We start from the raw sequence: 56,648 nt of genomic DNA, 5'->3' as shown, positions 1-56,648 counted from the left end.
TGGCTGGAAATGCCCCAATGGCCGGAATCATAGGGTCGTCGCCAGCGGTCCAGAACACTACATGTTCATACCACCCCGGCCATTTTGCATCGCTGAGATGTAGTAAATAGATCGCAGCCCAGGGCCCGCGCGACGCCCAAATGAACAGTCGGATCCTGCGTTTCCGATTCGAGTAGGAGCTCGGAGGTCACGACACATGCGCCGCAATAATCAAAGATCCCATGGTCAATCTGCGTCTTCATCGCATTGGCATAACCGTGCCGTTCATAGGTTCCCCCGTCTGCGCCACCAATACCGACAAGATGAACTCGTAGGTGGCGAAGCTTCTTCACCAGCTTCGCATCAGAGCTGAAGTCGAACGCCCAACCATTGGCGAACACACGATCGATCCATCCCTTGAGTAGTGCCGGCATAGACCACCAATAAACGGGATACACCAACACAAGGGTATCGGCGCGATCGATTCTCGCCTGCTCGGCAGCAACATCGGCCGGCGGTGGCCCTTCCCTGTGATGTACAGCGAGATCAGCCGCGGAGAACCGCGGATCGAAACCTTCCTCGGAGAGGTCCGCGATTTCGAAAGAGTTGCCTGCGTCAGCCAAGGATATGCCCTCAGCGACATGTGCAGCGATGCTGTGACTGAGCGACCTTGGATCATGATGAGCAACAACGATAAGCGCGTGCATGTCGAAAACTCCTGCTACTGATTGAGGGCAAAAGGCGAAGCTTATATACTTTTAGTAAGTTGCTATCTTTAAGTTACTTTTGGTATATAGCCATGTCAAGCGCCGAAAATAGAGAGCAGGTCTCCAGCACGCAGCGACGTCGTCGCCTGTCTAGAGAGGAGAGACAGCGTCAGCTTTTGGATGTCGCATGGCAATTGGTTCGAGAAGAAGGCACGGAAGCACTGACGCTTGGACGGCTTGCCGAGCAGGCCGGAGTTACAAAACCCGTTGTTTACGACCATTTCGGCACAAGGCCTGGACTGCTCGCGGCGCTCTATCAGGAGTTCGATGCACGCCAGACAACGCTTATGGACTCTGCGCTCCAAGCGAGTGAATCTACGTTAATGAGCAGGGCTGCTGTCATCGCATCGTCTTACGTCGACTGCGTGCTTCTCCAGGGCAATGAGATACCTGGCGTCATAGCGGCGCTGGCCAGCTCACCGGAGCTCGAAAAGATCAAGCGTGATTACGAAGTGATCTTCATGAATAAGTGCCGGATTGCCCTGGCCCCTTTTGCCAGGGCAGGAGATATTGCGCCTGCAGGTCTTCGGGCAATGCTTGGCGCGGCCGAGGCTCTATCCCATGCCGCTGCGACCGGAGAAATCACGCCCGCGCAAGCGCAGGACGAACTCTTCGAAACGATCATCGCAATGGTTGATCGAAGCGCGCGCGGCAAGGCTGATCACGTCGCCGATGCGTAGCGATGTCGATCCCACAGGAACACATCCCAGAAACAACAAAGCCCAGCACAAGACTGGGCTTTTTCACATCAGTTCTAGGCAGATTTACGGGAAACCCTGATGGCATCAATCGCGTCTTGAGTAAGCGCCATAACTGTCACTGTGCTTACTTCAATCCGACTGATGATATCTGCTCTCGGGCCTTGTCTCCACGCAGTGCTTGCGTAAAAAGCATCTTGAGATGCTACGCGATGGCTCTCGCTTTCATAGGAGCGAATTAAGTGATAGCTGTCATCGTCATGTAATGAGCCGCCATAAGAAACGACATCCATGCCGGCTTCCAAGTGAAGCGGAACGCTTGCTTCTTGCATTATTCGATGGAAATCCAACCCCGCCCCCGGCTTCAAGGTGTACATCAGGATTTCAACAATTCGAGTCATTATAGGTCTTCCATGTGGGATTTCAGGTTCCCATCTTACGAACATGCGTCCCCTTCGCAAACCTCTAACGCTCGCGGTAGCTGTACCTTTTGATTGGCGCTTCTGCCGCCCTCGAATGCGCCTTATAGACCGAGCAGAAACGTGATGCTATGAACAACAGGTGACGCACTCGCCTGTACGAATCCCCAGTAACGCCCTGCTGCCCTCCGTAGTAGCCTCCTGCCCCCACGCAACGGATTCCCCCAGTCCTTTGCCTGCAAGCCCAAGGACTGGGATTGCGCCAATTTCGGCGCGGATAAGACCTGACTAAGCATCAGAAAAGACAAAGTCCAGCGCTAGACTGGACTTTTTCTTGTTCGTACAAGCGCCTGAATCATCGGAGGTGCACCAGGCTTTGGCGCGTCAGGATTATGCGTCTTGGCGGCGTATGATGAAGGTCAAGCCTCTTGGACCATGTTAACGAGCCAAACTCTTGGGCTCTCGAACAGGCAAGCTGCTGGCTTGAGCGTGACATGAGACAAAACGGATATCGAACTAAAAATGATCAGAGCATTTGAAACACACGACATAGAAGCCGTGCTGGACATCTGGCTAAAAGCATCGCTGGTAGCCCATGACTTTATTGACGCCTCTTTCTGGCATTCACAAGTCGAGAATATGCGAAGCCTATACATCCCTGCTTCGGAGACCTACGTTATTGAGCAGGAATCAAGAATTGTGGGCTTCTGTTCGCTGCACGAAAATCAACTTGCAGCTCTGTTTATTGCCCCTGAATTTCAGGCTAAGGGTTTTGGCAAACAACTGCTCGCTCATGCCAAAGCTTTGCGAACTGAATTGACTCTCGGGGTTTACAAAGGCAACGCCGCCAGCTGTGCGTTTTATTTATCACAAGGATTTGTTGTGGTGTGTGAGCAGACCGACGAACAAACTGGGCACCAGGAGTACCTAATGCGCACCATCAAATTTTGAATGACTGGAACCTCTTGCGGAGCACCGCGGTTCCGGCCAAAGGTTTTCCTGCCCCCTAGAAACAACAAAGCCCAGCGTGTGGGCTGGGCTTTCGTTTACTTCTGTCGGACATCCAGAATCGTAGCGCCCGGGTATTTCTCAAGAATCTTTCTTTCCGCCTCTCGTTGGTCCACACCATTTTGCAAAACGTTATTCATGCCATTTCCATTGCTTGCTTTCAGCTTGAAAGAATACGTTTTAACAGCGGCCATCTAGCATCTCCTTTGCCTAATTAAGCATGGACCATAGCACCGAGTCCAAGGCTCATCCAGCTGAACGAATCCCCAGTAACACCCATCCAGCCCAAAATAGTAGCTTTCAGCATCAATCGGCCACTCATAAGGAAAAGGGAAATGGCGCATCTAACGGAAGAATATCTCGAACAGCTGATGTCTATGCTGGTTAGCTTGCAGAGCCAGGTTACTGGATTGACTACAACGGTCAGAGCGCTGATTGAGTCTCATCCGGATCGTCATTCCGTGGATCGAATCCTGGCACGGCAACACTTACGACTTGAGGCTGTTCTAGGGGCGTCAACGACTCCCGATCCGGCAATTTCCACGATTCTCTCTCTGCTTGACGATATGAGAGTAATCGCTCGGAGAGATCCTGAAGGTGTTTAGTGGGTTCCGTGACTTTTGATTGCTTAACTATTGTCATGACATCCTCCTAATCATTCTCATAAAACTCGGTACTAGACCGAGCTTTATATAGCATCGAGGTGACGTAGAATCAGGCATGTTCGATCAAGCCAAGGCCCACCGAACACGATCACCTCGGACGGTCGCCCATACAGGTGGTGCAGCAGAAAAGGCCCAGGCCCAAACGCTTCTGACTCTTCGCCGGGTAGCGCTGCATTAGTGCCAAGGTAGATCCCAGCATGGTTGGGATGAGCCGTCCGCCCCACAGCCATGACGATCATGTCGCCTCGCCGCGGGAGATCTACCCGTACGAAACCAGCAGCCTCGTAGTTGGCCTCGTACATGCTTGTGGCCTCTGCACTCTCCCACCACCCGTCCTCACGCTTGAAGTCTTCGAACTCAATGCCGTGTTCGCGCTTGTAAAACTCCTCACAGACCGCCCAACAATCCCACGCACCATGCACAAACGGCCGGTTGAGTAGCGGTGTGCTGCCGGCCGGCACGATGGTGCGCAGATCCGCCTCGGATCAGCTCAGTATGTGCTAGGGCAAGGCCGTGGCCTCGCACATTGCCAAGTCATGCGGTGACGGTCGACTTGTCGCATCCGGATGCGAGTGAACAATCCCGGTCACCTCGCCCAAGTCTTCAGCCACGGCATAGTCCTCCGGATCAAGACGGAACTCTTCGTTCGGCTCAGTCGCGATGTTCCGGCACGGGAAGTACTGCTGCTTACGCCCAATCGCCAGCAAGAGACCGCAGCACTCTTTCGGGTACTCGGCAGCCGCGAGTGATCAGGTAAACAGCCTGATCAAGCTGGGGTTGCTCGACGACGACAAGTACGCCGAGCTATTCCCTGGCTCTATCAACGTCGCCGGCGGGAAAATCAATTTTGGTGAGTATGCCCAGCTCTGGTTGGACAGCCGCGAAATTGTTGGCGGGACAAAGCTCGGGTACAAGGGAGCCCTTCCGAAGCGAAGCAGAAAAGAGATTGACCCCTTCAGCCTGGAGGAAGCCAACACGATCATCGCGAAGATGTACCAGCACGAACACTGGCCCAGCACTATCTACGCGGCATTTTTCGAGTTTGTTTTTTTCACGGGACTGCGTCTACCTGAGGCCTTGGCCTTGCGGTGGGATGCAGTGAGCACGGAGAAGAGGACTGCCCACGTCTGTCGCGGGATTGCCTTGGGAGAAGTGGTGGAGCGTACAAAAACTGGTGGCGATCGTTTTGTTCTGCTCAACGAGCGAGCATTGCATGCCCTGGAGTTCGCCAAAAAGTATGCAGAACGTCGGAAAAAAGGGGCAGGAAAGATCCTGGAACCCCCTTTCATCTTTCCGCCATCAAAGAACAGCGAGTATGTGAGACAGACGTCTGACCTGCACAAGCAGTGGAAACCGCCCCTGAAAGCCCTGGGAATGCGACACAGAGCGCCATACAACTGTCGTCACACCTATGCGACAATATGCATTATGTCTGGCATGAACCCCGCCTTCATTTCCCAGCAACTCGGCCATAGCGTGCAGATGTTGCTGTCTACTTATGCGCGATGGATCAACTCAAGCTCAGATTGGAGTGAACTGGAAAAACTCCAAATTGGTCCCAAATTGGTCCCAGCTCAAATAAGCGCAACCTAAGCTATTGAAAGGTAAAGTAATTGATCTCCACAGCTAACATCACGATGCAGTTCGGCGCCAAGCCGTTGTTCGAGAACGTTTCGGTCAAATTTGGTGCGGGTAACCGCTATGGCCTGATCGGCGCCAACGGTTGCGGCAAGTCGACCTTCATGAAAATCCTCGGTGGCGACCTCGATCCGTCCGGCGGTCAGGTCATGCTCGAGCCGAACGTACGTCTGGGTAAGTTGCGCCAGGACCAGTTCGCCTACGAAGAATTCAGCGTTATCGACACCGTGATCATGGGTCACGAAGAGCTGTGGAAGGTCAAGGCCGAGCGCGACCGCATCTACTCGCTGCCGGAAATGACCGAAGAGGACGGCATGGCCGTCGCCGAGCTTGAAACCGAATTCGCCGAGATGGACGGTTACACCGCCGAATCGCGCGCCGGTGAACTGCTGCTGGGCCTGGGTATCGGCATCGAGCAACACTTCGGCCCGATGAGCGAAGTTTCACCGGGCTGGAAACTCCGCGTTCTGCTGGCTCAGGCACTGTTCTCCGATCCGGAAGTGCTGCTGCTCGACGAACCAACCAACCACCTGGACATCAACACCATCCGCTGGCTGGAAAACATTCTGACCCAGCGCAGCAGCCTGATGATTATCATCTCCCACGATAGACACTTCCTGAACAGTGTCTGCACCCACATGGCTGACCTGGACTACGGCGAGCTGCGCCTGTTCCCGGGCAACTATGACGAGTACATGACCGTGGCGACCCAGTCCCGCGAACAACTGCTCTCGGACAACGCCAAGAAGAAAGCGCAAATCTCGGAACTGCAATCGTTCGTCAGCCGCTTCTCGGCCAACGCCTCGAAAGCCAAGCAGGCTACTTCCCGCGCCAAGCAGATCGACAAGATCCAGCTGGCCGAGGTCAAGCCTTCGAGCCGCGTCAGCCCGTTCATCCGTTTCGAACAGAACAAGAAGCTCCATCGCCAGGCGGTCATCGTCGAGCGCATGGCCAAGGGCTTCGATGGCAAGACCCTGTTCAAGGACTTCAGCTTCAACGTTGAAGCAGGCGAACGCGTGGCGATCATCGGCCCGAACGGTATCGGTAAAACCACCCTGCTGCGTACCCTGGTCAATGAATTGAGCCCGGATGCCGGTAGCGTGAAATGGACCGACGCCGCAGAAATCGGCTACTACGCACAGGACCACGCTTCGGATTTCGAAGATGAATCCAACCTGTTCGACTGGATGGGTCGCTGGACTCAAGGTGGCGAGCAACTGGTCCGCGGCACCCTGGGCCGGATGCTGTTCTCCAACGACGAGATCCTCAAGTCGGTCAAGGTCATCTCCGGTGGTGAGCAAGGTCGCATGCTGTTCGGCAAGCTGATCCTGCAAAAGCCGAACGTACTGGTGATGGACGAACCGACCAACCACTTGGACATGGAATCCATCGAAGCGCTGAACCTGGCGCTGGAAAACTACCCGGGCACGCTGATCTTCGTCAGCCACGACCGCGAGTTCGTATCGTCGCTGGCCACTCGAATCATCGAGCTGAGCCCAAGCGGCGTGATCGACTTCAGCGGCACCTACGATGATTACCTGCGTAGCCAGGGCGTAGTGTTCTAAGTAGCCTTAAGCTTCAAGCTGCGAGCGTCAAACAAAGCCCCGTCCATGTGACGGGGCTTTTGTGTTTTTGGCTACAGGATGCGATAGAGCAAACGTTCGATCCGTACCCGGCTGACTCGACGCAGAAACTTGCTCACTGCCGGCGGGTATTCGAGCAAGGTTTCCAGCTGCTGATAGCGCTCAATGCGGCGGGTGCTGTGGAAAATCTCCGCCAGCTCACTGCGACGGGGTTCCTGCAACTCACCTTTCGGGTCGTCGATCAGCAAAGCGTTTTCCAGGTCCAGGCGGAAGGCTCGCGGGTTGAGGTTGTTGCCGGTCAACAAGGTGTAGCGTTCGTCGACCCACATGCCTTTGAGGTGATAGGTGTTGTCACCGTCGCGCCACAGATGCAGGTTCAACTGACCGCTGTCGATCACCCGCTGATGGCGCTTGGCGAAGCGTCGCAGGCTGATTTCATAGAGGTACGGTAACGCGGCAATGACCTTGAACGGCTCGCTCGGCGGAATGTAGAAGTCGTTGGCAGTCTTGTCGCCGACAATGATGTCGATCTTCACCCCGCGTGCCAGTGCCCGGTTGATTTCACGGGTCACCGGCAACGGCAGGTTGAAATACGGCGTGCAAATAGTCAGCTGATGCTGGGCGCAGGCAATCAACTCACAGATCACCCGGCTCAACGGGTTGTTTTTACCGACCCCGAGCAGCGGACTGACTGTCAGACCACCCTTGTCCAGCGTACCCGCCGTGGTGTCATACACCGCGTGCTTGAGGCGACTGCGCAGGTCACCGATGTCGCTACGCAGACTGCGGGTGGTTGGCAGGTTTAGAACGTCAAGACGATGCACGGCTTTAGAGGCGATCAACCCGTGCTGCACCAGGTGCTGCATGGAATCGGCCAGTGCCCGGTTGCGCAGCACGTGATAACGGTCGTAACGATATTTGTCGAATTTATGCAGATAGACGTTATTCAGACTGGCGCCGCTGTAGATCACGCAGTCATCGATCACGAAGCCTTTAAGGTGCAACACACCGAACAGTTCGCGGGTTTGCACCGGCACGCCATACACCGGCACTTCGCTGGCGTGTTCGCGAGTCTGCTGCTGATACCACGCCGAATTGCCCGGTTGCTTGCCGGCACCGATCAAACCGCGCTGAGCCCGTAGCCAGTCAACCACCACCACCACGTCCAGTTCCGGGCGCGCAGCTTTGGCAGCGTGCAAGGCATCGAGGATTTCCTGTCCCGCTTCGTCGTGCTGCAGGTAAAGCGCGACGATGTAGATGCGCTGGGTCGCCTGGGCAATTTTCTCCAGCAGGCAACGACGGAACTCGGCAGCACCAGAAAGAATGGAGACCGCATCGGCGGTCAGCGGAAAACTGCGCAGCTTGGGCAGTAGAGAGCGTTTGAAAAGCGACGGCATAGGGCTCGCAAAAGGTCGAATCCGAAGAACGCACGAGCTTACACCATGTGTGGCGAGGGGGCTTGCCCCCGTGGACTGCATAGCCGCCGAAAGTGCCGAAAATGTGGTTTTCCATTTGCCGCTTCCACTATTTTTCAGGCCCGCTTCGCGGTCCAACGGGGGCAAGCCCCCTCGCCACAATAAAATTATTGAATAGCGAGTTGACCAAGAAGAATGATCGTTCTACTCTTTGCCGCATGAACGAAATCACTAGTAACGACACACGCGACATTATTCTGGATGTCACCGAAAAGTTGATCTATAAAAGTGGCATTGCTGCCACGGGCATGGATCTCCTGGTGAAAACCGCCGGCGTCTCCAGAAAAAGTATTTACCGCTACTTTGCCAACAAGGAGGAACTGACTGTCGCGGCCTTGAAGCAGCGCGACGTACGCTGGATGAGCTGGTTCAAAACCGAAGTGAACAAGGCCCCGACCCCGGCCGAGCGACTCCTCAACCTGTTCACCGTGCTCAAGGACTGGTTTGCCAGCGAAGGCTTTCGCGGCTGCGCCTTTATCAACACCAGCGGCGAAACCGGCGATCCGCAAGACCCCGTGCGACTCGTCGCGAAGGAACACAAACAGAAACTGCTCGACTACGTGCGCGAGCTCTGTACCGAACATGGCGTACACGACCCGGAAGCGCTGGCCAATCAGCTGCTGATCCTGATCGATGGCGCCATTACTGTTGCGCTTGTCATGGGCGATCACAGTGCCGCCGATAATGCGCAATGCATGGCGCGAAAGTTATTGGACCTGTAACTGTTCAAACAAGATCAACTGGCTGTTTTGACACTCACTTTCCCTGGAGACTTTAAATGTCATCTAATGCCGAAGTTCGTCCGCCACTTCCACCATTCACGCGTGAGTCAGCCATTGAAAAGATTCGCCTGGCCGAAGACGGCTGGAACTCCCGCGATCCACAACGGGTATCCCTGGCCTACACCCTGGACACCAAATGGCGTAACCGCGCCGAGTTCGCCAACAACCGTGAGGAAGCCAAGGCTTTTCTGACCCGCAAATGGGCCAAGGAACTGGATTACCGGCTGATCAAGGAGCTCTGGGCTTTCACCGGTAACCGTATCGCTGTGCGTTACGCCTATGAATGGCACGACGATTCGGGTAACTGGTATCGCTCGTATGGCAATGAAAACTGGGAGTTCGATGAGCAGGGGTTGATGTCCAACCGTTACGCCTGCATCAACGACATGCCAATCAAGGAAAGCGAGCGCAAGTTTCACTGGCCGCTGGGCCGGCGCCCGGATGATCATCCGGGCCTGTCTGACCTGGGCTTGTAACCCAGCTGTTGATCGTTCCCATGCTGTGTGGGAACGATCATGCCGGGTATTAGGGCGGTCGCAGGGGGCGGCGGTTATGGGTAAGATGGCGCCCCGCCTTGCCCTCTGCCCCGCCGAATAAGTCGACCTCATGCCTTTCGAACTCAGCGTAGACCTCACCACTCTGGCCATTTTGGCCATCGTCGCGTTCATTGCCGGTTTCATTGATGCCATTGCCGGCGGTGGCGGTCTGCTGACCACCCCGGCGTTGCTCACTGCCGGTTTGCCGCCGCACCTGGTACTGGGTACCAACAAACTCAGCTCGACCTTCGGCTCGGCCACCGCCAGTTTCACCTTCTACCGACGCAAGCTATTCCACCCGCGGCAGTGGGTACACGCGATCATCGCAACCCTGGTCGGCGCACTGACCGGCGCAACCGTCGCGCACTACCTGCCGGCTGAATGGTTGAACAAGATGCTCCCGGTGATCGTCTTCGCCTGTGGCGTGTATCTGCTGTTTGGCGGTACGCCGAAAGCACCACTGGACAGCGACGCGCCCATCAAGAAAAAGTGGCAGTCGAGTCAGGGTTTCAGCCTCGGTTTCTACGACGGCGTGGCCGGTCCCGGCACTGGCGCGTTCTGGACTGTCAGCAGTCTGCTGCTTTACCCCATCGATCTGGTCAAGGCCAGCGGCGTGGCGCGCAGCATGAACTTCGTCAGCAACATCGCGGCGCTGTCGGTGTTCATCTTTTCCGGGCAAGTGGACTGGATCATCGGCCTGAGCATGGGCCTGTCGGTGATGGTCGGCGCGTTCTTCGGGGCCCGCACCGCCATCAGCGGTGGGGCGAAGTTCATTCGCCCGGTATTCATCACCGTGGTGCTGGGCTTGACCGTGCGTCTAGCCTGGCAGCACTGGTTCAGCATGGCCTAAGCGTCGCGCCACATAAATGTCGATCAGGTAGCGGGCAATCGAGCGCCCCGCCGGCAACGGCGGCAGCGCATGAATGTTGAACCACTGGGCGTCTTCGATCTCGTCAGCTTGCGGCACAATCTCGCCGCTGGCGTATTCGGCATGAAACCCAAGCATCATCGAATGCGGGAACGGCCAGCACTGGCTGCCCAGGTACTGGATGTTCTTGACCTCGATCTGCACCTCTTCGCGCACTTCACGAATAAGGCAATCCTCGGCCGACTCACCCGGCTCGGCAAAACCCGCCAGGGTGCTGTAGACCCCCGGAACAAAGCGTGGCGAGCGCGCCAGCAGGATTTCGTCGCCACGGGTGATCAACACGATCATGCTCGGTGAAATCCGCGGATAAAAACGCAAATCACAGGGTTCGCAGTACATCGCCCGCTCACGCGGCACCTGCGTCATACGCTGACCACAGTTGCCGCAAAACCGGTGCTCCCGCGCCCAGGTGCCGACTTGCGCGGCATACCCCAACACTTTGTAGACGGTATGATCGCCATCGAGCATGAACGCCCGCAGGCCTTTCCAGTTGCAGCCCGGTACTTCGCTGTGAGCCTTGAGCTCGAGCAAATACACCGGCTCACCGTCGAGATGACCAATCCCATGCTCGGCGAGAATCGACAGGTCCTGACGTTTCAGCCATTCCCGCGGAAACAGCGCGCCATTATCGTCGAACAAAAAACCTTCAGGGCTGCGGGCCACGGCCCAGCCGCCGGGCAAGTCGGTGTCGAGTACTGCAGTGGTCCAGCGTGAAGTCATGTGTGCTCAGTCCAGAAATTCGGGTTTCTGCTTGCTCATCGATGCCGCCATGGCGACCCGCAGGTCTGTGGATTGCAGCATCGCGGCGTTCCAGGTAGCGATGTATTCCAGGCCATCGTTGATGCTGTGATCGCGCATGTAGCTGATCATCTCTTTGGTCCCGGCGATCGCAATCGGCGATTTGGCAGCAATTTCACGGGCAATTCCCATCACCCCGTCCAGCAGGCTGGTCGAGTCCGGGTAGACCCGGTTGACCAAGCCGATGCTGCGCGCTTCTTGCGCGCCGAAGGTGCGACCAGTGTATGCCAGTTCGCGCAGCATGCCGTCACCGATGATCCGCGGCAAGCGTTGTAAAGTGCCAACATCGGCGGCCATGCCCATGTCGATTTCCTTGATCGAAAATTGCGCGTCTTCGGCCGCATAGCGCATGTCACAGGCAGAAATCAGATCGATGGCGCCGCCTAGGCAATAGCCCTGAATCGCCGCCAGTACCGGTTTACGGCAGTTATCGACAGCGTTGAACGAAGCTTGCAACGCCAGAATCTTACGCCGCAACAGGCGCGCATTGCGACCCGCGTCCTTGCCCATTTCATTGGCCACCGAAGCCAGCATCATCAGGTCGATGCCCGAAGAAAAATGCTTGCCTGCACCGCTGATCACCACCGCGCGGACTTCATCGGTGTCGTCGATCCACTGGAAGATCTCGATGATTTCAGTCCAGAACACCGCATTCATCGCGTTGATCTTTTCCGGGCGGTTGATCTGCACATGGGCGATGTTGTCGCTCAGTTCGACGCGAAAGGCTTGGTATTCGGACATGGCAGTGATCCTTGCTGGCGCTGAAAATAAGCTCAGAACTATAACAAGCCATCGCGTGTGGCTGTAGGCAGCGCATCGGCCAAAAGCGGGACTGAGCGTCCACAGACCTTGCAGGCATCTACATCCGGTTGGTTACCTCCCCTTGGTCCCCACAAGCGGACCTATGCTCAAGGTAAAAAGAGTGGTTTAGTGCCGCCCGTTACCCACCCGGAGAGCTGTCATGACGTTCGATTCGCTTCACTTCACCCCATGGTCCGCGTTGGCTGGAGGCGCGCTGATCGGTCTCGCTGCCGGTTTATGGGTGGTCGCCAGCGGTCGTGTCGCAGGCATCAGCGGGTTGTTGGGCAGTCTGTTGGGCCCCAGAGATTCGGCCTCGGGAGAAAAAGCCCTGTTCCTCCTGGGATTACTGGCGGCACCTGTGTTGTGGATGCTGTTCGTGGGACAGCCGGGTATCGAGTTCAAGACCGGCGCCCTGGGCCTGATCGTGGCCGGGCTGCTGGTGGGCATTGGCACCCGCTATGGCGCAGGCTGCACCAGTGGTCATGGCGTGTGCGGTGTTTCACGGCTTTCTCCGCGCTCGATCATCGCCACGCTGTGCTTCATGTTCACCGGTTTTACGACGGTGTTCGTCTTGCGCCATCTGCTGGGAAATTGAACATGAAAAAACTGACTGCGTTTGTTGCCGGCTTGTTGTTCGGCATCGGCCTGTTACTGTCGGGCATGACCAACCCGGCCAAAGTGCTGGGGTTTCTGGACATTGCCGGGCTTTGGGACCCTTCACTGGCCCTGGTCATGATCGGCGCCATTGCCGTGGCGTGGGTGCCGTTTCACTGGGCCATGAAACAGAAAACATCCCTGCTGGGCTTACCCATGCAACTGCCGGTAAGCCGTGAACTGGATCGACGCCTGATCGGTGGCAGTCTGCTGTTCGGCGTCGGCTGGGGCATTGCCGGCATGTGCCCGGGCCCGGCACTGGTGCTGCTGCCCACCGGGCACTGGCAGGCCTGGGTGTTTGTGATTGCCATGTTGGCGGGCATGCTCATTTTCAATGTCCTGCAGACCCGTCGTTGAGCCCGCGAATGTGTTGCGGCCCCCGCCTGATCGCCCGGATTGGTCTTGAGCCGAAGCATTTTCTTTCAGCGGTTGAGCGCGAGCCCCATCGACAGCAGCTCTTTTCTGAGCAATGGCGGCTCGACAACGACCAGCCCAGCCTGACAGTCAACCTGTAATAGGCGATTAAGCTTGCGTTGGCTTGCCACAGGTTCGACCAGTAAGTAGCTTTTAGCCTCACCGATGCTGATGACGTTGAGTATCCAGTCATCCCCTTGTTCATTGAGCCATTCGCTCATCGCTGATCGGTGTTGTTGCACAAGGGCATCGGCGTTCCATACCGCCATCTGCGCAAACACCTGGGGCAGATGGCTCTGCGGCCGCATTATCTTCAGGTCCGCGGCCAGGGCGACGGGCAGGTCAGCTTCAATCACCGCCTGACATTCGAGAAAGTAACGTTCAGGCCAGTCCGGCGCCAACCCCGCGAGCTGTCTCAGAACCTCAAAAGCCCTGAGATCCTCATCAGTGCTGTGCAATCCGGTGAAACACAGGGTGTTATCCAGAATCGCCGTGCCCAGCAACGCCGCACTCTGTGTACTGATGCGGGGCAGCAGACCCGAGTTTTCCCAGCGTTGGAAAACCTGAGTCGCTGCCGCGCCAATCGGCCGAATGTCAGCATTCGGCCCCAGGATTTCGGCCCAATAGGCCTCGAAGCCAGGATGATGATCAATCACCTCCACCACCCGATCGAGCTTCACCATCGGGTCGAAGTAGTGATAGTCAGAAACGTCCATCACCACGAACTCGTCATCGGCTCGCGGGATGTAATCATCAAAGTGTTTGTTCCACCCCAACACCGTTGCCGAGACACTGGCGTTGGGCTGTGCGCTGCTCACGGCCCTGGCATCGACGCCGGTAAGATTCAACCATTCGGCATAAGCAATGCAGCACGCATAAGCATCGATATCCAGATAGGCCGAACCGGAGGTCACCACCCTCATGACGGGTCTACCGCCAGTCTGTGGTGCCGCTCACGTGGGCAAGGCAAGTCCAGCGCGTGCGCGAATCCGTAAATCGACATCACATGTCCACATCCATATTCACGTTACGTAACAGGGCGTCCACCCTGCTGCAGTTGTTACCTGATAATCAGGTCGCGCAAAATCTCACAGAGACATGACGTAAATGTGACAAGGCGATGGAATATTAAGTAAGTGTTCGGATGGGGAGAGGTCTTACCCCTCCCCCCACTCTCGGCGAGACCTCAGGCCGCCAGTTCACCACTGGCAATCGCCGCCGAAGCCGCCAGCATCGCCCGTAACAACACCGCACAACCGGCCGCCAGGTCGTCCGGTGTGGCGTTTTCGATTTCGTTGTGGCTGATGCCGCCCTCGCAGGGCACGAAGATCATCCCGGCCGGCCCCAGCTCGGCGAGGAAGATCGCGTCATGCCCCGCCCCGCTGACGATGTCCATGTGTGACAGCCCAAGACCTTGCGCCGCGCCGCGCACTGCCTCGACGCAGCCCTTGTCGAAATACAATGGCGGGAAATCGGCAGTTGGCGTCAGTTCATAAGTCAGACCGTGCTCATCGCAGGTGCTGTCGATCACCTGCCGGACCTCGGCGATCATCGAGTCCAGCCGCGCCGGCTCCAGATGACGGAAATCAAGGGTCATGCGCACTTCGCCGGGGATGACGTTACGCGAGCCTGGATAGGCTTGCAGACAACCGACGGTGCCACAGGCGTGAGGTTGATGACCGAGGGCAGTACGGTTCACGGCGGCGACGATTGCGGCGGCGCCGACCAATGCATCCTTGCGCAAATGCATCGGAGTTGGTCCGGCGTGAGCCTCGACGCCGTGCAGTTTCAGGTCGAACCACTTCTGTCCCAACGCGCCCATCACCACGCCAATGGTCTTGCGCTCGTCTTCCAGAATCGGCCCTTGCTCGATGTGCGCTTCAAAGTAGGCACCGACTGCGTGCCCACTAACCTTGCGCGGACCGGCATAGCCGATGGCATTCAGCGCCTCACCCACGGTTACGCCGCTGGCGTCGGTCTTGGCCAGGGTTTCCTCGAGGGTGAATTTTTCGGCAAACACCCCGGAGCCCATCATGCATGGGGCGAAGCGCGAGCCTTCTTCGTTGGTCCAGACCACCACTTCCAGCGGCGCTTCGGTTTCCACGCCCAGGTCGTTGAGGGTGCGCAGCACTTCGACCCCGGCCAACACGCCGAAACAACCGTCGAACTTGCCGCCGGTAGGTTGGGTGTCGATGTGGCTGCCAGTCATCACCGGTGGCAGTTGCGGATTGCGCCCGGCGCGGCGGGCGAAGATGTTGCCGACGGCATCGATGCTCACCGTGCAGCCTGCTTCCTCGCACCATCTGACGAAAATGTCGCGAGCCTGGCGGTCAAGGTCAGTCAGGGCCAGGCGACAGACGCCGCCCTTGACCGTGGAGCCGAGTTTGGCCAGCTCCATGAGCGACTGCCAGAGGCGGTCGCGATTGATGTGCTGATGGCTGGACTGCAGAACGTCTACGGCAGCGTTCATGGTGATCTCCTTCAGGCTAATTTTTATAGTTCCCATGCTCTGCGTGGGAATTCATCTCTGGACGCTTTTGGGACGCAAAGCGTCCCCGGCTGCACTCCCACGCAGAGCATGGGAACGATCACCCTTTTCCTATATCGAGGTATCGGCCACAGCCGTGTCGCTGCTACGCATCGTGCACAACCCGTAATACATCAGCCCGCCAAGAGCCGAGCCGGTGAACCAGCCGTAGCTGTAGAACCAGCTGAAGGCATCGCTGCCCAGCGACAGCAAGGTCAACACTACCGGCACGCCGAAGGCGATGAAGCCGTTCCAGTTCCACGCCGGGTACACGTCATCGCGGTACAGGCCAGCCAGGTCCAGTTGTTGTTTCTTGATCAGGAAATAGTCCACCACCATGATCCCGGCGATCGGCCCGAGCAGGCTCGAATAACCGAGCAACCAGTTGGAATAGACCGTTTCCAGACTGACATTGGAGACGATCAGCCCAAGCTTCTTCAGCAGTTCGTGGCCCATCAGCGCCAGCCCTACCAAACCGGTCAACATCACCGCTTTAGTGCGATTGATGAGTTTAGGCGCAAGGTTCTGGAAGTCGTTGGTCGGCGAAACGATGTTGGCGGCCGTGTTGGTCGACAGCGTCGCAATAATGATCAGCGCCATGGCGAACGCCACCCACACCGGGCTCTGGATATGCCCGATCAGGCTGACCGGATCGGAGACAGTCACACCCACCAGTTTCGCCGACGCGGCAGTCATCACCACCCCGAGCGAGGCGAACAGGAACATGGTCAGCGGCAAGCCGAAAATTTGTCCGAGGATCTGGTCTTTCTGGCTTTTGGCGTAGCGGCTGAAGTCCGGGATGTTCAGCGACAAGGTCGCCCAGAACCCGACCATCGCGGTCAGCCCGGCCAGGAAGTAACCGGTCACGCTGGCGCCTTCAGGACGTTTCGGCGGCTGGGCCAGCAACTCGGTCAGCGACACATTCGGCATGGCCCAGACCAGCAGACCCAGCCCCACTGCCACCAACAGCGGTGCCGAGAGCGTTTCCAGCCATTTGATCGACTCGGCCCCCCGCAGCACCACCCACAGGTTCAGCGTCCAGAACATCATGAAGCCGATCACTTCGCCGGTGCCCCCGAGGGATTTCCAGCCCTCGAAAACCGAGCCGAGAAACAGGTGAATCGCCAGCCCGCCAAACATCGTCTGGATGCCGAACCAGCCACAGGCCACCAACGCGCGGATCAGGCACGGCACGTTGGAACCGATCACCCCGAACGAGGAACGCAGCAACACCGGAAACGGAATCCCGTACTTGGTGCCCGCAAAGGCGTTGAGGGTCAGTGGAATCAGCACAATGACGTTGGCCAGCAGAATCGCCAGCAGCGCCTCGCCAACGCTCAGGCCAAAGTAGGCGGTAAGCACCCCGCCAAGGGTGTAGGTCGGCACGCACACCGACATGCCGATCCACAACGCGGTGATGTGCCATTTGTTCCAGGTTCGTTCGTGCACCTTGGTCGGTGCAATGTCGTGGTTGTATCGGGGACTGTCGAGGACGTCGCTGCTGGCGTCCAGTTCGTACAACCCTTCGCGCTCGGTGACGTGCGATCTGTTCTGTTGCATGGCCGCTCCACTGTTTTTTTGATTATTTTGCTCATCGGGCTGGCCTGCGGATAAACCACGAGCCGGACGATGGCCGGAGAACTTACGACTTTTACCGACCGGCCAAGGTGTCAGCGGCGGCAATCAATAAACATGCCGAATGGTCTGCTGACGACCTGAGTGCGTCGGTAAAATCCATGTAAACAACTGATGTTCATCAGTTTTATTCAAACAACAATCAAGCCCGCGAAGGCTTGCCTGGGCACTCAGGCAAAATGCCAGACAAGTTGTCCGAGCCGTCAGGACTCAATCTGGTGCGTTACATTTATTTTGTATTTTTTCTGTCAGCCACAGGCGCACCTCAAATAGCTGATTTCACATAGGAAATCTTGACCATATTTCGATCCTGTCAAGTGCGTCAAAATGGTGAGACGCCTCACCATTTTGGTGATTTGTACATTTAACTGTTTAATATCAATAAGTTAATACAGCTATAAGCTTATAAAAAATATTCTTGCCCAATCCGATATCTCCAGCTAGCGTTTATTCCTGACAGCGCTGACAGGAATACAACTTCCTTAGCCTGCTACATATAAAACACTTAGAACCGGCATAAGCCAGTCAAGCCTGCGAGGAACTCGGAATGTCTCTGTTGATCCGTGGCGCCACCGTTATTACCCATGATGAAAGTTATCGCGCCGATGTCTTGTGCGCCGACGGCGTGATCAAAGCCATCGGCAACAACCTCGATACTCCCGCCGGCTGCGAAGTGCTCGACGGCAGCGGCCAATACCTGATGCCCGGCGGCATCGACCCGCACACGCACATGCAACTGCCCTTCATGGGCACCGTGGCCAGCGAAGACTTTTTCAGCGGCACGGCGGCAGGTCTTGCCGGCGGCACCACGTCGATCATCGACTTCGTAATTCCCAATCCGCAGCAATCGCTGCTGGAAGCTTTCCATCAGTGGCGTGGCTGGGCTGAAAAATCAGCCTCCGACTATGGCTTTCACGTTGCCATCACCTGGTGGAGCGAACAGGTTCGCGAAGAAATGGCCGAGCTGGTCAGCCATCATGGGGTCAACAGCTTCAAGCATTTCATGGCGTACAAGAACGCGATCATGGCCGCCGACGACACGCTGGTCGCCAGCTTCGAGCGCTGTCTGGAGCTCGGTGCCGTGCCGACCGTGCACGCGGAAAATGGCGAGCTGGTCTATCACCTGCAACGCAAGCTGATGGCCCAGGGAATCACCGGCCCTGAAGCGCACCCGCTGTCGCGGCCGTCCCAGGTTGAAGGTGAAGCCGCGAGTCGGGCGATCCGTATCGCTGAAACCCTCGGCACGCCACTGTACCTGGTCCACGTCTCGACCAAGGAAGCACTGGATGAAATCACCTACGCCCGCAGCAAGGGCCAACCGGTCTACGGCGAAGTGCTGGCCGGGCATTTGCTGCTGGATGACAGCGTCTACCAGCATCCGGACTGGCAAACCGCTGCCGGTTACGTGATGAGCCCGCCCTTCCGTCCGCGCGGCCATCAGGAAGCGCTTTGGCATGGCCTGCAGTCAGGAAACCTGCACACCACCGCTACCGATCACTGCTGCTTCTGTGCCGAACAGAAAGCCGCGGGGCGTGACGACTTCAGCAAAATTCCCAATGGTACGGCCGGCATCGAAGACCGCATGGCGGTGCTGTGGGATGAAGGGGTCAACACCGGGCGCCTGTCGATGCAGGATTTCGTTGCGCTGACCTCTACCAACACCGCAAAAATCTTCAACCTCTACCCGCGCAAAGGCTCGATCCGCGTCGGCGCCGATGCCGACCTGGTGCTGTGGGACCCGCAAGGTACGCGGACCATTTCCGCCAAGACCCATCACCAGAACGTCGACTTCAACATCTTTGAAGGCAAGACCGTGCGCGGCGTTCCCAGCCACACCATCAGCCAGGGTCGACTGGTCTGGGCCGACGGCGACCTGCGTGCCGAACGCGGTGCCGGGCGCTACATCGAACGCCCGGCGTACCCGGCGGTGTTTGACCTGTTGAGCAAGCGCGCTGAGCAACACAAGCCGACGGCTGTGAAACGCTGACGCTACCCCTGTGGCGAGGGAGCTTGCTCCCGCTCGGGTGCGTAGCGCCCGTAAACCAGACAACCCGGTCACGCAGATAGGACGTAATCGACCGGTTTGGGAGCGCTTTGCACTCCAGCGGGAGCAAGCTCCCTCGCCACAGGATGCGGCGTTGCCAACCACCTATTTGCGTCATGTACAAAAAACAATGCCCATCAGAGGCAGTACCTCAAATAACCGTGAGGCCAACACCGTGATCAAGACTCTGAGCCACTTGCCCCATCCTGCCGAGGATGCGGCCACCCTCGCCGGCCATTTCACCGACCTGGCGCCGCCGCTCAACGACCGTCAGGCGCATCTGGAAGCCTCGCGCTGTCTGTATTGCTATGACGCGCCATGCGTCAACGCGTGCCCGAGCGACATCGATATCCCGTCGTTCATTCGCAACATCCATCAAGAGAACGTCCAGGGCGCTGCGCAAACCATCCTCTCGGCGAACATCCTGGGCGGTAGTTGCGCCCGGGTCTGTCCGACAGAAATCCTTTGCCAGCACGCCTGCGTGCGCAACAACGCCGAGGAATGCGCGCCGGTACTGATCGGCCTGTTGCAGCGCTATGCCATCGACAACGCACACTTCAGCGAACACCCGTTCCAGCGCGCAGCGGCCACCGGCAAACGGATTGCCGTGGTCGGTGCCGGGCCTGCCGGTTTGTCCTGTGCACACCGCAGCGCCATGCATGGCCACGAGGTGGTGATTTTCGAGGCGCGGGAAAAGGCCGGTGGCCTCAACGAATACGGGATCGCCAAATACAAACTGGTGGATGACTTTGCCCAGCACGAGCTGAATTTCCTGCTGGAAATCGGCGGCATCGAAATCCGCCACGGGCAAAAACTCGGCGAGAACCTGAGCCTCAGCGAACTGCATCAGCAGTTCGACGCGGTATTCCTCGGTCTTGGCCTGGCCGCCAGCAAACAGCTGGGGTTGGCCGACGAAGACGCCCCAGGGCTGTTGGCCGCTACCGATTACATTCGCGAACTGCGCCAGGCCGATGACCTGAGCCAATTGCCGCTGGCCGATCATTGCATCGTCCTCGGCGCCGGCAACACAGCAATCGACATGGCCGTGCAAATGGCCCGCCTCGGTGCGCGCGACGTGAACCTAGTGTATCGCCGGGGTCTAGAGGACATGGGCGCAACCGGTCATGAACAGGACATCGCCAAGGCCAATCAGGTACGGCTGATGACCTGGGCGCAACCGCAGGAAGTATTGTTCGACGACAAAGGCCAGGTGCGCGGCATGCGTTTCACCCGTACACGTATGGACAATGGCCGGCTGATCAGCACCGGGGACACCTTCGAGCTGGCCGCCGATGCGATCTTCAAAGCCATCGGCCAACGCTTCGACGACAGCGCGCTGAGCGATCCGCTGGCCCGCGAACTGAAACGCCAGGGCGAGCGGATTCAGGTCGACGAGCAGATGCGTACCAGCATTCCCGGCGTCTATGCCGGTGGCGATTGCACCAGTCTCGATCAGGACCTCACCGTGCAGGCTGTGCAGCACGGCAAACTCGCGGCGCAAGCGATCCATGCCCAACTCATGCTCAACGTGGAGGCTGCGTAAATGGCCGATCTTTCGATTGTCTTCGCCGGCATCAAAGCACCTAACCCGTTCTGGCTGGCCTCCGCGCCGCCCACCGACAAGGCCTACAACGTAGTCCGTGCGTTCGAAGCCGGCTGGGGTGGGGTGGTATGGAAAACCCTGGGTGAAGACCCGGCGGCGGTCAACGTCTCATCGCGTTACTCCGCGCATTTTGGCGCCAACCGTGAAGTCATGGGCATCAACAACATTGAGCTGATCACTGACCGCTCACTGGAAATCAATCTGCGGGAAATCACCCAGGTCAAAAAAGACTGGCCGGATCGCGCACTGATCGTGTCGCTGATGGTGCCCTGCGTCGAGGAGTCGTGGAAAAACATCTTGCCGCTGGTGGAAGCCACGGGCGCCGACGGTATCGAGCTGAACTTCGGCTGCCCCCACGGCATGCCGGAACGTGGCATGGGCGCGGCAGTGGGCCAGGTGCCGGAATACGTCGAGCAAGTCACCCGCTGGTGCAAGACCTATTGCTCGCTGCCGGTGATCGTCAAGCTCACGCCAAACATCACCGACATCCGTGTCGCCGCCCGAGCAGCCCACCGTGGCGGCGCCGATGCGGTGTCGCTGATCAACACCATCAACTCGATCACCAGCATCGACCTGGATCGCATGGTTGCGCATCCGATGGTCGGCAGCCAAAGCACCCACGGCGGTTACTGCGGTTCGGCGGTCAAACCGATTGCGTTGAACATGGTCGCCGAAATCGCCCGCGACCCGCAGACCCAGGGCCTGCCAATTTGTGGCATCGGCGGCGTTGGCAGTTGGCGTGACGCAGCTGAATTCATGGCCCTGGGCAGTGGCGCAGTGCAGGTGTGCACAGCGGCGATGCTGCATGGCTTTCGGATCGTCGAGGAGATGAAGGACGGATTGTCCCGCTGGATGGACAGCCAAGGTTACTCAAGCGTGCAGGATTTTTCCGGGCGTGCAGTGGGCAATACCACGGACTGGAAATACCTGGACATCAACTATCAGGTGATCGCCAAGATCGACCAGCAGGCCTGCATTGGTTGCGGCCGTTGCCACATCGCCTGCGAAGACACTTCGCACCAGGCCATCGCCAGCCTGAAACAACCGGATGGCACCCATAAGTATGAAGTGATCGATGACGAGTGCGTGGGCTGCAACCTGTGCCAGATCACCTGCCCGGTGCAGGACTGCATCGAGATGGTGCCGGTCGATAACGGGAAACCGTTTCTGGACTGGGACCATGATCCGAGGAATCCCTATCACGTGGCCCCATAACTGAAGATCGTTCCCACGCTCTGCGTGGGAATGCATCCCGTGACGCTCTGCGTCACATTCAGAGCGGACGCAGAGCGTCCATGGCGGCATTCCTTTGCTGCGCATGGGAACGATCGGCGTGGAACGTGGGAGCGATCTGGTTACGGTTCCAACCCGATCCCCCGCAGAATCACGCTGGTCACCGTCTGCACCGCACGCTCGAACTGCATGTCCGACAGCGGTTGATGGTCGTTGAGGATGTTGATCTGGTGATCGAAGTCGGCGTAATGCTGGGTCGAGGCCCAGATCATGTACAGCAGGCTTGAAGGCTCCACCGGCAGGATGCGTTTGTCCTCCACCCATTGGCGAATTTTCGCTTCCTTCATCTTGGCCCAGTCGTACAGGCTGGCGTCCAGCGCCTCACCCAATGTCGGCGCACCGTGGATGATTTCATTGGCCCAGACTTTCGAGCCATAAGGCCGGCTGCGGGAATGGTTCATCTTGGCGCGGATGTAACTGCTGAGCACCACTCGCGGGTCATCGAACATCTCGAAGCACAGCGCGTCCTGCTTCCAGACTTCCAGCAAATCGAACAGCACCGCGCTGTACAGCTCAGCCTTGGTGCTGAAGTAGTAATGCAGATTGGAGCGCGGCAGTTGCACTTCTTTAGCGATGTCGGCCATCGCGGTGCTGCCAAAACCTTTCTCGGCGAAGACCTTCTCGGCGGCCAGGAGGATTTTCTCGACGTTACTGCGACGGATCTCGATCTTGTGATTGCCCATGAGGGCTCCCTGACAGCGGCATGGGTCAAGACTAGCATTCGCCACCTGCGAAACGAAACGTCGTACAGGGTGCGAGGCATAGGTAAACTGTCGCATCTTCCAATCTGCCTGATAGGTGCTGACCCATGTTGCTGAAAAAAGCCCTGACTGTGACTGCCCTCCTCGGCTCGCTGTTCGCCGCCTCCTCGGTGTTTGCTCACGCTCACCTGAAAAGCTCGACGCCAGCCGCCGACAGCAACGTTGCCGCACCTGCCGAATTGCGTCTGGTGTTCTCCGAAGGCGTTGAAGCCAGTTTCACCAAAGTCGATATCAGCAAGGATGGCGTCGCCGTTGCCGTGAAAAGCATCGCCACCGAAAGCGCCGATAAAAAGACCCTGGTCGTCACCCCCATCGCACCTCTGAGCGCCGGTAACTACAAGGTCGAATGGCATGCAGTGTCGGTCGACACCCATAAAAGCGCTGGCAACTACAGCTTCAAGGTGAGTCAGTAATCGATGTCGAGCGCGCTGGTCCTGTGCCGCTTCCTGCATTTCACCGTCGTGCTGATGCTGTTTGGGGCCTGTCTGTTCAGGCCCCTGCTGTTGCGCCATGAACCGCTGACCCAAGCACTTGCAACACTTGATCAACGTCTCGCCGGGCTGAGTCGGCTGCTTGCCGGGTTCACCTTGTTCACCGGGATTTGCTGGCTGCTGTTGATCACCGCCAGCATGGCCGGCTCACTGTCGGCGGCATTTGATTGGCCAACCGTGCAACTGGTGTTGAGCAACACCTTCTTCGGGCAGGTCTGGCGCTGGCATCTGCTGTTCAACGGACTGCTGGTGGTCTGCCTGCTGAGCCCGCTGAACAACTCGTTTGCACTGCGTATGCTCCTGAGCAGCCTGTTGCTGATGACCCTCGCCCCGGTCGGTCATGGCGCGATGCTCGATGGACTGAGTGGCCAGTTGCTGATCCTCAATCAAGTGATTCACCTGACCTGCGTCGGTGCCTGGCTGGGCGGGTTAATGCTGCTGATGATGATTCTGCTGCGACCGACGACCCACGCTGTCGGGCCGATACTGCAACGCTTCAGCGGGATTGGTTATGGGTTGGTGGCGGGTTTGCTGGTGACCGGCCTGATCAACGTCCGGGTGTTGACCGGGGCCTTCTGGCCGACACCGCTGCTGTCCGGGTTCGCGCTGATTCTGTTGATCAAGGTGCTGTTGGTCAGCGCCATGCTTGGCCTGGCGCTGTTCAATCGCTTGAAAATCAACCACTGCGAGCAACGCCTCTCCGCGCTGCGCACCAGCGTGATGCTGGAGTGGTTGCTGGGGATAGCGGCCGTGGCAGCAGTTTCCCTGTTGGGTACATTGCCGCCGATGGTGGCCGGTAACTGATCGTTCCCGCATGGGAACGATCATCGACACCTACGGATTGCCAGCGACGGCATTGCCTTGCCCGGACGTATCGATACTCACCACCACCGACATGCCGGGCCGCAGGCGTTCGCTTTGCGCCTGGTCCGCGTCAACAGTGATGCGCACCGGCACGCGTTGGGCGATTTTGACGAAGTTGCCGGTGGCGTTGTCGGCTTGCAACAGGCTGAACTCAGAACCGGTGGCCGGTGAAATACGCTGCACCCGGCCGTGAAATTTCTGGTGATTCAAGGCATCGACAGTGAAGGTAACCGGCTGGCCGATGTGGATGTTGTTCATCTGGGTTTCTTTCATGTTGGCGATCACCCACAACTGACTCGGCACCAAGGCCATCAACTGCGCGCCGGAGTTGACGTAGGCACCAAGACGCACGCCGATCTGCCCGAGCTGGCCGTCCTGCGGGGCGACCACGCGAGTATTGGACAGATCGATCCGCGCCAGCTCAACCGCCGCTTCGGCACTGGCCACCGCCGCCTCCAGCGAACCTCGATTGACGATCACCGTTTGCAGGTCCTGCCGGGCAATTTCCCGACTGGCCTGGGCCTGAGCCACCGCAGCGATGGTTTGCGCATTAGCGGCACGGGTCACGTCCAGCTCACGCTTGGAGACCGAGCCGTCGCTGATCAACGCCTCATTACGCCGCAAGTCCGCCGCGCTTTTTTGCGCCTGGGCCTGGCTGTCGGTCAGCGCCGCCTGACGCAGCTTGATCGTCGCCTCGGCGCTGTTGCGTTGCTGCACCGCATTGGCCAGCGCGGCTTTCTGCACTGCCAGTTGTGCCAGCGACTGATCCAGACGTTGCTTGTAGATCCGGTCATCCAGTCGCACCAACAGGTCGCCGGTCTTGACGAACTGGAAGTCCTGCACCGACACCTCAAACACGTAGCCGCTGAGTTGCGGGCCGATGATCGTCACCTGGCCACGAACCAGCGCGTTTTCAGTGCTTTCGATGGCGCTGCCAAATGGCGGCAACTGCCAGGCATACAGCACGATCAGCACCCCGACGATGGCAATCGCGGCAAAGCCCAGGGACGAAATGATCCGCACCGGCAGCGAACGCGGCTCGGTGCCAGAAGTTTTAGGCGGGGCCACGCCCTCGGGAGTCGAGGCGATGGCGTTGGTGGTTGTGGTGATCGGGTCAGTCATGAAGAAGAGGCACCGCTGGAAGGAACGGAAGTCGGACTGGCCGGCGCGGGAGCGACAGCCTTGGTCGTGCTCAGCAGCCACAGGCTGCGAATGAAGATCCAGAGCATGGTCAGCATCGCGATTACCGCGATCAGCATGAACACGTCGTTATAGGCCATGACATTCGCCTCCCGGGTCGCAGCCGCTGCCAGGCTACGAATGCCCTGGGTGGTGCGGGCCGATGGGTCGGCGATACTCGAGACATAACTCGCGCTGCTGCCTTGCACACGGCTGGCCACTTGCGGGTCGATCAGGGTCAGGCGCTCGACGATATGGCTGGAATGGAATTTTTCCCGGGCGATCTGGAACGTCCCTAACAGCGCCGCGCCAATCAAGCCGCCGAGGTTCTGGCAAATCCCGAACAGCACTGAAAAACTCACCAGATTGCGCGGATTGGTCAACACGTTGCGCGTGCCGAGGACCATGGTCGGCCCGAGGAAAAACGTTCCGCCAAAGGCCAGCAGAAACTGGCTGAGGTACATGTTCTCCGGGCGTGTCAGGTTGGTCGAGAAACTGTCCATCACGGAACCTGTGGCCATCAGCGCCAGGGAAATGATCAACGGCATCAACAGGTGCGAGGGATTGATCGTCAGCGCGCTGGAGGCAAGGCCAGCGACGCTGCCCACGAGCATCACCACGTAAAGGCTGTGCATCTGCTGGCTGCCCAGGTTCAGGGTTTGCAGCAAACCCACGGCCCCGGTGGACTGTTCGGTGAGCACCATACGGATGAGGATCACCGCCAATGCCAGGCGAATCATCACCCCGCTGCCAAGCCAGCGGGTCATCAGCATCGGGTTGCTGCGGTTATGTTCGATGGCCAGGCCGGCCATGATCAACACGATCGATCCGGCCGAGGCGACGCCGATCCACGGTGCTTCGAGCCACCAATCGATACGGCCCAACGACAACACCGCACAGAGCAGCGCCACTCCACCTGCCAGCAAGGCGAAGGTCAGGAAATCGAGTTTTTCGAAAGTTTTGAAGCGGTCACCCGGTGGCAACTTGAGCATGAACACACAGCCCAGTGAGGTCAGCGCCATGCCCAGTTCAAACAGATAGAGCCCGCGCCATTCAGCGATCTGCAACAGGTCTTCGGAAAACAGCCGGGCCAGTGGCAATGCCAGTTGCGAGGTACCCAGGCCCAGCACCAGCGCCTTCATCCGCCACTTCGCCGGGAAAGCCTGAACCATGTAATACAGGCCCAACGAACTCAGCGCCGCGCCGACCATGCCGTGGGCGGCGCGCACCGCAATCGCCGAGCTGAGGTCGTTGACGAACAAATGGCCAAAGGTCACCAGCGCATACAGCACCAGGAACACTTCGGTGAACGCCCGCAGGCCGTACTGCTGACGAAACTTCACCAGCAGCAGGTTCATCGAGACGTTGGTCATCACGTAAGCCGCCGGCAGCCAGGCCATCTCGGCAGTCGTCGCCCCCAGCGCCCCTTGCAGGTAAGGCAGATTGGCGACCACCAGCGCGTTGCCCAAACCACCGGTCAATGCCACCAACAACCCGACCAATGCATAAGCCAACCGCTTTGGCGTGGCGTGCAAAGGCGTCGAGGGGGAACCGGGCAAGCTTGGCCGTTCGTGGGGCTGCCAGTTGCGCGGGGCGTAGTGATCCATGGCGTGGCCTTGTCATCGGTATTGAAGGCAGTAAACCTGAGCCAGAGATTTCTTGCCAGTTCGCTACACAGCAACCATCGATTTCAAGCCTTGAGCAGCATGTAGCCGGCCACCATCAGGCACACACTGGCAAACCCCACTTGAAGTGCCCGAGCCGGAACCCGGGCGCACAGTCGCCGCCCCACGACCATCCCGGCGATGCTCGCGGCGATAAAAGCCACGCCCTGGGCATCGATGGTCACCCCGGCATGAAAGGCGCCGATCACTCCGGTTGCCGAGATCAAACTGATCACCATCAACGAGGTGGCGATGATGCCGCGCATCTGTACGTCGGTCAGTTGCTTGAATGCCGGCACGATCAGGAAACCGCCACCGACCCCGAGCAAGCCTGATACCACCCCAGTCACCGCCCCCAATGCAGCCAGGGTTGCAGTGCATTTGGCGGTCCAGGAAAAGCGCCCGGTCTGTTGATCGAGCATGCAGTTCTTCTGGCCCCAGTTAGCGTGACCGTGATCGCTCGGCCCCGCTTGCGGCTTTTCTCGCCGCAGCATCCGCCAGGCGATCATGATCATCAGCAGGCTGAACAGGATCATCAGGACTTTTTCCGGCAACTGATGGGCGAAGTAGATGCCCACCGGCGAGAACACCGCCCCCAGCAACGCGATCAACAACGCCGCACGGTAGCGCACCAACCCATGGCGCAAGCCGTCGATGGCGCCGACCGCCGCTGCACTGCCCACCGCAAACAACGCCACCGGCGCCGCCTGGGTCATGCTCCAGCCCAACCCGAGCACCAGGGCCGGGACTGCAAGAATGCCCCCGCCGGCCCCGGTCAACCCCAGGATCAGGCCCATCACCACACCAAACAATGTCGCCAGCAGCATAGGGTTTTCTCAATCGACCTTGGACACACGAGTCAGCCACTCACGACCTTTGAGCATGCCGTTCCAGTAAAACCACGGCAGCAGCGTCGCCTTGAGAAACCATGCCGAACGCCGCGCCACAGTCGGCTCGAGGGGAAAAGTCGGCAGCAGCTTACCGGCATAGCCGAACTCGGCGAGTATCACCTTGCCCTTCTCCACCGTCAGCGGGCAGGAGCCGTAACCGTCGTACTTCAGCGGCAAGGGTTGCTGTTTGCGCAAGGCCAGCACGTTCTCCGCGACCACGACGATTTGCTTGCGCACTGCGGCGGCGGTCTTGGCGTTGCTGGTAGAGCAAACATCGCCGAGGGCGAACACGTCCGGATAACGCACATGCTGCAAACTGTGGACGTCCACTTCGCACCAGCCAGCGGCATCGGCAAGCAAACTCTGACGGATGAAGTCCGGCGACACCTGTGGTGGCACCACGTGCAGCAGATCGAATTTTTTCGCTTGCAGCGTGACCGCTCCGGCGGCGTCCTTGACCTCGAACCAGGCGGTTTGCGCCGGCCCGTCGACCTTCACCAGGTTGGAGTTGAATGCCAGCCGGGCACGGTATTTCTCGATGTACTTCATCAGCGGCGCAACGAAAGTCGCCACGCCGAACAACGCGGCGCCGGCCAGGTTGAACTCGACATCGAGGTTCTTCAGCACACCGTGTCGGAGCCAGTGATCACACGACAGGTACAACGCCTTTTGCGGCGCCCCGGCGCATTTGATCGGGATCGCCGGCTGGGTAAAGATCGCCTTGCCACCGCGCAACCCCTTGACCAGTTGCCAGGTATAAGCCGCATGCCGGTAGCTGTAGTTGGACGTGACACCGTGCTGCCCGAGGGCTTCCTGCAGACCTTCGATTTTCTCCCAGGCCAGTCGCAAGCCAGGGCAGACGATCAGGTTTTGATAGGAGACATTGCGCCCGTCATCAAGCATCAGCAAACGGCTCGCGGGGTCGACGTTGCTGACCGCAGCCTGCAGCCATTGGGCCTGACGCGGCATCACCGCAGACGTTGGTCGCACGGTGTTCTTGAGCTCATGAGCGCCGCCGCCAACCAACGTCCAGGCGGGTTGATAGTAGTGCTGGGCGCTGGGTTCGATGACGGTGATGTTCAAGTGCGGATCGCGCTTGAGCAGGCTGGCGGCGAAGCCGATACCCGCGGTACCGCCGCCTATCACCACGATGTCGGCACTGATGGTCTGGCCCCAGTGTTGGTCCTTCATAAGTTATTGCCTCTACAAGGGGCTGCCCGAAAAGGCTCACGCCCAGCTTTTCAGCACCGCGCCGCAATACAGGCCCGAGAGTGTTTTCATCACCTGAATCACTTCGTGGCTGGCCAGGCCATAGAAAATGTACTTGCCTTCACGTCGGGTGCCCACCAGGCCTTCATCGCGCAGAATGCCCAATTGTTGGGACAACGTCGGCTGACGCACGCCGGTCATGGTTTCCAATTCCCCGACGTTACGCTCGCCCTGGGTCAACTGGCAGAGGATCAGCAGGCGGTCCTCATTGGCCAATGCCTTGAGCAGCGCGCAGGCCTTGGAGGCCGAGGCACGCAATTGCGCCACTTCACCTTCGCTTAGACTGGATTGCATTTGCAGATAACCTTGGTCGTCACTTAAGCTGCGGACATTATGTTTAAACATAAAGTGTTGCAAGCCTTTGTGTCTTTCTGCCACCCAGCCAGGACCCGCCGCCATGCCAGCGTTGATCCAAGCCTTCCTTGACGACGCATCAAAGACCTACACCTATGTGATCTATGAACACGACGGCGGCCCCTGCGCCATTGTCGACTCAGTGCTCGATTACCACCCGGCGTCCGGTCGAACCGCCACCACACAGGCTGACCGGGTGATTGCTTTCGTTCGCGAGCACCAGTTGCAAACCCAATGGCTGCTGGAAACCCACGCCCATGCCGATCACCTGTCCGCCGCGCCTTACCTGCGCCGCGAGTTGGGCGGCAACATCGCCATCGGCCAGGCCATCAGTCAGGTGCAGGACGTCTTCAAGAACCTGTTCAACCTTGAGCCGGCGTTTCGCAGCGACGGTTCGCAGTTCGACCATCTGTTTGCGCCGGACGAGGAATTTGCCATCGGCAACCTCAAGGCCAAGGCGCTGCATGTTCCCGGTCACACTCCGGCAGACATGGCCTACCTGATCGACGATGAACTGATTCTTGTGGGCGACACGCTGTTCATGCCCGACGTCGGCACCGCCCGCTGCGACTTCCCTGGCGGCAACGCCAATCAACTGTTCGCCTCGATACACAGGTTGCTGGCCTTCCCCGCCGACACCCGTCTCTATGTCTGCCACGACTACCCGCCAGCCGGCCGTACTTCCCAGTGCATGACCACCGTTGGCGAGCAACGCAAAAACAATATTCATGTGCATGACGGCATCGACGAAACGGCGTTCGTCGAAATGCGCACCCGGCGCGATGCGGGCTTGTGCATGCCGACGCTGATACTGCCGGCGATTCAGGTGAATGTGCGGGCCGGGAATATGCCGCCGGCTGAAGACAATGGCGTGGTCTACCTGAAGATCCCGCTGAATCAGTTCTGATTTTCCAAAATCAAAAGATCGCAGCCCCTGTAGCTGCCGCAGGCTGCGATCTTTTGATGGTGATCTTAATTGGCCAGGGTCAAACCATTGGCCGGCAATGGCAGCGCAGTTTTGTAGCGCACCTGCTTCAGCGCAAAGCTTGAGCGGATGTTGGCGACGCCCGGGACCTTGGTCAGGAAGTCCATCATGAAGCGTTCCAGCGACTGAATGGTCGGCACCAGTACGCGGATCAGATAGTCCGGGTCGCCGGCCATCAGGTAACACTCCATCACCTCCGGACGGTTGGCGATGGCGGCCTCGAATTGCGCCAGCGCCTCTTCCACCTGTTTTTCCAGGCTGACGTGAATGAACACGTTGACGTGCAGCCCCAGCAGGTCGGCATCCAGCAGCGTGACCTGCTCGCGAATCAGCCCTAATTCTTCCATGGCCTTGACCCGATTGAAGCACGGTGTCGGTGACAGATTCACCGAGCGTGCGAGGTCGGCGTTGGTGATGCGGGCGTTCTCCTGAAGGCTGTTGAGAATGCCGATGTCGGTACGGTCCAGTTTGCGCATGAGACAAAACAACCTGTTTTTTATGTTTATGAAGATTTTTTATCCTCAAATGGCTTCAACTGCAACGAAACAGAGATAAATATTCTTCTTGCCCCGGCCTATGATTGTTGTAGGACAAGATTTCTTCTACCCGAAGGATGACGGTCAGCTCACTACAAGAAATTCACAAGATCGAGCGTAGAAAGCCATGAATCAAGCGTACGAACCCCTGCGCCTGCACGTTCCCGAACCCTCGGGCCGGCCCGGCTGCAAAACCGACTTCTCCTACCTGCGCCTGACCGATGCCGGCACGGTGCGCAAACCCCCAATCGACGTAGAACCTGCCGACACCGCTGATCTGGCCAAGGGCCTGATTCGCGTGCTCGACGATCAGGGCAATTCCCTCGGTCCATGGGCGGAAGGCGTGCCCGTGGAGATTCTGCGTAAAGGCATGCGCGCCATGCTCAAGACGCGGATTTTCGACAACCGCATGGTGGTCGCCCAACGTCAGAAAAAGATGTCGTTCTACATGCAGAGCCTTGGCGAAGAAGCCATCGGCAGCGCCCAGGCCCTGGCCCTGAACATCGACGACATGTGCTTCCCCACCTACCGTCAGCAAAGCATTCTGATGGCTCGCGAAGTGCCGCTGGTGGACCTGATCTGCCAACTGCTGTCCAACGAGCGCGATCCGCTCAAGGGCCGTCAGTTGCCGATCATGTACTCCGTTAAAGACGCCGGTTTCTTCACCATCTCCGGCAACCTTGCCACCCAGTTCGTGCAAGGCGTGGGCTGGGGCATGGCGTCGGCGATCAAGGGCGACACCAAAATCGCCTCGGCCTGGATCGGCGACGGCGCCACCGCAGAATCCGACTTCCACACCGCCCTCACCTTCGCTCACGTTTACCGTGCGCCAGTGATCCTCAACGTGGTCAACAACCAGTGGGCGATCTCGACGTTCCAGGCGATTGCCGGTGGTGAAGCCACCACCTTCGCCGGTCGTGGCGTCGGCTGCGGCATCGCCTCCCTGCGGGTCGACGGCAACGATTTTGTCGCGGTGTACGCCGCCTCTGCCTGGGCCGCCGAACGCGCCCGCCGCAACCTCGGCCCGACCATGATCGAATGGGTCACCTACCGCGCCGGCCCGCACTCGACGTCCGATGATCCTTCCAAATACCGCCCCGCCGACGACTGGAGTCACTTCCCGTTGGGCGACCCGATTGCGCGCCTCAAGCAGCATCTGATCCGCATCGGCCAGTGGTCCGAAGAGGAGCACTTCAGTGTCAGTGCTGAACTGGAAGCCGAAATCATCGCCGCGCAAAAAGAAGCCGAACAGTACGGCACCCTCGCCGGCGGCCAGATTCCGAGCGCAGCGACCATGTTCGAAGACGTCTATAAAGAGATGCCGGAGCACTTGAAGCGCCAGCGTCAAGAGTTGGGGATCTGACATGAACGATCACAACAATAATATCGAGCTGGAAACCGCCATGACGACTACCACCATGACCATGATCCAGGCCCTGCGCTCGGCCATGGACGTGATGCTCGAGCGTGACGACAACGTCGTGGTGTTCGGCCAGGACGTCGGTTACTTCGGCGGCGTGTTCCGTTGCACCGAAGGCCTGCAAAGCAAATACGGCACCTCGCGGGTGTTCGATGCCCCGATCTCCGAAAGCGGCATCGTCGGCGTTGCGGTCGGCATGGGCGCCTACGGTTTACGGCCAGTGGCCGAGATCCAGTTCGCCGATTACGTCTACCCGGCCTCGGACCAGATCATTTCCGAAGCGGCACGCCTGCGTTATCGCTCGGCCGGCGAGTTCACCGCCCCGATGACCTTGCGCATGCCTTGCGGCGGCGGCATCTACGGCGGCCAGACCCACAGCCAGAGCATCGAGGCGATGTTCACCCAGGTCTGCGGTTTGCGCACGGTCATGCCGTCCAACCCTTACGACGCCAAAGGCCTGCTGATCGCCTCCATCGAGAACGATGACCCGGTGATCTTCCTTGAGCCAAAGCGCCTGTACAACGGCCCGTTTGACGGCCATCACGACCGCCCGGTAACCCCGTGGTCGAAACACCCGGCCGCGCAAGTGCCGGACGGCTACTACACCGTTCCGCTGGACGTCGCCGCCATCACCCGTCCGGGCAAGGACGTGACCATCCTGACCTACGGCACCACCGTGTACGTCTCGCAAGTGGCCGCTGAAGAGACCGGCATCGACGCCGAAGTCATCGACCTGCGCAGCCTGTGGCCGCTGGACCTGGAAACCATCGTCAAATCGGTGAAGAAAACCGGCCGTTGCGTGGTCGTCCACGAAGCCACCCGCACCTGCGGCTTTGGCGCCGAATTGGTGTCACTGGTGCAAGAACATTGCTTCCACCACCTGGAAGCGCCAATCGAGCGCGTGACCGGTTGGGACACCCCCTACCCGCATGCGCAAGAGTGGGCGTATTTCCCTGGTCCGTCCCGTGTGGGCGCGGCGTTGAAACGGGTCATGGAGGTCTGAATGGGCACGCACGTTATTAAAATGCCGGACATTGGCGAAGGCATTGCAGAAGTTGAGCTGTCGGTGTGGCACGTCAAGGTCGGCGACATGGTCGTCGAAGATCAGGTACTGGCCGATGTGATGACCGACAAGGCGATGGTCGACATTCCGTCCCCGGTGCATGGCAAGGTGATCTCCCTGGGCGGTGAGCCAGGTGAAGTCATGGCCGTCGGCAGCATATTGATCAGCATCGAAGTGGAAGGTGAAGGCAACGTCAAAGCGTCGTCTCAGCCCGCGCCGGTTGCACAAGCACCGAAGCCTGCAGCGGTTGCCGCACCGAAAGTCGAAGCCGTGGTTGAAAGCAAACCTGCCGTCCCGGCTCGCCCAATTGCGCCGCAAGGCCCGATGGTCGCTCGCGAAGCCGATGAGCGTCCGTTGGCCTCCCCGGCCGTGCGCAAACACGCGCTGGATGCCGGCATTCAATTGCGTCTGGTCCGTGGCACCGGCCCTGCCGGGCGGATTCTTCACGAAGACCTCGAGGCCTATCTGGCACAAGGTCAGTCGAACGCATCGAGCACTGTGGCCGCATACGCCGAACGCAACGACGAACAGCAGATCCCGGTGATCGGCATGCGTCGCAAGATCGCCCAGCGGATGCAGGATGCCACCCAGCGTGCGGCGCACTTCAGCTACGTCGAAGAGATCGACGTGACGGCGGTGGAAGAACTGCGTGCGCATCTGAATGAAAAGCACGGCGCGACTCGCGGCAAGCTGACGTTGCTGCCGTTCCTGGTTCGCGCCATGGTCGTCGCCCTGCGCGACTTCCCGCAGATCAACGCCCGTTACGACGACGAAGCCCAGGTCATCACCCGCCTCGGCGCGGTGCATGTCGGCGTCGCGACCCAAAGCGACATCGGCTTGATGGTGCCAGTGGTGCGTCACGCCGAGGCTCGCAGCCTGTGGGACAGCGCCGCGGAGATCTCCCGTCTGGCCACTGCTGCGCGCAATGGCAAAGCCAGTCGCGATGAACTGTCCGGCTCGACCATCACCCTGACCAGCCTTGGCGCCTTGGGCGGCATCGTCAGCACCCCGGTGCTGAACCTGCCCGAAGTGGCGATCGTCGGCGTCAACAAGATCGTCGAGCGGCCGATGGTGATCAAAGGCCAGATCGTGATTCGCAAGATGATGAACCTCTCCAGCTCCTTCGATCACCGGGTGGTCGACGGCATGGACGCGGCGCAATTCATCCAGGCCATTCGTGGCTTGCTCGAACAACCCGCAACCCTGTTTGTGGAGTAGTAAGGCATGCAACAGACTCTGAACACCACGCTGCTGATTATCGGCGGCGGCCCCGGCGGCTATGTAGCGGCGATCCGCGCAGGTCAGCTGGGCATCAGCACCATTCTGGTCGAAGGCCAGGCGCTCGGCGGCACCTGCCTGAACATCGGCTGCATTCCGTCAAAAGCGCTGATTCATGTGGCCGAGCAGTTCCATCAGACTCAGCACCACAGCCAGCATTCGGCCCTCGGGATCAACGTCTCGACGCCGACCCTGGACATCGGTAAAAGCGTCGAGTGGAAGGACGGTATCGTTGATCGCCTGACCACCGGCGTCGCGGCGCTGCTGAAAAAGCACAAGGTCCAGGTCATTCAAGGCTGGGCCAAGGTGATCGATGGCAAGACCGTCGAAGTCGGCGACACCCGTATCCAGTGCGAGCACCTGCTGCTGGCCACCGGTTCGAAAAGCGTCAACCTGCCGATGCTGCCGATTGGCGGGTCGATCATCTCTTCCACCGAAGCCCTGGCGCCGAAAAGCGTGCCAAAACGGCTGATCGTGGTCGGTGGCGGCTACATCGGGCTTGAGCTGGGCATTGCCTACCGCAAGCTCGGCGCTGAAGTGAGTGTGGTCGAGGCGCAGGATCGGATTCTGCCGGCTTATGACGCCGAACTGACCCAGCCGGTCAACGAAGCGCTCAAGCAACTCGGCGTGAAGCTTTACTTGAAGCACAGCGTCGAAGGCTTTGATTCACAAGCCAATACCTTGCAAGTGCTCGACCCGAATGGTGAAACCCTGAACCTGGCCACCGATCAGGTGCTGGTGGCGGTTGGGCGTAAACCCAACACCCAGGGCTGGAACCTTGAAGCGTTGAAGCTGGACATGAACGGCTCGGCGATCAAGATCGACAACCGCTGCGCGACCAGCATGCGTAACGTCTGGGCCATCGGCGACCTGAGTGGCGAGCCGATGCTCGCCCACCGTGCCATGGCGCAGGGTGAAATGGTCGCTGAGCTGATCTCGGGCAAACACCGCGAGTTCAACCCCACCGCCATCGCTGCCGTGTGCTTTACCGACCCGGAATTGGTGGTGGTCGGCAAGACCCCGGACGAAGCCAAGGCCGCTGGCCTGGATTGCATCGTGTCGAGCTTCCCGTTCGCCGCCAACGGCCGGGCGATGACCCTGGAATCGAAAAGCGGCTTCGTGCGGGTGGTCGCGCGGCGTGACAATCATCTGATTGTCGGTTGGCAAGCGGTGGGTGTCGGGGTGTCCGAGTTGTCGACGGCGTTCGGCCAGTCCCTGGAAATGGGCGCACGCCTGGAAGACATCGCCGGCACCATCCACGCGCATCCGACGTTGGGTGAAGCAGTACAGGAAGCGGCGTTGCGAGCATTGGGGCACGCCCTGCATTTGTAACTGCTCAACTGTGGCGAGGGAGCTTGCTCCCGCTGGGCTGCGAAGCGGCCCCAATCGCGTCACTGCGATCTGCCTGATACACCGCAGTGTCCGGTTTTACCAGCGCTGCGCACTGGAACGGGAGCAAGCTCCCTCGCCACAGGGTTTCGAATAATGAAGAATCGGCGGCAAGTTTCATGAGCAGGCTAAGAAATCTGCCAATCACCCGATAGTCCGGGCTGCGAATTCGGCCTGGAATGAAGTATTGTTGTCCCCATCCAGAAAAACGTCAGAAGCCTTGAACCGTTCAGGCGATTGTTAAGTGATAGAGGGTGTCATGGGTAACGAAAGCATCAATTGGGACAAGCTGGGCTTTGACTACATCAAGACAGACAAGCGTTATCTGTCGTACTGGCGCAACGGTTCCTGGGATAAAGGCACCTTAACCTCCGACAATGTGCTGCACATCAGCGAAGGCTCGACCGCCCTGCACTATGGCCAGCAATGCTTCGAAGGCATGAAGGCCTATCGTTGCAAGGACGGTTCGATCAACCTGTTCCGCCCGGACCAGAACGCACTGCGCATGCAGCGCAGCTGCGCTCGCCTGCTGATGGCGCAGGTGGAAACCGAAGACTTCATTGAAGCCTGCAAGGCCGTGGTCCGTGCCAACGAGCGTTTCATTCCGCCGTATGGCACTGGCGGCGCACTGTACCTGCGTCCGTTCGTGATCGGCGTGGGTGACAACATCGGCGTGCGTACCGCTCCCGAGTTCCTCTTCTCAATCTTCTGCATCCCGGTCGGCGCCTACTTCAAGGGCGGCCTGACCCCGCACAACTTCCTGATCTCCAGCTACGACCGCGCCGCCCCACAAGGCACCGGCGCTGCCAAGGTCGGTGGCAACTACGCTGCCAGCCTGATGCCTGGTTCCGAGGCCAAGAAGGCGCACTTCGCCGACTGCATCTACCTGGACCCGATGACCCACACGAAAATCGAAGAAGTCGGCTCGGCCAACTTCTTTGGTATCACCCACGACAACAAATTCGTCACGCCGAAATCCCCTTCGGTGTTGCCAGGCATCACCCGCCTGTCGTTGATCGAACTGGCAAAATCGCGTCTGGGTATGGAAGTCATTGAAGGCGACGTGTTCATCGACAAAATCGGCGACTTCAAGGAAGCCGGCGCCTGCGGTACTGCTGCGGTGATCACGCCAATCGGCGGCATCGAGTACAACGGCAAACTGCACGTGTTCCACAGCGAAACCGAAGTTGGCCCGGTCACCCAGAAGCTCTACAAAGAGCTGACCGGTGTGCAGACCGGCGACATCGAAGCGCCAGAGGGCTGGATCGTCAAGGTCTGATCCAGCGCTTGCGGCACTGAAAAGCCCACCCATCGCTCACGCGGTGGGTGGGCTTTTTGCTGGCGATGCTAAAAGCGTTGTGATGTGCCCGATGATGACATTCACCGCGGTCTTTGGTGGCAATGGTACGCGTCTGCGCCATGACGCTGCTATAAGCCAAGAGTTACCAAAGCAGGAAAACTTAACAGCCCTATATCCTTTTAAACAACAGTACAACTGTCAACTTTGACAGTTGTCAGTGTGCTGACTTGGGTATTTACTCAGATCTGCATCTGGTTCATTCCTTTCAGGCAGACTTTATCCAAGGACAGGATATCCATGAATATTAAAAATGTGCAGCGAACGCCCAACCTCGCGCCATCAAATTTCGCATCATTTATTGGTGAACAAACCAGCCGTTAACGTATAGGGCCGGATCAACTTTCGGCGACCAAGAAGAACGTCTCAAGACATTCATCCCCACTATACTCAAGAACAAAAAACATCATGAAATATGTTATATATGGTTCCGGCATAATATTTTTCTCCTCATTGATCCATGATTTCCTTTCAACAGAAAAAACAAAAACATTTTACACTGACGTTTTCGTCAGCCTGTGCGCATTTACCGTAACTTTATTTTTGGCAGAATGGCTTAACACCAATGCATTATTTTATGAAGAACGCCTATCTCTCAAGCTGCCATTCGTATCAACACTCGCAGTTCCGACTCAGTTCCTGATCGCCCTGATTATTCAAGATCTGTTGTATTACTGGATGCACCGCTGCGAACACACCTATGCTTTGTTATGGGTTTCCCACTATACACATCACTCCTCGCCTTTTTTCAATGCATTTATTTCTTTGCGCTCGTCTCTCTTCCAATTTCTATACTTCCCCCTCTTCATGTCGCCACTGCTATTGCTAGGGTTTCCGTCAGAAATACTATTAAGCGCACTGCTGTTCGGAAAAGTATACTCTCTCTTTACACACTCCAAATACCCATTCACTCTAGGCTCAACCCTGGAGCGACTCCTGGTTTCCCCAAACAACCATAAACTTCATCATGCCAGCAACCCAGAATATATCGATAAAAACTTCGGCGGAGTTTTTATCGTATGGGACCTCATATTCGGAACCTATGCACAACCTGCAAACAAGCCCAAGACAATCAACTACGGGATTGCCAACTCAAGCAAATACAGTTTCCTCAGCGGATTATTCGGGGGCTTTACCCAACTGTATCGCAAGACGAAGGCTGCCTCAGGCATAAAAAACAAAATCGAGACAGTTCTTCACACCCAGAACAAAAATGCTCCCGGATCATACCCAGCCAAGCCAGGTCACTTTTTCGAGCGCGCCTATCGCTTCATTCACTATGAAGATCAAGCATGGTCTTTATGGAAAATTCATTACAACATTGCGTACATAGCCAAGAGCTATTTCTTGTGCCCGACACCTGAAAAACCAAATGACAAACTACACTTTCTGGCGTCCAGCCGATATCTAGAAGAACAAAAATTCTCTCAAAATAAAAACATCTCGCACCTCTCTGACTCATGCATAACACTTACTTTCGTCGGCGATATCATGTGGGTCCCCAAACACGAATCATCATACATCGATCAAAAAATCATCTCTTTTGCACTCGACACAGATCTGACAGTTTTAAATATGGAAACACCTATATCAAGCAAACACCCAATACCCAAGCGCACCTATGACAGCTTCAATGCTTCAGAGAACCTATTAACGCCTTGGACAAATTTCCTCGGAAAGAAAGTATTCTCCCTGTGCAACAACCACGCTTTAGACTGCGGGGTGCCAGGCTTACACGAGACCAGGAAAATCATCGAAGCCCACGCTGACAGTTATGCTCTAGGCGGCCCAAAAGAGGGGGACGAAATTTTAACCATCGAGGTAAACGACATAAAAATAGGCTTATTTGGCCTTACTTATGGATTCAACAAGCATCGCAAGTCAGCACCCCCGATAGGCATTCCGACGTTCAACTTCACAGATAACAACCGTGAGATTGACTGGAGCGCTATTTCCACTTACATCAACAACCTCAAAAACCAAGGCTGTGAGTTAATTATACTTGCTGCCCACTGGGGTTATGAATATGAATACTGGCCTACAGAAACACAACGAAAAAACGCCTATCGACTCATTGAACTCGGCGCTGACATTATCATGGGTACATCTCCTCATGTTGTCCAACCCATGGAGCTCGTCTCGATTGATGGATTTGATAGTAAATGCCCCATTCAAGTAAACCGAGGCGGCCCCGCCAGGCAAGCTATTATATTTTATTCTTTAGGCAACGCATTATCCTGTATGTCGGCACAAGCGTGCAAAGAAGGGATCATCCCGAAAGTGTCATTCAGCAAATCAAGTGCCGGAGCCGGCACCCCGTTACAACTGACCACTTTACAACTACTGGCAACGACAACCGTCATTAAAAACAAACTCTATCGTATAGAGCCCATCAATAGGAGCCGGCACAGCTTCTGGTTTCCATTTTTTCGAAACCTCATCCCGCAAAGGTAAAAACCATGTTAACAAACAGACTGGACAATCTGGCTCTCACTGCTGCCAAGGAAATACACAGGCTTCTTGACCTCTCCACACTGGAACACTACACGTCATTTTTAAACACGATGTATCACTACACATTACACAGCGGAGACCAGTTATCGATAGCTGGAGAATTACTATCAGACCACCCTAAATATTCAACATTATTCAAAACACTTTCCACTGAAGAGGAAAGCCATTATCGACTTGCACAAAAGGACCTATTCTTTTTCAATGAAAAACCCACCGACTCCATGCCTCTTCCTGTTCTGCGCATGGAGGCATTTTGGAAATCCATCAAAAAGCCAGAGTCGCTCAGTTATATCGGCATCATGTACATCCTGGAAAATATTGCCAAACACATAGACACCGCTAAAATTGCAGATTTTTTTACCCGATTACAACTCAACAAGAAAAATACCCGTTTTATATCCGTTCACCTACACGAAGACGACCGGCATGGAAAACTACTGGAGCTTGCATGCCAGAGCGTAACCAATCCATCTGAAATAGATTTAATCCTGAGCGCCGGACAAAAGGCATGCTCACTCTGGATGGACATGCACAGCAGTATACTTACCAAGGAATAAAGCAATGAAAAAGCCATACATGGAAGTGACTAGAACCGACAAACACGACTTCTTTAAACACCCTATCAGCGCCTACAAAGAGCCTATTATCATCACTGACTTTTCAAATGACTGGACAGCCCAAAAGTTGTGGTCGTTTGATTTTTTTAGCAACAAATATGGGGACCTGCCCGTCAAGGTTTACGACGATAACTTCTCAAAAAAAGGAAATCTGTATTTAAAACATTCGAAAGAAATGCCCTTCAGACAATATTTGCGTGAAATACAAGGGGAAAACGGACACTTACGATTATTTTTATTCGAACTCTTGAAGGAGGCCCCCGAACTTAAGAGCCACATTGTGCTACCCGACGCCTTCAATGCACTGTCTCACCTTAACTTATTTATGTTTTTTGGGGGTATCAGTGCGTCTCCGCCCACACATTACGACATTGACCTCCCTCATGTATTTCATACCCTTTTCTCAGGCGAGAAGTCAGTCTACTTGTTCGATCCTGTAGACTCTTATCATCTGCACCAGCACCCGTTTACGGTTAGAAGCTATGTTGACCCAGAAAAACCCGACTTCCAAAGATTTCCACGCTTTAAACACGCCAATGGGTGGCACTGTACGCTGAAGAAGGGGGACACTCTTTTTATTCCCATTGGATTCTGGCACAAGATTTACTACACCTCCCCCAGCTTCTCGATCAGTCATCGCTTATATGAAAGCAAACCGCTTATTCGTGGGCTTTACAACCTGCTGATACTTGAAAAGATAGATCTCCTTTTAAATGCTATCGCCCCACGTACCTGGCTCGCATGGAAAGCAAAGAAAGCAGGGGAAATGCCAACATGACATTACTCAATGATCATCAGGGTAGCATCCTTGTAAAACTTGCCACGACAAAACAAGAGAAAGAGCAAGCCTACCAATTAAGATACGAGATATTTAGCAAAAAAGACATATTCTCCATTCCCGAGACCAATCACTCGACACACATGGAATCTGACATCTACGACACCACCTGTGAACACTTGATTGCGCTCGACAAAAGTACTGGCTTGGTGGTTGGCACGCTGAGATTTCAAACAGCACATACCGCGGTCAACGCCCACGGCTTTTTCGCCGACAACGAATACGATACCCAAGCGCTAAGAACATCTAAAAAAACCATCATCGAAATTGGCCGCTTATGCATCAACGAACACTACAAGGCACACAATATATTCCTGCTTTTCTGGAAGTCACTTACCACCTTCATAAACACTCACTTCACAGCACCCGTTTACATAATTGGCCTCTGTTCCGTTCCTTACACAAACCATCATGAAATTTCAACAATACACTACCTCCTGCAATCAAAATCAACGTTCAACGACTTCGCAATGGATGCCTTCCCTGAACGTAGATTTCTGATCAATCCCCGAGGTATCTCGACAGAGGATGCTCACCACTTAACACTTCCAAAGCTGTTAAGAGTTTACCTTTCGGCAGGTGCACAGCTTTTGGGCATGCCTGCTCAAGACACTCGCGAAGGCAATATTCTGGCAGTCACTTTCCCGCTACTGTCTCGTTTTCAGGCAAGGTAAACATCTATAAGACAGCAGACTTGCTGACCCAGGTATTTTCATTGGTACGTAAGAGCAACCACTCCAGAAACACCTGGGTCTGCTCTGTCACGTCCGGCGCAACACCGTAGTAATAACGCGGCAGCGGCATGCGCAGTTCGGGCAATGGGCAAATCAGGCGGCCGCTCGACAGGTCATCGCCCAGCAATGAGGCCGGACACAAGGCAATGCCCCGTCCTTCCACAGCGTCCTGAAGCACCGGCTGCATGTGATCGAACTGCAGCGTCATCTGAGTCGCTGACTGCGTTTCGCCGAACAACAGGGCCCAGTTGTGCCAGTCCTCGCGGCGGGTCTTGGCGGTCAGCAAGGTATGTCGGCTCAGGCCACCCAAGTCGTCGAGCGGCAGACGCTTGATCAGCGAAGGCGCCGCAACCAGTAGCAACTCGTCTTCAAACAGTACCTGAGCGTGAATGTCCGGCGCCCAGCCGTCGCGGCCACGTCGAATAACGACGTCGAACCTGTCTCGTGCGTGATCGGGCGCCAGCGTGGACGTGACCACCTCGGGTTTGATCTCCGGGTGCAGCGCCATGAAATCTGCCAGCCTGGGCGTCAGCCAGCGCTGGGCAAAGGTCGGACGGACGTTGATCTTCACGGTACGCAACGAGGCGTGTTGCTTGAGCGCTGCAGCGGCGTTGGCAATCTGTGACAGGCCCGCGCTGACCTGTTCATAGAAGCTCTGCCCCACCGGGGTCAGCACCGATTGCCGGATGCGCCGTTCGAACAGCAACACGCCCAGATGCTCTTCAAGCCGTTTGATGTGACGGCTGACGGCACTGTGACTGACGTGCAGTTCCTCGGCCGCGAGGCTGAAGCTCTGATGACGAGCGGCGGCCGCGAAAGCGCGAACAGCATTCAAGGGGGGGAGTTGATTAATCATGCGTCTAATTTAGTCACATATGCCGTGCAATTAAAGCGTTTGTCACGCTCGCCTCGTCACGCCAATCTGCGGGCACGCAGCCAGCACCACCTGATGGAGTGAGAGATGAATAGCTACGGATTGTTTTTACTGTTCGCCGCCCTGACCATTCTGAGTCCCGGGCCGGGTGTGGTGCTGACGCTTACCAACGCACTGCGTCATGGCTGGACCGGCGCGCTGCCGGGTATTCTCGGTATCGCACTGGGGGCCTTTGTCGTCGCCGGGATCAGCGCAACCAGCGTGGGCCTGATACTCGCGACCTCCGCTAGCGCGTTCACCGTGCTGAAATATGCCGGTGCGGCGTACCTCTTGTACTTGGGTTACAAAAGCTGGCGCACTGATCGTTTCATCCCTGAGCGTGAAGTGAACTCGTCGGGTCCTGGGTATCGCTTCGTCGAGGCGGCATCGCTTCAGTTGTTGAACCCAAAAGCGGTGTTCTTCTTTCTCGCGGTGTTCCCGCAGTTCATCGACACCTCGACGCATTACTACAGCCAGTTTTTTACCCTGGTCAGCTCTTACAGCGTGCTGGTGATCATGATCCACGGCAGCTATGCCCTGCTCGCCAATGCGGCCAAAGGCTGGCTGTCGAGTCAAAAAGGTTCCTGGCTGGCGGCGAAGGTGTCAGGTGTTACGTTCGCCAGCTTCGGCGTGCTGATGGCCTCAGCCAGCCGATAGCGAACACCGCCGTTATGGCGAAGGGCTGACAACCGAGCGACTGCCTGACTCAGTGGCACCCCGCAAGTTCACCTTCGCCAGCGCCGGCAGTTCAATTGCAAATCTGGCCGTGATCTCATTACGTCCGGTCGCGGTCAACGCCAGCGCTCGACTGTCCAGATCCTGTGTCAGCCATTTGCGCTTGATCGCCGTTTGCAGCAACGCCGCGCCCAATGAGCCGCCGAGATGCGGGCGACGCATGCTCCAGTCGAGACAAGGGCAGGCAAAACGTCGACGCAGACTGCCCAAGGACTTCACGTCGATGCCGAGCCCTTCGAAAAACCGCTCACCGGTTTCACTCAACGCGTACTCCTGATTAGCCTGCTCCGACACTGCCAACCAACCCGCTTCCAGCATCCGGTCATGCAGCAGCACGGCCAAGGTGCCGGCCATATGGTCGTAGCAGGTGCGAGCAAATTGCAGGCGATCCGGGGTTCGGGGAGTAAAGGTAGGCGCGGCGCTTTGGCCGATCACCATCAGCGCTTCCAGGGCCTGAGCGACCCGTTGATCCGCCAGGCTGTAATAACGATGGCGACCCTGAACATGCAACCGCACCAGCGCCAGGTCCTTGAGTTTCGCCAGATGAGCGCTGGCGGTAGACGCGCTGACGTCGGCGATCACTGCCAGTTCGGTACTGGTGCGCGCGTGGCCGTCCATCAGTGAGCAAAGGATTTTCGTCCGGGCCGGCTCGGCAATCGCCGCCGCCACCTGCGATACGCCGATGTCGTGTTGTTCAACGTTCATATTTCGCTCCCGGACGAATCGTGGCCCTTTCGGAGTGGAGATAGTAGCAACACTTTCCACCGACGAATAAGGCAGCGCCTCATGGACCCGATCATCGCCGCGACCCATACCGATCCTTACCCTTATTACGCCAGCCTGCGGGCCGAAGGTGGCCTTTCATTTCATCAGGGACTGGGGTTTTGGGTAGCCAGCAGCGCCCAGGCCGTTGCAGCCGTGTTGGCTCATCCCGACTGCAAGGTCCGACCGGCTCACGAGCCGGTGCCCAACGCCATTGCGCAGGGTTACGCCGGCAAGGTGTTTGGCCAGTTGATGCGAATGAACGATGGCGAACGCCAGCGCTGCCCGAGGTCGGCCATACAGCCCGGACTGGAAGTGATCGACACTGATGAGGTCAGCGCACTGGTTCGCGCCCGGTTGATCAGCCTGTCCGCCGATGGGCTGCACAAGGCAATGTTCATGGGCCCGGTGTGCGTGATCGCTTCGCTGCTCGGATTTACTCCAGCAGAAGGTCGAACCCTCAGCGAACTGACGGCTGATTTCGTCGCTTGCCTGTCGCCCCTGAGCAATCAAACCCAGCTGGACGCGGCCCATGCAGCGGCGGAACACTTGAACGGTTACTTCGTAGAACGCCTCAGCGCGCAGGATCACCAAAGCCCTCTACTTGAAGGGATTCGCCAACGCCTGGCAGACCCCGGCACCCTACTCGCCAACCTGATTGGCCTGCTTTCCCAGACATACGAAGCCACCGCCGGGTTGATCGGCAACGCCGTGCTGGCATTGATCCGCAATCCGCAGCTCAAGAGTGAAATGCGGCGTAACCCGGCGCAGGTCGGTGACCTGCTGGCGGAAGTCCAGCGCCATGACCCTTCAGTGCAGAACACCCGTCGTTTCGTCAGCGCGCCTTGTGAAATCGACGGCGTGAGTCTCAAACCCGGCGATGTCATCCTGGTGCTGCTGGCCTCGGCCAACCGCGACCCACAGCTCAACGACAACCCGGACGCCTTGATCCTCGACCGCCCGACCCGCCGCAGCTTCACCTTCGGCACCGGCCGTCATCAATGCCCCGGCCAGACACTGGCCTTGAGCATCGCCAGCGCCACACTCAGCGAAATCCTGACGCACAACGGCGCGCTGGATCAGCTTGCCTGGGAGTATCGCCCGTCACTGAACGGGCGTATTCCGGTGTTTCGCGAGCGGTAGGAGGTTTAGCGATGAGCGTGGTGATTTTCGAAGCGTTGCCTGATGCCGGAACACCGTCAGCGTTTTCAGACCCGTCCTACAGCCATGGCACTCTGCTTGAGATAGCGTCTCGTCGCATTTAACAGGCGAAACAAGGACGCGCATGGCTCGTAGCAAGGACATACCAAGAGTCTGGAACCCTCCGTCGGGTGACGGTCATCACCGCACCTCTAGATACATGAAGCCAACGGAGCTTGCAGAGCGTGAGTCTCGACAGCAGGCATATGAAGACATGCTCGCCAGACAACAAAACATCGAAAGGAGTTTTAGGGAACAAAACAAGAAGCAGGTACAACCACTCGTTGGCTGTGTGTTCGCAAAATCCTGCAACTTGCCGGATGGAATTATAAATCACGACAGCCCGACCGGATTCATGCCTGTTACCAGCCTGAAAGATTATGGCCATTACGTTCTGCTTGGTGGCCGGGACGTGGACGAACATGGCCAAGTACCATTCAAGAAAATCAGTGGAACTGTGCCCGCCAACATTGGCTCTTTGACGTTAGGCGCAGCAGCTATCGCCTCAGCAGGCACAACCGGCCCGGCAACTTCGGCAATTAGCGTGGGCAGCGTGGCGAGCGCTGGCGTTGTTACAGGGGCACTTCTCGGTCTGGTTGCGATGCTGGTGCTGGCTCCATCAAGCCTGGGTGACAGCGCTCTATACACGGAGGAGCAACTCAGAACACTCAAACAAGCCCGTACACGTGTTCGATTGCGTGTCGAAGAAAACGCCGACGGAACCCTAAAAGGTTACGGCTACAACACCCAGAGTCGCCGTGAATGGGAGCTCATCCCTGTTGTCACGTTTAGGGCACAAGGCTCCCGGCAGGTGGCCGATTTAGGTGATGGCATTACCTTGACCTGGACTCCGGCTGTCACTCCGGACAATACCTTGACAATCCCTGCACTGGAGGGAGCACCGCAAGCTCCACAAATCTGGATTTACCCGCCTACGCAGGCGGCTGACAACATCATCGTGAACCCTGTCTATCCGCCTGAATACAAAGACTTCATTCTAGTCTTCCCGATGGATTCCGGTATTCAGCCGCTTTATATCGTCATGAATATGGAGTTCGACGCGGCTGATTACCATGGCAAAACGGACAACCCGGTAAAGAGCAAAGGGCCGGTCAATGGACAGGAAGCGCTAGATAATTCTGTGCAAGTAAAACCGACATCACCGCGCCGAATTGGCGTTGATCCAGGCACCAAGGAGTTTGTGGTGTTCGACCGAACAGGAGGAGAGGTCTATCACGGTCACGTAAGGTCGTGGGATAAACTTCATCAAGATATGAAAAATGCTCTGATCAAAGCCGGAACGGTCGACAACAAAGGCAACATTCAGGGAGTTAAAAAGTGAGTCTGCTCTATCAAGATCCATCGATGAACCATGACAAAGCCAGCACTTTTCTTGCTGAAGGAAAGGAAACGGATGTCATCGCCGCCCTGATCTCTATCGGTCTTAACGAGCCAGATGGAGCATGGGCTCAGAACACTTGCCTGCACTATCTGAACAGTGAGAATGAAAATGTTGCATCAGCGGCCATCACAGCCCTAGGTCATGTGGCACGCCGACACGGTCAACTGGAGATAGAGAAAGTACTCGCGGCCTTTGAGCGTGCGAAGGCGCGATTCCCCTCTCTTGAACCTGTCATCTCGGACACACTTGAAGACATCGAGTTATTTACCTGACGTACTGCCAGGTAAATGCCCATAGCAGTGTCCTCAAGCGTTGCGATATTCAATCGTCAGGTGTGACAGCTCATGGACCGGGATCAGCCGTTCGCGGATGGCATCGGCCGTGACGGCTGCCGAGGTCACGACGCTGACGATCGCTGCCCGGGCCTGTGGGCCGACGCGCCAGACATGCAGGTCGGTGATGCTGACATCGCCTGTCGACTCAAGCAGTTCACGAACCTCGGCGGCAACGTGTTCGTCGGTCGTGTCCAGCAGCACTGCGGCACTGTCTCGCATCAAGCCATAGGCCCAATTGGCGATGACGATTGCGCCGACGATACCCATCACCGGGTCCAGCCAGACCCAACCCAGATAGCGACCGGCCAGCAATGCAGCGATTGCCAGCACGGAAGTCATCGCATCGGCCAGCACATGGACATAGGCCGAACGCAGATTGTTGTCGTGATGATGGCCATGATCATGGCCGTGGCCGTGGCCGTGGTCATGATGTGCAGAGTTGCCGGCCAGTAAAAGCGCGCTGACGATGTTCACGGCCAGGCCCACCACAGCGATCAGTGTCGCTTCGGTGAAGGCCACGGTAGTCGGTTGAAACAGCCGCATGATCGACTCTGCGGCAATGAAGATCGAGACCAGCCCCAGCACCATGGCCGAGGCGAAGCCCGCCAGATCCCCTACTTTGCCCGTACCAAAGCTGTAGCGCGCATTACCGGCGTTTCGTCTGGCAAACCCGTAGGCGATTGCGGTAATGCCCAGCGCACCAACGTGGGTGGCCATATGGAAACCATCCGCCAACAGCGCCATGGAACCGGTGATGTAACCGGCAATGATCTCGCCAACCATCATGACGAACGTCAGCGCGACGACCCACAATGTACGCTTGGCATTCTCATCGTGGGTGGCGCCCAGAAACATGTGATCGTGGGAATAACCTGAAACCTGAGGTGAACTGCTCATGGATTGCATGACCTTCAATTTGAGTAACGACGAATGGCTTGCAGCAAGTCTTCAAGGCCTTCGGCGCGTTCTTGATCACTGAGCTCGGGGCTGGCCACGTGTTCACGGGCGTGGGCCTCGATGAACTGATCCATCAGACCGTTGACCGCGCCACGAATCGCCGCAACCAGATGCAGGGTTTTGGCGCAGTCGGCTTCCGACTCCAATGCCCGCTCGACGGCTTGAACCTGGCCGGCAATACGACGAACCCGCTTCAGCAGATCGTCTTTGTGTTCGTGAATGTGCGACATACCTATACCCCCTATACCTATCTGCGGAAAGGATAGTCGTCGATCACGTCAACATTGGCAACCCTGTATTCACCCAATGGTCAGCAACGGTCAGTCGTCGCGCGTCAGCACTTCGAGCAATTCAATCTCGAAAACCAGGTTGGAGTTGGGCGGGATGGCGCCCATCGAGCGCTCGCCATACGCCAGGTGCGCCGGCACCAGCAACTTGCGCTTGCCGCCGACTTTCATGCCCATCAAGCCCTGATCCCAACCCTTGATTACACGGCCGGTGCCGATCACGCATTGGAAGGGTTTACCGCGCTCCCAGGAAGAATCGAACGGCGTACCGTCCTCCAGAAAACCGCGGTACTGGGTGGTAATCAAGGCGCCTTTAACGGCGGCTTTGCCGTCGCCCAGTTCAAGGTCGATGACCTGCAATTCTTCGTTCATTACTGCTCTCTCGTTCGCGATGTCCGTAAACACGGCCCGCGTTTTCTCAGATTTCGCCTTGCAGGGCAATCCTGTTGGAGGCGCTGATGCAGGCACCCGCTCAACGCTCAATCGGCATGACCGCCAGAATCTTCCCGTTTCCGGTGTGCACCAGCATGTACTTGTCGTTGACTTGCACCCACTGGCTCTGGCTTTGCGGGGTGTTCAAACCGCGTCTTTTCCAGTCGACCAGGGCTTTTTCGCTGCGGGTGTAGACGTCAGGCGCCTGGTCGCCGACGTGCAGGTTGCGGGCATTGATTGGCGCCGACTGGACGACGGTTTGCAGAGTATCGGCGGCCAGGACCGTCGGGCAGACAACCGCAAGACTCACAAGCACCGCCATGGCAGCCAGATTTCTTTGACGCAGCATCGGTATTCCTCCAGTGAATGGGTGACACCCGCTCTGGGACCGCGATTGCGGCCGGTCATTCGAAACGCTCACACCTCACTGTAGCGATGATTCTGCGATTGATCTCACCGCAGTGATAATCCACACGCATCAATGGATGTTAAATATGCACTTATCATATCGATCGACCTGCCCCAGTATCCGGCCTTAATAAGATCCATGCGCCACGTTGCGCATGTCATAAAAAGCGCGGGAGACACAACATGCAGGCTACAACCCATCCGCCAGCGACATCCGCTCGCAGCAAGGTCAGTGCAATTTTCCGGGTCACCTCGGGCAACTTCCTGGAACAGTTCGACTTCTTCCTCTTCGGTTTCTACGCCACCTATATTGCGGCGGCGTTCTTCCCTGCCAGCAGCGAATTCGCCTCGCTGATGATGACCTTCGCGGTGTTTGGCGCGGGGTTCTTGATGCGCCCTTTGGGCGCGGTGATTCTCGGTGCCTACATCGATGATGTCGGCCGTCGCAAAGGCTTGATCGTCACCCTGTCGATCATGGCCAGCGGCACAATTCTGATTGTGCTGGTGCCCGGCTACGAGACCATCGGTCTGTTCGCTCCGGCGCTGGTGTTGATCGGCCGTCTGCTTCAAGGCTTCTCCGCCGGTGCGGAACTGGGCGGCGTGTCGGTGTACCTGGCGGAAATCGCCACGCCGGGCCGCAAGGGCTTTTTCACCAGTTGGCAGTCGGCCAGCCAGCAAGTGGCGATCGTCGTTGCTGCCGCGCTGGGCTATGCGCTGAACCAATGGATGCCGGCGACGGTGATTGCCGACTGGGGCTGGCGCATTCCGTTTTTCGTCGGCTGCATGATCGTGCCGTTCATCTTCCTGCTGCGGCGCAACCTTGAAGAAACCGCAGAGTTCACCGCTCGCCGCCACCGCCCCACCATGCGTCAGGTGTTCGGCACACTGCTGCAGAACTGGCAGATCGTAATCGCCGGGATGCTGATGGTGGCGCTGACCACCACCGCGTTTTACCTGATCACCGTGTACGCGCCGACCTTCGGCAAAACCGTGCTGCACCTGAGCACTTCCGATGCGTTACTGGTGACCTTGCTGGTCGGTGTGTCGAACTTCTGCTGGCTGCCACTGGGCGGCGCACTGTCGGACCGCATCGGTCGGCGTCCGGTGCTGGTGGCGATGACCCTGTTGACCTTGGCCACGGCCTACCCGGCATTGTCGTACCTGGTCCAGGCGCCGAGCTTCATCAACATGCTGTTGGTGCTGCTGTGGTTGTCGTTCATCTACGGTTTGTACAACGGCGCCATGGTTGCAGCGCTGACCGAAATCATGCCGGTGGAAGTTCGCGTGGCCGGTTTCTCCCTGGCCTACAGCCTGGCGACCGCAGTGTTCGGCGGCTTCACCCCGGCGATTTCGACCTTCCTGATACAGTACTCCGGCGACAAGGCCGCCCCTGGTTACTGGATGAGTTTCGCCGCGCTGTGTGCGTTGTGCGCAACGCTGTACCTGTACCGGCGCTCGACCGGTCGTTTACAAGCCGCCTTGCAATAAGCCCCCTGACAGAGAGGTATCGATGAAAAAATTATTGAACCTTGCGGCGCTGACGCTGATCGGCGCCCTGGGCCTGAGCAGCGTTGCCCAGGCTGAAGAGCTGCACGTGATGACCTCTGGTGGCTTCACCGCTGCCTACAAAGTGCTCGGTCCAAAGTTCGCCGCCGCTACTGGCAACACCCTCGACACAGCGCTCGGCCCGTCGATGGGCAAGGCGCCCGAAGCGATCCCCAACCGGCTGGCCCGTGGCGAGCACGCCGATGTGGTGATCATGGTCGGCTACGCCCTGGATGAGTTGATCAAGCAAGGCAAGGTCTTGCCCGGATCGCGAGTTGAACTGGCCGATTCGAGGATTGGTCTGGTGGTGCGCGAGGGTGCGGCGAAGCCGGACATCGGCTCGGTCGAGGCGCTGAAGGCGACATTACTCAATGCCAAATCCGTGGCCTATTCCGACAGCGCCAGCGGTGTGTACATCGAGGATCAGCTGTTCAAGCACCTGGGTATCGAGCCGCAGCTCAAAGCCAAATCGACCATGGTGCCGAAAATCCCGGTGGCTTCTGTGGTTGCCACGGGCGACTACCAACTGGGCTTCCAGCAAGTCAGTGAATTGCTCCCGGTGCCTGGGGTGATCTTCGTCGGCAAGCTTCCGGAATCCGTGCAGTCAGTCACACGCTTTGCTGCTGGCATCCCGGTTGGCGCGCAACATCCGGTGCAAGCCAAAGCCTTGCTCGACTACCTCGCCTCCCCAGCCGCCCAGCCAGAGGTCATGGCGACCGGACTGGACTCGGTCAGCCGTTGAGCCTGATGCCGACCTCAGCCGATCTAGGCTGAGGCCGGTTTGACCTTCATTTCAATAATCAGCCGCTCCAGCTCCAACGCCGCCGGAGTCAGGCTTCGCCCGCGGCGTTTGAGCAGGCCGACGCTGCGCATCACTTGCGGATCAGTCAGCGGTACGTGAGTCAGAATCGGGTGGTCACTGCCGGGCATCGCCATCAACGGCACCGCAGCAATACCCAGCCCGGCTTCAACCAGACCGATCATGGTGGTGACGTGTCGGGTTTCGCAGATGCTCTGACGCGCCGGCACAATCCCGCTCAACGCCTGATCCAGCAGGAAGCGATTGCCCGACGTCTTGTCGAGGGAGATGTAATCCTGCTGGTACAGCTCGCTCCAGCTCACACTGGCGCGGTTGGCCAAGGCGTGATCACGCCGGCAAGCGACCACATAGCGCTCCTGCACCAGCGGTTCGAACTCGACATCGGCCTCCAGCGTGCCCATGAAACTCAAGCCGAAATCCGCTTCGCCATTGACCACTGCACTCAGCACGTCATGAGCGCTGGAGTCGAGCACCTTGACCTTGATTCGTGGAAATCGGCGATGGTATTGAGCGACTACCCGCGGCATGAAGTAATAGGCCGCCGACGGCACGCAGGCCACGGTGACATAACCCAAACGGGTCGACGCCACATCGCTGATCCCCAGCAGCGCCACATCCAGGTCATCCAGCAACCGGTCGACACTCGGCGCAAACGCTCGCCCCGCCTGGGTCAGGCTAACGCGGCGAGTGGTGCGCTCGAAGAGTTTGACCCCCAGCGCATCTTCGAGCTTTTCAATCCGTCGACTCAGCGCCGGCTGGGAGATGCGCACTGCGTCGGCGGCCTTGCGGAAGCTGCCCTGCTCGACCACGGCGCGAAAAGCCTGCAAGTCATTCAGGTCGAAATTGATGGCCATGACGCGCACTCAGCGGCAAACGAATTGATCAGCTTATCCTATGGATGCAACAAATTGATGCAAAATGTAACGCGAAAAAACCGCAATAGACGGCACTCATGACTGACTGACGCCGGCCCAGCCTTTATCCTTGTCGCCTTTCCAACCCATGATTGTCTGCAATTTTTGTTGTTCGACGTTTTCCCTGGAGTAAGCCATGCCCCATGAAGGCAACCTGTTGCAAGCCGCTGTAGTCTTTTTGTTCGCGGCGGTGCTCACCGTGCCTTTGGCCAAACGCCTGCAACTGGGCGCGGTGTTGGGCTATCTGCTGGCTGGGGTGATCATCGGGCCATCGGTGCTGGGGTTGATCGGCAACCCGCAAAGCGTCAGCCATATCTCCGAGCTTGGCGTGGTCTTGCTGCTGTTCATCATCGGCCTTGAGTTGTCGCCACGACGGCTGTGGGTGATGCGCAAAGCGGTGTTCGGCGTCGGACTGGCGCAAGTGCTGCTGACCGGTTCGGTGATCGGCGTGCTGGCGTTCTACGTGTTCGGCCAGGCACTCAACAGCGCGATCGTGCTCGGCCTGGGATTGGCGTTGTCGTCCACCGCGTTCGGTCTGCAAAGCCTGGCTGAACGCAAGGAACTGACCAGCCCGCACGGGCGACTGGCGTTTGCCATTCTGCTGTTTCAGGACATCGCCGCGATCCCGCTGATCGCCATGGTGCCGCTGCTCGCCGGCGGTGATCACACCACATCCGCCGCTGACGATTTGAACCATGTCCTGCGCGTGCTGGGCAGCATCGCGGTGGTGGTGATCGGTGGGCGTTACCTGTTGCGGCCGGTGTTTCGTGTGGTCGCCAAAACCGGCCTGCCGGAAGTCTCGACCGCTACCGCGCTGCTGGTGGTGATCGGCACCGCGTGGCTGATGGACCTGGTCGGCGTGTCGATGGCCCTCGGCGCTTTCCTCGCCGGCTTGCTGCTGGCGGACTCGGAATACCGCCATGAACTGGAAGCGCAGATCGAACCGTTCAAGGGCCTGCTGCTGGGGCTGTTTTTCATCAGTGTCGGCATGGGCGCCAATATCAGCCTGTTGTTCAGTGCCCCGGCAACCGTGCTGGGCCTGACCCTGCTGCTGATCATGCTCAAGCTGCCCATGCTGTTTGTCGTCGGGCGACTGGCCGGAGGTTTGAACCGGCTGAGTGCGCTGCGCTTGGGCATCGTGCTGGCGGCGGGTGGTGAATTTGCGTTCGTGGTGTTCAAGATCGGCCGCGATCAAGGCCTGTTCGACCCACGGATGTACGACCTTCAGGTGCTGACCATCACCCTGTCGATGGCCGTGACCCCGCTGTTGCTGCTGATGTGCGGCCGACTGGTGAAATCGAAAGTCCAGCCCGTCGCCGTGCCGCCGCACCTGCGTGAAATCGATACCGACGCCCCTCGCGTAGTCATCGCCGGCCTGGGTCGCATGGGCCAGATCGTCGCGCGGATTCTACGGGCGCAAAAAATCCAGTTCGTCGCCCTCGACACCTCGGTGGAAACCATCGAACTGTCGCGCAGCTTTGGCGGCGTGCCGGTGTTCTATGGCGACCCGATGCGCCCGGAAATACTGCACGCGGCCAAGGTCGGGCAGGCGGAATACTTTGTGATTGCCACCGATGATCCGGACACCAACATCAAGACTGCCGAACTGGTGCGCAAACTCTACCCGCACATGAAAATCATCGCCCGCGCGCGTAACCGTCAGCACGTGCACCGCTTGGTCGACCTCGGCGCCGAGGCGATCCGCGAAACCTATTATTCAAGCCTGGAAATGAGTCGCCGGACCCTGCTCGGCCTAGGCCTGAGTCAGACCCAGGCCGACGCCCGCATCGAGCGTTTCAAGCATCACGACGAACAAGTGCTCGAAGCCCAGCACGCGATCTACGACGATGCCGCAAAAGTCATGCAAAGCGCCCAGGAAGCCCGAGCCGAACTGGCGCGGTTGTTCGAGGCGGATCGGATTGAGGAAGAGACGGTAAAAAATTAAGGATGTCAGTGTTGATTGCTCCCATGCTTGCGCGTGGGAATGCATCCCGTGACGCTCTGCATCACATCAAACGGCGGACGCAGAGCGTCCATGGCGGCATTCCCACGCAGAGCGCGGGAACGATCATAAGGTTCCCACAATGAGTAACGCAGACCAGTCTTCCCCCGCCCTGAAGGAAATCTTCAACGCCGAGCGCTTGCAACATATCGCCAGCGAAATGCACGCGGTGTACCCGGCGTTCAACGCCAGGGCGTTCCTGAATCTGGCCAATGAAGGCCTGGCCGAGTTGTCGGTAATGCAGCGCATGGCACGGGTCGGTGAATGCCTGCACGCGGTGCTGCCGCTGAGTTATGAGCAGACACTGGAGATCCTGCGCCCGCTCGCACCGCGCTTGAACAGCGGTTTCGTCAGCATGTTCCTGCCTCAGTACGTCGCCACTTATGGTGCCCACGCGTTTGAGCTGTCGATGGACGCGCTCAAATACTTCACCACGTTCGGTTCCTCGGAATTCGCGATCCGGCATTTCTTGCGCAGCGACTTCGAACGCTCACTGGCACTGATGCACGACTGGTCGCTGGACGACAACGAACACGTCCGCCGTCTGGCCAGCGAAGGCAGTCGCCCGCGCCTGCCATGGTCGTTTCGCCTCGAACCGGTACAAGCCGACCCGACGCTGGCAGCAGCAATCCTCGACAACCTCAAGGCCGACGGCAGCCTTTACGTACGCAAGTCGGTGGCCAATCACCTCAACGACATCACCAAAGACCACCCCGAGTGGGTGCTGAGCCTGATAGAAGGCTGGTCGCTGGAGGACCCGCGCACGGCGTGGATCGCCAAACATGCCCTGCGCAGCCTGATCAAACAGGGCAACCAACGGGCACTGGCCATTATCGGCGCTGGTGGCAAACCCGAGGTCCAGATCCATAACCTCAAGGTTGAACCGCCAGTAATCAGTCTCGGCGAGACCATAAAGCTCTCGTTCGACCTTCATTCAACCGCCAGTGACAACCAGCAACTGGTGGTCGATTACGCCATCGACTACGTCAAAGCCTCAGGTGCTACCTCGGCGAAAGTCTTCAAACTCAAGGGCCTCACCCTGCCCGCCCACGCCCGCCAAACCCTCAGCCGCACCCAGCAGATTCGCGAACTGACCACCCGCAAACATTACGCGGGCACGCATGCGGTACACATCATGGTCAATGGCGAGCGACTGGGAAGCACCGCGTTCGAAATTACCCCGTAATCCCAGAGCAGGCACGCGCCTAGCCCTAGCCCTAGCCCGCGATGGCGTCGGTAAAATCACTATCGCCAGCAAGCTGCGCTCCCGCAGGTTTGCGCGCGTTCTGTTGATCGTTCCCACGCGCAGCAAAGGAATGCATCCTGTGACGCTCCGCGTCACATCCGGGAAGGGACGCAGAGCGTCCCGGGCAGCATTCCTTTGCTGCGCGCGGGAACGATCAGATTCGCCTTCACCACTCAACAGGCCGAGCGTTAGCTCGCCTGCCGCTGTTGACCTTGACCTGCCCGCCCCATCGGAAGGCCG

At 57.8% G+C, this 56,648-nt stretch carries 55 protein-coding genes and 1 pseudogene; 32 read left to right on the top strand and 24 right to left on the bottom strand.

Features of this window, described 5'->3' with window-relative positions:
• Positions 1-65: 65 nt before the first annotated feature.
• A complete protein-coding gene (locus KRR23_RS21285; RefSeq protein ID WP_216744109.1) occupies positions 66-686 on the bottom strand; it encodes an NAD(P)H-dependent oxidoreductase in 621 nt (206 codons plus the stop codon).
• Between the two features lie 92 nt (positions 687-778).
• Between KRR23_RS21285 and KRR23_RS21280 the strand changes: the two genes are divergently transcribed.
• A complete protein-coding gene (locus KRR23_RS21280) occupies positions 779-1,426 on the top strand; it encodes a TetR/AcrR family transcriptional regulator (protein ID WP_216744108.1) in 648 nt (215 codons plus the stop codon).
• Positions 1,427-1,500: 74 nt separating this feature from the next.
• On the opposite strand, the gene KRR23_RS21275 is transcribed toward KRR23_RS21280, so the two are convergent.
• Positions 1,501-1,845: an NIPSNAP family protein gene (locus KRR23_RS21275; RefSeq protein ID WP_216744107.1), complete on the bottom strand. Its 345-nt coding sequence runs from the start codon at positions 1,843-1,845 to the stop codon at positions 1,501-1,503.
• Between the two features lie 540 nt (positions 1,846-2,385).
• Between KRR23_RS21275 and KRR23_RS21270 the strand changes: the two genes are divergently transcribed.
• Complete coding sequence (locus tag KRR23_RS21270; RefSeq protein ID WP_216744106.1) at positions 2,386-2,814, top strand: GNAT family N-acetyltransferase; 429 nt, start codon at positions 2,386-2,388, stop codon at positions 2,812-2,814.
• A gap of 95 nt (positions 2,815-2,909) precedes the next feature.
• Here KRR23_RS21270 and KRR23_RS21265 read toward each other — a convergent pair whose 3' ends face one another.
• A complete protein-coding gene (locus KRR23_RS21265) occupies positions 2,910-3,065 on the bottom strand; it encodes a hypothetical protein (protein ID WP_216744105.1) in 156 nt (51 codons plus the stop codon).
• 494 nt (positions 3,066-3,559) lie between these two features.
• Positions 3,560-4,279 (bottom strand): annotated as a pseudogene (locus KRR23_RS21260) (C40 family peptidase); the annotation flags it as partial.
• Between KRR23_RS21260 and KRR23_RS21255 the strand changes: the two are divergent.
• Entirely contained in the window at positions 4,233-5,129 is an 897-nt protein-coding gene (locus KRR23_RS21255) for a tyrosine-type recombinase/integrase (protein ID WP_367880663.1), read from the top strand. The pseudogene KRR23_RS21260 and the gene KRR23_RS21255 sit on opposite strands and share 47 nt — an antisense overlap.
• A 20-nt stretch (positions 5,130-5,149) precedes the next feature.
• Positions 5,150-6,739, top strand: coding sequence for an ABC-F family ATPase (locus KRR23_RS21250; RefSeq protein WP_081013829.1), 1,590 nt, complete (start codon positions 5,150-5,152; stop codon positions 6,737-6,739).
• Between the two features lie 71 nt (positions 6,740-6,810).
• Here KRR23_RS21250 and pssA read toward each other — a convergent pair whose 3' ends face one another.
• Positions 6,811-8,154, bottom strand: a complete 1,344-nt coding sequence (gene pssA / locus KRR23_RS21245; protein ID WP_216744103.1) for a CDP-diacylglycerol--serine O-phosphatidyltransferase — start codon at positions 8,152-8,154, stop codon at positions 6,811-6,813.
• A 236-nt stretch (positions 8,155-8,390) separates the two neighbouring features.
• Between pssA and KRR23_RS21240 the strand changes: the two genes are divergently transcribed.
• The 3 genes from KRR23_RS21240 to KRR23_RS21230 all read left to right on the top strand — a co-directional run bounded on the left by KRR23_RS21240 (position 8,391) and on the right by KRR23_RS21230 (position 10,400).
• On the top strand, positions 8,391-8,954 hold the full coding sequence (locus tag KRR23_RS21240; RefSeq protein ID WP_216744180.1) for a TetR/AcrR family transcriptional regulator: 564 nt from the start codon (positions 8,391-8,393) through the stop codon (positions 8,952-8,954).
• Positions 8,955-9,010: 56 nt separating this feature from the next.
• Positions 9,011-9,490, top strand: coding sequence for a nuclear transport factor 2 family protein (locus tag KRR23_RS21235; RefSeq protein ID WP_054597643.1), 480 nt, complete (start codon positions 9,011-9,013; stop codon positions 9,488-9,490).
• 130 nt (positions 9,491-9,620) lie between these two features.
• Positions 9,621-10,400, top strand: coding sequence for a TSUP family transporter (locus tag KRR23_RS21230; RefSeq protein ID WP_216744102.1), 780 nt, complete (start codon positions 9,621-9,623; stop codon positions 10,398-10,400).
• Here the strand turns inward: KRR23_RS21230 and nudC are convergent.
• A complete protein-coding gene (nudC, locus tag KRR23_RS21225; RefSeq protein WP_216744101.1) occupies positions 10,368-11,198 on the bottom strand; it encodes an NAD(+) diphosphatase in 831 nt (276 codons plus the stop codon). The two genes, KRR23_RS21230 and nudC, sit on opposite strands and share 33 nt — an antisense overlap.
• A gap of 6 nt (positions 11,199-11,204) precedes the next feature.
• A complete protein-coding gene (locus KRR23_RS21220; RefSeq protein ID WP_216744100.1) occupies positions 11,205-12,017 on the bottom strand; it encodes a crotonase/enoyl-CoA hydratase family protein in 813 nt (270 codons plus the stop codon).
• A 220-nt stretch (positions 12,018-12,237) separates the two neighbouring features.
• Between KRR23_RS21220 and KRR23_RS21215 the strand changes: the two genes are divergently transcribed.
• Together KRR23_RS21215 and KRR23_RS21210 are read left to right on the top strand one after the other, a co-directional pair.
• On the top strand, positions 12,238-12,672 hold the full coding sequence (locus KRR23_RS21215; RefSeq protein WP_216744099.1) for a YeeE/YedE family protein: 435 nt from the start codon (positions 12,238-12,240) through the stop codon (positions 12,670-12,672).
• 2 nt (positions 12,673-12,674) lie between these two features.
• Positions 12,675-13,088, top strand: a complete 414-nt coding sequence (locus tag KRR23_RS21210; protein ID WP_216744098.1) for a DUF6691 family protein — start codon at positions 12,675-12,677, stop codon at positions 13,086-13,088.
• Between the two features lie 65 nt (positions 13,089-13,153).
• Here KRR23_RS21210 and KRR23_RS21205 read toward each other — a convergent pair whose 3' ends face one another.
• The 3 genes from KRR23_RS21205 to KRR23_RS21195 form a co-directional block, all read right to left on the bottom strand.
• On the bottom strand, positions 13,154-14,068 hold the full coding sequence (locus KRR23_RS21205; RefSeq protein WP_216744097.1) for a bifunctional oligoribonuclease/PAP phosphatase NrnA: 915 nt from the start codon (positions 14,066-14,068) through the stop codon (positions 13,154-13,156).
• A gap of 263 nt (positions 14,069-14,331) precedes the next feature.
• Positions 14,332-15,615, bottom strand: coding sequence for a Zn-dependent hydrolase (locus KRR23_RS21200; protein ID WP_216744096.1), 1,284 nt, complete (start codon positions 15,613-15,615; stop codon positions 14,332-14,334).
• Positions 15,616-15,744: 129 nt separating this feature from the next.
• A complete protein-coding gene (locus tag KRR23_RS21195) occupies positions 15,745-17,232 on the bottom strand; it encodes an NCS1 family nucleobase:cation symporter-1 (RefSeq protein ID WP_216744095.1) in 1,488 nt (495 codons plus the stop codon).
• A gap of 622 nt (positions 17,233-17,854) precedes the next feature.
• Between KRR23_RS21195 and hydA the strand changes: the two genes are divergently transcribed.
• The 3 genes from hydA (at position 17,855) to preA (ending at position 22,169) form a co-directional block, all read left to right on the top strand.
• Positions 17,855-19,294, top strand: a complete 1,440-nt coding sequence (hydA, locus tag KRR23_RS21190) for a dihydropyrimidinase (RefSeq protein ID WP_216744094.1) — start codon at positions 17,855-17,857, stop codon at positions 19,292-19,294.
• Between the two features lie 232 nt (positions 19,295-19,526).
• Positions 19,527-20,894 carry an NAD(P)-dependent oxidoreductase gene (locus tag KRR23_RS21185; RefSeq protein WP_216744093.1) on the top strand — a complete coding sequence of 456 codons (1,368 nt, stop codon included), beginning with the start codon at positions 19,527-19,529 and terminating at the stop codon, positions 20,892-20,894.
• Positions 20,895-22,169, top strand: coding sequence for an NAD-dependent dihydropyrimidine dehydrogenase subunit PreA (gene preA, locus KRR23_RS21180; protein ID WP_216744092.1), 1,275 nt, complete (start codon positions 20,895-20,897; stop codon positions 22,167-22,169).
• 140 nt (positions 22,170-22,309) lie between these two features.
• On the opposite strand, the gene KRR23_RS21175 is transcribed toward preA, so the two are convergent.
• Positions 22,310-22,930: a TetR/AcrR family transcriptional regulator gene (locus KRR23_RS21175; protein ID WP_054597654.1), complete on the bottom strand. Its 621-nt coding sequence runs from the start codon at positions 22,928-22,930 to the stop codon at positions 22,310-22,312.
• Positions 22,931-23,055: 125 nt separating this feature from the next.
• Between KRR23_RS21175 and copC the strand changes: the two genes are divergently transcribed.
• Together copC and copD are read left to right on the top strand one after the other, a co-directional pair.
• Positions 23,056-23,421 carry a copper homeostasis periplasmic binding protein CopC gene (copC, locus tag KRR23_RS21170; RefSeq protein ID WP_216744091.1) on the top strand — a complete coding sequence of 122 codons (366 nt, stop codon included), beginning with the start codon at positions 23,056-23,058 and terminating at the stop codon, positions 23,419-23,421.
• A 3-nt stretch (positions 23,422-23,424) separates the two neighbouring features.
• On the top strand, positions 23,425-24,303 hold the full coding sequence (gene copD / locus KRR23_RS21165; protein ID WP_216744090.1) for a copper homeostasis membrane protein CopD: 879 nt from the start codon (positions 23,425-23,427) through the stop codon (positions 24,301-24,303).
• Positions 24,304-24,333: 30 nt separating this feature from the next.
• On the opposite strand, the gene KRR23_RS21160 is transcribed toward copD, so the two are convergent.
• From KRR23_RS21160 to KRR23_RS21140, 5 genes are all read right to left on the bottom strand, one after another.
• The gene (locus tag KRR23_RS21160) at positions 24,334-25,485 is read right to left on the bottom strand and encodes an HlyD family secretion protein (RefSeq protein WP_216744089.1); all 1,152 of its coding nucleotides are present in this window, start codon (positions 25,483-25,485) and stop codon (positions 24,334-24,336) included.
• Positions 25,482-27,149, bottom strand: coding sequence for an MFS transporter (locus tag KRR23_RS21155; RefSeq protein WP_216744088.1), 1,668 nt, complete (start codon positions 27,147-27,149; stop codon positions 25,482-25,484). Before KRR23_RS21155 ends, KRR23_RS21160 begins: the two co-directional genes overlap by 4 nt.
• An 83-nt stretch (positions 27,150-27,232) precedes the next feature.
• Positions 27,233-28,033 (bottom strand): sulfite exporter TauE/SafE family protein, encoded by an 801-nt coding sequence (locus KRR23_RS21150; protein ID WP_216744087.1) that lies wholly within the window; start codon positions 28,031-28,033, stop codon positions 27,233-27,235.
• A gap of 9 nt (positions 28,034-28,042) precedes the next feature.
• Entirely contained in the window at positions 28,043-29,287 is a 1,245-nt protein-coding gene (locus tag KRR23_RS21145; protein ID WP_216744086.1) for an FAD/NAD(P)-binding oxidoreductase, read from the bottom strand.
• A 36-nt stretch (positions 29,288-29,323) separates the two neighbouring features.
• Positions 29,324-29,659 carry a helix-turn-helix transcriptional regulator gene (locus KRR23_RS21140; RefSeq protein WP_054598349.1) on the bottom strand — a complete coding sequence of 112 codons (336 nt, stop codon included), beginning with the start codon at positions 29,657-29,659 and terminating at the stop codon, positions 29,324-29,326.
• A 103-nt stretch (positions 29,660-29,762) separates the two neighbouring features.
• On the opposite strand from KRR23_RS21140, the gene KRR23_RS21135 reads away from it, so the two are divergent.
• Entirely contained in the window at positions 29,763-30,626 is an 864-nt protein-coding gene (locus KRR23_RS21135) for an MBL fold metallo-hydrolase (RefSeq protein WP_216744085.1), read from the top strand.
• Between the two features lie 65 nt (positions 30,627-30,691).
• Here the strand turns inward: KRR23_RS21135 and bkdR are convergent, their stop codons facing one another.
• Positions 30,692-31,180: a Bkd operon transcriptional regulator BkdR gene (bkdR, locus tag KRR23_RS21130; protein ID WP_019690099.1), complete on the bottom strand. Its 489-nt coding sequence runs from the start codon at positions 31,178-31,180 to the stop codon at positions 30,692-30,694.
• Positions 31,181-31,367: 187 nt separating this feature from the next.
• Here bkdR and KRR23_RS21125 point away from each other — a divergent pair, with 187 nt between their 5' ends.
• From KRR23_RS21125 to KRR23_RS21085, 9 genes are all read left to right on the top strand, one after another.
• The gene (locus tag KRR23_RS21125; protein WP_216744084.1) at positions 31,368-32,603 is read left to right on the top strand and encodes a 3-methyl-2-oxobutanoate dehydrogenase (2-methylpropanoyl-transferring) subunit alpha; all 1,236 of its coding nucleotides are present in this window, start codon (positions 31,368-31,370) and stop codon (positions 32,601-32,603) included.
• 1 nt (position 32,604) lies between these two features.
• On the top strand, positions 32,605-33,663 hold the full coding sequence (locus KRR23_RS21120; RefSeq protein WP_216744083.1) for an alpha-ketoacid dehydrogenase subunit beta: 1,059 nt from the start codon (positions 32,605-32,607) through the stop codon (positions 33,661-33,663).
• The gene (locus KRR23_RS21115; RefSeq protein WP_216744082.1) at positions 33,664-34,941 is read left to right on the top strand and encodes a dihydrolipoamide acetyltransferase family protein; all 1,278 of its coding nucleotides are present in this window, start codon (positions 33,664-33,666) and stop codon (positions 34,939-34,941) included.
• A gap of 6 nt (positions 34,942-34,947) precedes the next feature.
• Complete coding sequence (gene lpdA / locus KRR23_RS21110) at positions 34,948-36,333, top strand: dihydrolipoyl dehydrogenase (protein ID WP_216744081.1); 1,386 nt, start codon at positions 34,948-34,950, stop codon at positions 36,331-36,333.
• 316 nt (positions 36,334-36,649) lie between these two features.
• Complete coding sequence (locus KRR23_RS21105) at positions 36,650-37,669, top strand: branched-chain amino acid aminotransferase (protein WP_216744080.1); 1,020 nt, start codon at positions 36,650-36,652, stop codon at positions 37,667-37,669.
• A 486-nt stretch (positions 37,670-38,155) separates the two neighbouring features.
• Positions 38,156-40,201, top strand: a complete 2,046-nt coding sequence (locus KRR23_RS21100) for a CapA family protein (RefSeq protein WP_216744079.1) — start codon at positions 38,156-38,158, stop codon at positions 40,199-40,201.
• Positions 40,202-40,206: 5 nt separating this feature from the next.
• On the top strand, positions 40,207-40,818 hold the full coding sequence (locus tag KRR23_RS21095; RefSeq protein WP_216744078.1) for an iron-containing redox enzyme family protein: 612 nt from the start codon (positions 40,207-40,209) through the stop codon (positions 40,816-40,818).
• 4 nt (positions 40,819-40,822) lie between these two features.
• Positions 40,823-41,656, top strand: coding sequence for a cupin-like domain-containing protein (locus tag KRR23_RS21090; RefSeq protein WP_216744077.1), 834 nt, complete (start codon positions 40,823-40,825; stop codon positions 41,654-41,656).
• Complete coding sequence (locus KRR23_RS21085) at positions 41,653-42,390, top strand: GNAT family N-acetyltransferase (RefSeq protein ID WP_216744076.1); 738 nt, start codon at positions 41,653-41,655, stop codon at positions 42,388-42,390. The genes KRR23_RS21090 and KRR23_RS21085 overlap by 4 nt, the downstream gene beginning before the upstream one ends.
• A gap of 4 nt (positions 42,391-42,394) precedes the next feature.
• Here KRR23_RS21085 and KRR23_RS21080 read toward each other — a convergent pair whose 3' ends face one another.
• Positions 42,395-43,306: a LysR substrate-binding domain-containing protein gene (locus KRR23_RS21080; RefSeq protein ID WP_216744075.1), complete on the bottom strand. Its 912-nt coding sequence runs from the start codon at positions 43,304-43,306 to the stop codon at positions 42,395-42,397.
• Positions 43,307-43,411: 105 nt separating this feature from the next.
• On the opposite strand from KRR23_RS21080, the gene KRR23_RS21075 reads away from it, so the two are divergent.
• Positions 43,412-44,020, top strand: a complete 609-nt coding sequence (locus KRR23_RS21075) for a LysE family translocator (RefSeq protein ID WP_216744074.1) — start codon at positions 43,412-43,414, stop codon at positions 44,018-44,020.
• Between the two features lie 12 nt (positions 44,021-44,032).
• On the opposite strand, the gene KRR23_RS21070 is transcribed toward KRR23_RS21075, so the two are convergent.
• Positions 44,033-44,803, bottom strand: a complete 771-nt coding sequence (locus tag KRR23_RS21070) for a helix-turn-helix transcriptional regulator (RefSeq protein WP_216744073.1) — start codon at positions 44,801-44,803, stop codon at positions 44,033-44,035.
• An 81-nt stretch (positions 44,804-44,884) separates the two neighbouring features.
• Here KRR23_RS21070 and KRR23_RS21065 point away from each other — a divergent pair, with 81 nt between their 5' ends.
• The 3 genes from KRR23_RS21065 to KRR23_RS21055 all read left to right on the top strand — a co-directional run bounded on the left by KRR23_RS21065 (position 44,885) and on the right by KRR23_RS21055 (position 47,734).
• Positions 44,885-46,003, top strand: coding sequence for a cytochrome P450 (locus KRR23_RS21065; protein WP_216744072.1), 1,119 nt, complete (start codon positions 44,885-44,887; stop codon positions 46,001-46,003).
• A gap of 142 nt (positions 46,004-46,145) precedes the next feature.
• Positions 46,146-47,402 (top strand): S-type pyocin domain-containing protein, encoded by a 1,257-nt coding sequence (locus tag KRR23_RS21060; protein ID WP_216744071.1) that lies wholly within the window; start codon positions 46,146-46,148, stop codon positions 47,400-47,402.
• Positions 47,399-47,734 carry a hypothetical protein gene (locus tag KRR23_RS21055; RefSeq protein ID WP_367880662.1) on the top strand — a complete coding sequence of 112 codons (336 nt, stop codon included), beginning with the start codon at positions 47,399-47,401 and terminating at the stop codon, positions 47,732-47,734. The genes KRR23_RS21060 and KRR23_RS21055 overlap by 4 nt, the downstream gene beginning before the upstream one ends.
• Before the next feature lie 33 nt (positions 47,735-47,767).
• Here KRR23_RS21055 and dmeF read toward each other — a convergent pair whose 3' ends face one another.
• The 4 genes from dmeF to KRR23_RS21035 form a co-directional block, all read right to left on the bottom strand.
• Positions 47,768-48,694, bottom strand: a complete 927-nt coding sequence (gene dmeF, locus KRR23_RS21050; RefSeq protein ID WP_216744070.1) for a CDF family Co(II)/Ni(II) efflux transporter DmeF — start codon at positions 48,692-48,694, stop codon at positions 47,768-47,770.
• Between the two features lie 14 nt (positions 48,695-48,708).
• Positions 48,709-48,984, bottom strand: coding sequence for a metal/formaldehyde-sensitive transcriptional repressor (locus KRR23_RS21045; RefSeq protein ID WP_145021535.1), 276 nt, complete (start codon positions 48,982-48,984; stop codon positions 48,709-48,711).
• A gap of 90 nt (positions 48,985-49,074) precedes the next feature.
• Complete coding sequence (locus KRR23_RS21040; protein ID WP_054597673.1) at positions 49,075-49,413, bottom strand: FKBP-type peptidyl-prolyl cis-trans isomerase; 339 nt, start codon at positions 49,411-49,413, stop codon at positions 49,075-49,077.
• Positions 49,414-49,513: 100 nt separating this feature from the next.
• On the bottom strand, positions 49,514-49,822 hold the full coding sequence (locus KRR23_RS21035) for an RcnB family protein (RefSeq protein ID WP_216744069.1): 309 nt from the start codon (positions 49,820-49,822) through the stop codon (positions 49,514-49,516).
• Between the two features lie 242 nt (positions 49,823-50,064).
• Here KRR23_RS21035 and KRR23_RS21030 point away from each other — a divergent pair, with 242 nt between their 5' ends.
• Both KRR23_RS21030 and KRR23_RS21025 read left to right on the top strand, forming a co-directional pair.
• Positions 50,065-51,369, top strand: coding sequence for an MFS transporter (locus KRR23_RS21030; RefSeq protein WP_216744068.1), 1,305 nt, complete (start codon positions 50,065-50,067; stop codon positions 51,367-51,369).
• A 22-nt stretch (positions 51,370-51,391) separates the two neighbouring features.
• Positions 51,392-52,168: a substrate-binding domain-containing protein gene (locus tag KRR23_RS21025; protein WP_216744067.1), complete on the top strand. Its 777-nt coding sequence runs from the start codon at positions 51,392-51,394 to the stop codon at positions 52,166-52,168.
• 23 nt (positions 52,169-52,191) lie between these two features.
• On the opposite strand, the gene KRR23_RS21020 is transcribed toward KRR23_RS21025, so the two are convergent.
• Complete coding sequence (locus tag KRR23_RS21020; RefSeq protein ID WP_216744066.1) at positions 52,192-53,100, bottom strand: LysR family transcriptional regulator; 909 nt, start codon at positions 53,098-53,100, stop codon at positions 52,192-52,194.
• 196 nt (positions 53,101-53,296) lie between these two features.
• Between KRR23_RS21020 and KRR23_RS21015 the strand changes: the two genes are divergently transcribed.
• Together KRR23_RS21015 and KRR23_RS21010 are read left to right on the top strand one after the other, a co-directional pair.
• Positions 53,297-55,105, top strand: a complete 1,809-nt coding sequence (locus KRR23_RS21015) for a monovalent cation:proton antiporter-2 (CPA2) family protein (protein WP_216744065.1) — start codon at positions 53,297-53,299, stop codon at positions 55,103-55,105.
• Between the two features lie 139 nt (positions 55,106-55,244).
• The gene (locus tag KRR23_RS21010; protein ID WP_216744064.1) at positions 55,245-56,348 is read left to right on the top strand and encodes a DNA alkylation repair protein; all 1,104 of its coding nucleotides are present in this window, start codon (positions 55,245-55,247) and stop codon (positions 56,346-56,348) included.
• Positions 56,349-56,648: the final 300 nt, after the last annotated feature.

Source organism: Pseudomonas sp. CVAP#3 (assembly GCF_018986375.1).
GTDB classification, from domain to species: domain Bacteria; phylum Pseudomonadota; class Gammaproteobacteria; order Pseudomonadales; family Pseudomonadaceae; genus Aquipseudomonas; species Aquipseudomonas helvetica.
The sequence above is the reverse complement of the archived record's forward strand: the minus strand, read 5'-3'. Positions and strand labels throughout refer to the sequence as shown.

Bases quoted from the DNA above. Each gene is read 5' to 3' on its own strand.
- pssA (WP_216744103.1), bottom strand. From the start codon at position 8,154: ATGCCGTCGCTTTTCAAACGCTCTCTACTGCCCAAGCTGCGCAGTTTT.
- KRR23_RS21060 (WP_216744071.1), top strand. From the start codon at position 46,146: ATGGCTCGTAGCAAGGACATACCAAGAGTCTGGAACCCTCCGTCGGGT.
- KRR23_RS21125 (WP_216744084.1), top strand. From the start codon at position 31,368: ATGAATCAAGCGTACGAACCCCTGCGCCTGCACGTTCCCGAACCCTCG.
- KRR23_RS21205 (WP_216744097.1), bottom strand. From the start codon at position 14,068: ATGAGGGTGGTGACCTCCGGTTCGGCCTATCTGGATATCGATGCTTAT.
- KRR23_RS21025 (WP_216744067.1), top strand. From the start codon at position 51,392: ATGAAAAAATTATTGAACCTTGCGGCGCTGACGCTGATCGGCGCCCTG.
- KRR23_RS21280 (WP_216744108.1), top strand. From the start codon at position 779: ATGTCAAGCGCCGAAAATAGAGAGCAGGTCTCCAGCACGCAGCGACGT.
- KRR23_RS21285 (WP_216744109.1), bottom strand. From the start codon at position 686: ATGCACGCGCTTATCGTTGTTGCTCATCATGATCCAAGGTCGCTCAGT.
- KRR23_RS21140 (WP_054598349.1), bottom strand. From the start codon at position 29,659: ATGCAATCCAGTCTAAGCGAAGGTGAAGTGGCGCAATTGCGTGCCTCG.
- copD (WP_216744090.1), top strand. From the start codon at position 23,425: ATGTCGAGCGCGCTGGTCCTGTGCCGCTTCCTGCATTTCACCGTCGTG.
- preA (WP_216744092.1), top strand. From the start codon at position 20,895: ATGGCCGATCTTTCGATTGTCTTCGCCGGCATCAAAGCACCTAACCCG.
- KRR23_RS21235 (WP_054597643.1), top strand. From the start codon at position 9,011: ATGTCATCTAATGCCGAAGTTCGTCCGCCACTTCCACCATTCACGCGT.
- KRR23_RS21070 (WP_216744073.1), bottom strand. From the start codon at position 44,803: ATGAACGTTGAACAACACGACATCGGCGTATCGCAGGTGGCGGCGGCG.
- nudC (WP_216744101.1), bottom strand. From the start codon at position 11,198: ATGACTTCACGCTGGACCACTGCAGTACTCGACACCGACTTGCCCGGC.
- KRR23_RS21105 (WP_216744080.1), top strand. From the start codon at position 36,650: ATGGGTAACGAAAGCATCAATTGGGACAAGCTGGGCTTTGACTACATC.
- KRR23_RS21020 (WP_216744066.1), bottom strand. From the start codon at position 53,100: ATGGCCATCAATTTCGACCTGAATGACTTGCAGGCTTTTCGCGCCGTG.
- KRR23_RS21115 (WP_216744082.1), top strand. From the start codon at position 33,664: ATGGGCACGCACGTTATTAAAATGCCGGACATTGGCGAAGGCATTGCA.
- KRR23_RS21095 (WP_216744078.1), top strand. From the start codon at position 40,207: ATGTTAACAAACAGACTGGACAATCTGGCTCTCACTGCTGCCAAGGAA.
- KRR23_RS21065 (WP_216744072.1), top strand. From the start codon at position 44,885: ATGGACCCGATCATCGCCGCGACCCATACCGATCCTTACCCTTATTAC.
- KRR23_RS21275 (WP_216744107.1), bottom strand. From the start codon at position 1,845: ATGACTCGAATTGTTGAAATCCTGATGTACACCTTGAAGCCGGGGGCG.
- KRR23_RS21010 (WP_216744064.1), top strand. From the start codon at position 55,245: ATGAGTAACGCAGACCAGTCTTCCCCCGCCCTGAAGGAAATCTTCAAC.
- KRR23_RS21040 (WP_054597673.1), bottom strand. From the start codon at position 49,413: ATGAACGAAGAATTGCAGGTCATCGACCTTGAACTGGGCGACGGCAAA.
- KRR23_RS21090 (WP_216744077.1), top strand. From the start codon at position 40,823: ATGAAAAAGCCATACATGGAAGTGACTAGAACCGACAAACACGACTTC.
- KRR23_RS21160 (WP_216744089.1), bottom strand. From the start codon at position 25,485: ATGACTGACCCGATCACCACAACCACCAACGCCATCGCCTCGACTCCC.
- copC (WP_216744091.1), top strand. From the start codon at position 23,056: ATGTTGCTGAAAAAAGCCCTGACTGTGACTGCCCTCCTCGGCTCGCTG.
- hydA (WP_216744094.1), top strand. From the start codon at position 17,855: ATGTCTCTGTTGATCCGTGGCGCCACCGTTATTACCCATGATGAAAGT.
- bkdR (WP_019690099.1), bottom strand. From the start codon at position 31,180: ATGCGCAAACTGGACCGTACCGACATCGGCATTCTCAACAGCCTTCAG.
- KRR23_RS21145 (WP_216744086.1), bottom strand. From the start codon at position 29,287: ATGAAGGACCAACACTGGGGCCAGACCATCAGTGCCGACATCGTGGTG.
- KRR23_RS21210 (WP_216744098.1), top strand. From the start codon at position 12,675: ATGAAAAAACTGACTGCGTTTGTTGCCGGCTTGTTGTTCGGCATCGGC.
- KRR23_RS21030 (WP_216744068.1), top strand. From the start codon at position 50,065: ATGCAGGCTACAACCCATCCGCCAGCGACATCCGCTCGCAGCAAGGTC.
- KRR23_RS21035 (WP_216744069.1), bottom strand. From the start codon at position 49,822: ATGCTGCGTCAAAGAAATCTGGCTGCCATGGCGGTGCTTGTGAGTCTT.
- KRR23_RS21220 (WP_216744100.1), bottom strand. From the start codon at position 12,017: ATGTCCGAATACCAAGCCTTTCGCGTCGAACTGAGCGACAACATCGCC.
- KRR23_RS21195 (WP_216744095.1), bottom strand. From the start codon at position 17,232: ATGCAACAGAACAGATCGCACGTCACCGAGCGCGAAGGGTTGTACGAA.
- dmeF (WP_216744070.1), bottom strand. From the start codon at position 48,694: ATGAGCAGTTCACCTCAGGTTTCAGGTTATTCCCACGATCACATGTTT.
- KRR23_RS21230 (WP_216744102.1), top strand. From the start codon at position 9,621: ATGCCTTTCGAACTCAGCGTAGACCTCACCACTCTGGCCATTTTGGCC.
- KRR23_RS21120 (WP_216744083.1), top strand. From the start codon at position 32,605: ATGAACGATCACAACAATAATATCGAGCTGGAAACCGCCATGACGACT.
- KRR23_RS21240 (WP_216744180.1), top strand. From the start codon at position 8,391: ATGAACGAAATCACTAGTAACGACACACGCGACATTATTCTGGATGTC.
- KRR23_RS21265 (WP_216744105.1), bottom strand. From the start codon at position 3,065: ATGGCCGCTGTTAAAACGTATTCTTTCAAGCTGAAAGCAAGCAATGGA.
- KRR23_RS21155 (WP_216744088.1), bottom strand. From the start codon at position 27,149: ATGGATCACTACGCCCCGCGCAACTGGCAGCCCCACGAACGGCCAAGC.
- KRR23_RS21080 (WP_216744075.1), bottom strand. From the start codon at position 43,306: ATGATTAATCAACTCCCCCCCTTGAATGCTGTTCGCGCTTTCGCGGCC.
- KRR23_RS21135 (WP_216744085.1), top strand. From the start codon at position 29,763: ATGCCAGCGTTGATCCAAGCCTTCCTTGACGACGCATCAAAGACCTAC.
- KRR23_RS21015 (WP_216744065.1), top strand. From the start codon at position 53,297: ATGCCCCATGAAGGCAACCTGTTGCAAGCCGCTGTAGTCTTTTTGTTC.
- KRR23_RS21100 (WP_216744079.1), top strand. From the start codon at position 38,156: ATGAAATATGTTATATATGGTTCCGGCATAATATTTTTCTCCTCATTG.
- lpdA (WP_216744081.1), top strand. From the start codon at position 34,948: ATGCAACAGACTCTGAACACCACGCTGCTGATTATCGGCGGCGGCCCC.
- KRR23_RS21045 (WP_145021535.1), bottom strand. From the start codon at position 48,984: ATGTCGCACATTCACGAACACAAAGACGATCTGCTGAAGCGGGTTCGT.
- KRR23_RS21175 (WP_054597654.1), bottom strand. From the start codon at position 22,930: ATGGGCAATCACAAGATCGAGATCCGTCGCAGTAACGTCGAGAAAATC.
- KRR23_RS21085 (WP_216744076.1), top strand. From the start codon at position 41,653: ATGACATTACTCAATGATCATCAGGGTAGCATCCTTGTAAAACTTGCC.
- KRR23_RS21150 (WP_216744087.1), bottom strand. From the start codon at position 28,033: ATGCTGCTGGCGACATTGTTTGGTGTGGTGATGGGCCTGATCCTGGGG.
- KRR23_RS21075 (WP_216744074.1), top strand. From the start codon at position 43,412: ATGAATAGCTACGGATTGTTTTTACTGTTCGCCGCCCTGACCATTCTG.
- KRR23_RS21270 (WP_216744106.1), top strand. From the start codon at position 2,386: ATGATCAGAGCATTTGAAACACACGACATAGAAGCCGTGCTGGACATC.
- KRR23_RS21200 (WP_216744096.1), bottom strand. From the start codon at position 15,615: ATGAACGCTGCCGTAGACGTTCTGCAGTCCAGCCATCAGCACATCAAT.
- KRR23_RS21215 (WP_216744099.1), top strand. From the start codon at position 12,238: ATGACGTTCGATTCGCTTCACTTCACCCCATGGTCCGCGTTGGCTGGA.